Annotated in this window: 52 protein-coding genes and 12 pseudogenes (2 of these 64 cut by a window edge); 31 read left to right on the forward strand and 33 right to left on the reverse strand. The window is 69.7% G+C overall.

The window, feature by feature from the left end:
• The 3 genes in view from lpdA to ACWD01_RS08030 are tightly spaced (at most 53 nt apart) and all read left to right on the forward strand, a layout consistent with a single transcriptional unit that may run on beyond the window.
• Positions 1–633: the 3' portion of a dihydrolipoyl dehydrogenase gene (gene lpdA / locus ACWD01_RS08020; RefSeq protein WP_451159269.1), read on the forward strand. It extends 768 nt beyond the left edge of the window; 633 of the gene's 1,401 nt are visible here — the last part of the coding sequence; its start codon lies beyond the left edge, outside the window; it ends in the stop codon at positions 631–633.
• Positions 634–686: 53 nt separating this feature from the next.
• On the forward strand, positions 687–980 hold the full coding sequence (locus ACWD01_RS08025) for an ArsR/SmtB family transcription factor (RefSeq protein WP_451159271.1): 294 nt from the start codon (positions 687–689) through the stop codon (positions 978–980).
• The gene (locus ACWD01_RS08030) at positions 977–1,363 is read left to right on the forward strand and encodes a VOC family protein (protein WP_451159273.1); all 387 of its coding nucleotides are present in this window, start codon (positions 977–979) and stop codon (positions 1,361–1,363) included. Before ACWD01_RS08025 ends, ACWD01_RS08030 begins: the two co-directional genes overlap by 4 nt.
• 27 nt (positions 1,364–1,390) lie before the next feature.
• Here ACWD01_RS08030 and ACWD01_RS08035 read toward each other — a convergent pair whose 3' ends face one another.
• Positions 1,391–1,873, reverse strand: a complete 483-nt coding sequence (locus ACWD01_RS08035) for a hypothetical protein (protein ID WP_451159275.1) — start codon at positions 1,871–1,873, stop codon at positions 1,391–1,393.
• Between the two features lie 141 nt (positions 1,874–2,014).
• Between ACWD01_RS08035 and ACWD01_RS08040 the strand changes: the two genes are divergently transcribed.
• Together ACWD01_RS08040 and ACWD01_RS08045 are read left to right on the forward strand one after the other, a co-directional pair.
• Positions 2,015–2,815, forward strand: a complete 801-nt coding sequence (locus ACWD01_RS08040) for an aminoglycoside adenylyltransferase family protein (protein ID WP_451159277.1) — start codon at positions 2,015–2,017, stop codon at positions 2,813–2,815.
• Between the two features lie 283 nt (positions 2,816–3,098).
• A pseudogene (locus ACWD01_RS08045) lies at positions 3,099–3,300 on the forward strand (hypothetical protein); the annotation flags it as partial.
• A 198-nt stretch (positions 3,301–3,498) separates the two neighbouring features.
• On the opposite strand, the gene ACWD01_RS08050 reads toward ACWD01_RS08045, so the two are convergent.
• Positions 3,499–4,221 (reverse strand): hypothetical protein, encoded by a 723-nt coding sequence (locus ACWD01_RS08050; RefSeq protein ID WP_451159279.1) that lies wholly within the window; start codon positions 4,219–4,221, stop codon positions 3,499–3,501.
• Positions 4,222–4,297: 76 nt separating this feature from the next.
• Positions 4,298–4,831, reverse strand: coding sequence for a chloramphenicol phosphotransferase CPT (cpt, locus tag ACWD01_RS08055; RefSeq protein ID WP_451159281.1), 534 nt, complete (start codon positions 4,829–4,831; stop codon positions 4,298–4,300).
• 205 nt (positions 4,832–5,036) lie between these two features.
• Here cpt and ACWD01_RS08060 point away from each other — a divergent pair.
• Positions 5,037–5,201, forward strand: a pseudogene (locus ACWD01_RS08060) (histidinol-phosphatase); the annotation flags it as partial.
• Between the two features lie 47 nt (positions 5,202–5,248).
• Here the strand turns inward: ACWD01_RS08060 and ACWD01_RS08065 are convergent.
• Complete coding sequence (locus ACWD01_RS08065; protein WP_451159283.1) at positions 5,249–5,695, reverse strand: nuclear transport factor 2 family protein; 447 nt, start codon at positions 5,693–5,695, stop codon at positions 5,249–5,251.
• Positions 5,696–5,828: 133 nt separating this feature from the next.
• Positions 5,829–7,187: a serine/threonine-protein kinase gene (locus ACWD01_RS08070; protein ID WP_451159285.1), complete on the reverse strand. Its 1,359-nt coding sequence runs from the start codon at positions 7,185–7,187 to the stop codon at positions 5,829–5,831.
• Between the two features lie 237 nt (positions 7,188–7,424).
• On the opposite strand from ACWD01_RS08070, the pseudogene ACWD01_RS08075 reads away from it, so the two are divergent.
• The 4 genes and pseudogenes from ACWD01_RS08075 to ACWD01_RS08090 form a co-directional block, all read left to right on the forward strand.
• Positions 7,425–7,757, forward strand: a pseudogene (locus ACWD01_RS08075) (sensor histidine kinase); the annotation flags it as partial.
• A gap of 637 nt (positions 7,758–8,394) precedes the next feature.
• Positions 8,395–8,754, forward strand: coding sequence for a hypothetical protein (locus tag ACWD01_RS08080; RefSeq protein ID WP_451159287.1), 360 nt, complete (start codon positions 8,395–8,397; stop codon positions 8,752–8,754).
• Positions 8,751–9,104 (forward strand): ArsR/SmtB family transcription factor, encoded by a 354-nt coding sequence (locus ACWD01_RS08085; protein ID WP_451159289.1) that lies wholly within the window; start codon positions 8,751–8,753, stop codon positions 9,102–9,104. Before ACWD01_RS08080 ends, ACWD01_RS08085 begins: the two co-directional genes overlap by 4 nt.
• Before the next feature lie 44 nt (positions 9,105–9,148).
• On the forward strand, positions 9,149–9,301 hold the full coding sequence (locus ACWD01_RS08090) for a DUF6126 family protein (RefSeq protein WP_451159291.1): 153 nt from the start codon (positions 9,149–9,151) through the stop codon (positions 9,299–9,301).
• 28 nt (positions 9,302–9,329) lie between these two features.
• Here ACWD01_RS08090 and ACWD01_RS08095 read toward each other — a convergent pair whose 3' ends face one another.
• Together ACWD01_RS08095 and ACWD01_RS08100 are read right to left on the reverse strand one after the other, a co-directional pair.
• On the reverse strand, positions 9,330–9,743 hold the full coding sequence (locus tag ACWD01_RS08095; RefSeq protein ID WP_451159293.1) for an anti-sigma factor antagonist: 414 nt from the start codon (positions 9,741–9,743) through the stop codon (positions 9,330–9,332).
• Between the two features lie 251 nt (positions 9,744–9,994).
• Positions 9,995–10,699, reverse strand: a pseudogene (locus ACWD01_RS08100) (MFS transporter); the annotation flags it as partial.
• Positions 10,700–10,773: 74 nt separating this feature from the next.
• Between ACWD01_RS08100 and ACWD01_RS08105 the strand changes: the two are divergent.
• The gene (locus tag ACWD01_RS08105; protein WP_451159295.1) at positions 10,774–11,166 is read left to right on the forward strand and encodes a RidA family protein; all 393 of its coding nucleotides are present in this window, start codon (positions 10,774–10,776) and stop codon (positions 11,164–11,166) included.
• A gap of 82 nt (positions 11,167–11,248) precedes the next feature.
• On the opposite strand, the gene ACWD01_RS08110 is transcribed toward ACWD01_RS08105, so the two are convergent.
• Complete coding sequence (locus ACWD01_RS08110; protein WP_451159297.1) at positions 11,249–12,481, reverse strand: cytochrome P450 family protein; 1,233 nt, start codon at positions 12,479–12,481, stop codon at positions 11,249–11,251.
• 351 nt (positions 12,482–12,832) lie between these two features.
• On the opposite strand from ACWD01_RS08110, the gene ACWD01_RS08115 reads away from it, so the two are divergent.
• Positions 12,833–13,432 (forward strand): GNAT family N-acetyltransferase, encoded by a 600-nt coding sequence (locus ACWD01_RS08115; protein WP_451159299.1) that lies wholly within the window; start codon positions 12,833–12,835, stop codon positions 13,430–13,432.
• 13 nt (positions 13,433–13,445) lie between these two features.
• Here the strand turns inward: ACWD01_RS08115 and ACWD01_RS08120 are convergent, their stop codons facing one another.
• On the reverse strand, positions 13,446–14,165 hold the full coding sequence (locus ACWD01_RS08120; RefSeq protein ID WP_451159301.1) for an NAD(P)-dependent oxidoreductase: 720 nt from the start codon (positions 14,163–14,165) through the stop codon (positions 13,446–13,448).
• Between the two features lie 92 nt (positions 14,166–14,257).
• Between ACWD01_RS08120 and ACWD01_RS08125 the strand changes: the two genes are divergently transcribed.
• Complete coding sequence (locus tag ACWD01_RS08125) at positions 14,258–14,941, forward strand: TetR/AcrR family transcriptional regulator (protein WP_451159303.1); 684 nt, start codon at positions 14,258–14,260, stop codon at positions 14,939–14,941.
• Positions 14,942–14,968: 27 nt separating this feature from the next.
• On the opposite strand, the gene ACWD01_RS08130 is transcribed toward ACWD01_RS08125, so the two are convergent.
• From ACWD01_RS08130 to ACWD01_RS08140, 3 genes and pseudogenes are all read right to left on the reverse strand, one after another.
• Positions 14,969–15,553 carry a hypothetical protein gene (locus ACWD01_RS08130; RefSeq protein ID WP_451159305.1) on the reverse strand — a complete coding sequence of 195 codons (585 nt, stop codon included), beginning with the start codon at positions 15,551–15,553 and terminating at the stop codon, positions 14,969–14,971.
• 444 nt (positions 15,554–15,997) lie between these two features.
• A complete protein-coding gene (locus ACWD01_RS08135; protein ID WP_451159307.1) occupies positions 15,998–16,438 on the reverse strand; it encodes a hypothetical protein in 441 nt (146 codons plus the stop codon).
• Between the two features lie 81 nt (positions 16,439–16,519).
• Positions 16,520–16,720 (reverse strand): annotated as a pseudogene (locus ACWD01_RS08140) (winged helix-turn-helix transcriptional regulator); the annotation flags it as partial.
• On the opposite strand from ACWD01_RS08140, the pseudogene ACWD01_RS08145 reads away from it, so the two are divergent.
• The 5 genes and pseudogenes from ACWD01_RS08145 to ACWD01_RS08165 form a co-directional block, all read left to right on the forward strand.
• A pseudogene (locus ACWD01_RS08145) lies at positions 16,714–16,873 on the forward strand (NADP oxidoreductase); the annotation flags it as partial. The pseudogenes ACWD01_RS08140 and ACWD01_RS08145 overlap by 7 nt on opposite strands.
• Before the next feature lie 644 nt (positions 16,874–17,517).
• The gene (locus ACWD01_RS08150; RefSeq protein ID WP_451159309.1) at positions 17,518–18,558 is read left to right on the forward strand and encodes a terpene synthase family protein; all 1,041 of its coding nucleotides are present in this window, start codon (positions 17,518–17,520) and stop codon (positions 18,556–18,558) included.
• The gene (locus ACWD01_RS08155; protein WP_451159311.1) at positions 18,555–19,922 is read left to right on the forward strand and encodes a cytochrome P450; all 1,368 of its coding nucleotides are present in this window, start codon (positions 18,555–18,557) and stop codon (positions 19,920–19,922) included. Before ACWD01_RS08150 ends, ACWD01_RS08155 begins: the two co-directional genes overlap by 4 nt.
• A gap of 199 nt (positions 19,923–20,121) precedes the next feature.
• Complete coding sequence (locus ACWD01_RS08160; protein WP_451159401.1) at positions 20,122–23,007, forward strand: ATP-binding protein; 2,886 nt, start codon at positions 20,122–20,124, stop codon at positions 23,005–23,007.
• A 180-nt stretch (positions 23,008–23,187) separates the two neighbouring features.
• A complete protein-coding gene (locus ACWD01_RS08165; protein WP_451159313.1) occupies positions 23,188–23,331 on the forward strand; it encodes a hypothetical protein in 144 nt (47 codons plus the stop codon).
• Positions 23,332–23,345: 14 nt separating this feature from the next.
• On the opposite strand, the gene ACWD01_RS08170 is transcribed toward ACWD01_RS08165, so the two are convergent.
• The 3 genes from ACWD01_RS08170 to ACWD01_RS08180 all read right to left on the reverse strand — a co-directional run bounded on the left by ACWD01_RS08170 (position 23,346) and on the right by ACWD01_RS08180 (position 26,329).
• A complete protein-coding gene (locus ACWD01_RS08170) occupies positions 23,346–24,947 on the reverse strand; it encodes a solute symporter family protein (protein WP_451159315.1) in 1,602 nt (533 codons plus the stop codon).
• Positions 24,944–25,213: a DUF485 domain-containing protein gene (locus ACWD01_RS08175; RefSeq protein ID WP_451159317.1), complete on the reverse strand. Its 270-nt coding sequence runs from the start codon at positions 25,211–25,213 to the stop codon at positions 24,944–24,946. Before ACWD01_RS08175 ends, ACWD01_RS08170 begins: the two co-directional genes overlap by 4 nt.
• Before the next feature lie 465 nt (positions 25,214–25,678).
• Positions 25,679–26,329, reverse strand: a complete 651-nt coding sequence (locus tag ACWD01_RS08180; protein WP_451159319.1) for a TetR/AcrR family transcriptional regulator — start codon at positions 26,327–26,329, stop codon at positions 25,679–25,681.
• A 539-nt stretch (positions 26,330–26,868) separates the two neighbouring features.
• On the opposite strand from ACWD01_RS08180, the gene ACWD01_RS08185 reads away from it, so the two are divergent.
• Positions 26,869–27,951, forward strand: a complete 1,083-nt coding sequence (locus tag ACWD01_RS08185; protein ID WP_451159321.1) for a hypothetical protein — start codon at positions 26,869–26,871, stop codon at positions 27,949–27,951.
• Here ACWD01_RS08185 and ACWD01_RS08190 read toward each other — a convergent pair.
• Both ACWD01_RS08190 and ACWD01_RS08195 read right to left on the reverse strand, forming a co-directional pair.
• Positions 27,935–28,588 (reverse strand): TetR/AcrR family transcriptional regulator, encoded by a 654-nt coding sequence (locus tag ACWD01_RS08190; protein WP_451159323.1) that lies wholly within the window; start codon positions 28,586–28,588, stop codon positions 27,935–27,937. The genes ACWD01_RS08185 and ACWD01_RS08190 overlap by 17 nt on opposite strands.
• Before the next feature lie 111 nt (positions 28,589–28,699).
• The gene (locus ACWD01_RS08195) at positions 28,700–29,059 is read right to left on the reverse strand and encodes a peptidoglycan-binding domain-containing protein (RefSeq protein ID WP_451159325.1); all 360 of its coding nucleotides are present in this window, start codon (positions 29,057–29,059) and stop codon (positions 28,700–28,702) included.
• Positions 29,060–30,058: 999 nt separating this feature from the next.
• Here ACWD01_RS08195 and ACWD01_RS08200 point away from each other — a divergent pair.
• The 3 genes and pseudogenes from ACWD01_RS08200 to ACWD01_RS08210 all read left to right on the forward strand — a co-directional run.
• A pseudogene (locus tag ACWD01_RS08200) lies at positions 30,059–30,493 on the forward strand (pyridoxal-phosphate dependent enzyme); the annotation flags it as partial.
• A gap of 436 nt (positions 30,494–30,929) precedes the next feature.
• The gene (locus tag ACWD01_RS08205) at positions 30,930–31,910 is read left to right on the forward strand and encodes an alpha/beta fold hydrolase (RefSeq protein ID WP_451159327.1); all 981 of its coding nucleotides are present in this window, start codon (positions 30,930–30,932) and stop codon (positions 31,908–31,910) included.
• Positions 31,911–31,951: 41 nt separating this feature from the next.
• Positions 31,952–32,161, forward strand: a complete 210-nt coding sequence (locus ACWD01_RS08210; protein ID WP_451159329.1) for a hypothetical protein — start codon at positions 31,952–31,954, stop codon at positions 32,159–32,161.
• Positions 32,162–32,325: 164 nt separating this feature from the next.
• Here ACWD01_RS08210 and ACWD01_RS08215 read toward each other — a convergent pair.
• Positions 32,326–32,571: pseudogene (locus tag ACWD01_RS08215) on the reverse strand (M15 family metallopeptidase); the annotation flags it as partial.
• A gap of 225 nt (positions 32,572–32,796) precedes the next feature.
• On the opposite strand from ACWD01_RS08215, the pseudogene ACWD01_RS08220 reads away from it, so the two are divergent.
• From ACWD01_RS08220 to ACWD01_RS08245, 6 genes and pseudogenes are all read left to right on the forward strand, one after another.
• Positions 32,797–33,300, forward strand: a pseudogene (locus tag ACWD01_RS08220) (SDR family NAD(P)-dependent oxidoreductase); the annotation flags it as partial.
• A gap of 167 nt (positions 33,301–33,467) precedes the next feature.
• Positions 33,468–33,662 (forward strand): hypothetical protein, encoded by a 195-nt coding sequence (locus ACWD01_RS08225; RefSeq protein WP_451159411.1) that lies wholly within the window; start codon positions 33,468–33,470, stop codon positions 33,660–33,662.
• 127 nt (positions 33,663–33,789) lie between these two features.
• Positions 33,790–34,695: a 3-oxoacyl-ACP synthase III family protein gene (locus tag ACWD01_RS08230; RefSeq protein ID WP_451159331.1), complete on the forward strand. Its 906-nt coding sequence runs from the start codon at positions 33,790–33,792 to the stop codon at positions 34,693–34,695.
• A 205-nt stretch (positions 34,696–34,900) separates the two neighbouring features.
• Positions 34,901–35,527: a class I SAM-dependent methyltransferase gene (locus tag ACWD01_RS08235; protein WP_451159333.1), complete on the forward strand. Its 627-nt coding sequence runs from the start codon at positions 34,901–34,903 to the stop codon at positions 35,525–35,527.
• Positions 35,528–36,063: 536 nt separating this feature from the next.
• On the forward strand, positions 36,064–36,657 hold the full coding sequence (locus ACWD01_RS08240; RefSeq protein WP_451159335.1) for a hypothetical protein: 594 nt from the start codon (positions 36,064–36,066) through the stop codon (positions 36,655–36,657).
• 293 nt (positions 36,658–36,950) lie between these two features.
• The gene (locus ACWD01_RS08245) at positions 36,951–37,385 is read left to right on the forward strand and encodes an Imm49 family immunity protein (RefSeq protein ID WP_451159403.1); all 435 of its coding nucleotides are present in this window, start codon (positions 36,951–36,953) and stop codon (positions 37,383–37,385) included.
• On the opposite strand, the gene ACWD01_RS08250 is transcribed toward ACWD01_RS08245, so the two are convergent.
• The 3 genes from ACWD01_RS08250 to ACWD01_RS08260 form a co-directional block, all read right to left on the reverse strand.
• Positions 37,333–38,322: an alpha/beta fold hydrolase gene (locus ACWD01_RS08250; RefSeq protein ID WP_451159337.1), complete on the reverse strand. Its 990-nt coding sequence runs from the start codon at positions 38,320–38,322 to the stop codon at positions 37,333–37,335. The two genes, ACWD01_RS08245 and ACWD01_RS08250, sit on opposite strands and share 53 nt — an antisense overlap.
• Positions 38,323–38,543: 221 nt before the next feature.
• Complete coding sequence (locus ACWD01_RS08255; RefSeq protein WP_451159339.1) at positions 38,544–39,131, reverse strand: SMI1/KNR4 family protein; 588 nt, start codon at positions 39,129–39,131, stop codon at positions 38,544–38,546.
• Positions 39,132–39,330: 199 nt separating this feature from the next.
• Entirely contained in the window at positions 39,331–39,960 is a 630-nt protein-coding gene (locus ACWD01_RS08260; RefSeq protein WP_451159341.1) for a hypothetical protein, read from the reverse strand.
• A 315-nt stretch (positions 39,961–40,275) separates the two neighbouring features.
• Here ACWD01_RS08260 and ACWD01_RS08265 point away from each other — a divergent pair, with 315 nt between their 5' ends.
• Positions 40,276–40,845: a hypothetical protein gene (locus ACWD01_RS08265; RefSeq protein ID WP_451159343.1), complete on the forward strand. Its 570-nt coding sequence runs from the start codon at positions 40,276–40,278 to the stop codon at positions 40,843–40,845.
• 532 nt (positions 40,846–41,377) lie between these two features.
• Here ACWD01_RS08265 and ACWD01_RS08270 read toward each other — a convergent pair.
• The 6 genes from ACWD01_RS08270 to ACWD01_RS08295 form a co-directional block, all read right to left on the reverse strand.
• Complete coding sequence (locus ACWD01_RS08270; protein WP_451159345.1) at positions 41,378–42,418, reverse strand: vWA domain-containing protein; 1,041 nt, start codon at positions 42,416–42,418, stop codon at positions 41,378–41,380.
• A gap of 766 nt (positions 42,419–43,184) precedes the next feature.
• Positions 43,185–43,511, reverse strand: a complete 327-nt coding sequence (locus tag ACWD01_RS08275) for a hypothetical protein (protein ID WP_451159347.1) — start codon at positions 43,509–43,511, stop codon at positions 43,185–43,187.
• A gap of 650 nt (positions 43,512–44,161) precedes the next feature.
• The gene (locus tag ACWD01_RS08280; RefSeq protein ID WP_451159349.1) at positions 44,162–44,650 is read right to left on the reverse strand and encodes a hypothetical protein; all 489 of its coding nucleotides are present in this window, start codon (positions 44,648–44,650) and stop codon (positions 44,162–44,164) included.
• On the reverse strand, positions 44,638–49,431 hold the full coding sequence (locus tag ACWD01_RS08285) for a putative T7SS-secreted protein (RefSeq protein WP_451159351.1): 4,794 nt from the start codon (positions 49,429–49,431) through the stop codon (positions 44,638–44,640). The genes ACWD01_RS08280 and ACWD01_RS08285 overlap by 13 nt, the downstream gene beginning before the upstream one ends.
• A 2-nt stretch (positions 49,432–49,433) precedes the next feature.
• Positions 49,434–50,090 (reverse strand): hypothetical protein, encoded by a 657-nt coding sequence (locus tag ACWD01_RS08290; RefSeq protein WP_451159353.1) that lies wholly within the window; start codon positions 50,088–50,090, stop codon positions 49,434–49,436.
• Positions 50,080–50,502 carry a hypothetical protein gene (locus ACWD01_RS08295; protein ID WP_451159355.1) on the reverse strand — a complete coding sequence of 141 codons (423 nt, stop codon included), beginning with the start codon at positions 50,500–50,502 and terminating at the stop codon, positions 50,080–50,082. The genes ACWD01_RS08290 and ACWD01_RS08295 overlap by 11 nt, the downstream gene beginning before the upstream one ends.
• A gap of 1,031 nt (positions 50,503–51,533) precedes the next feature.
• Here ACWD01_RS08295 and ACWD01_RS08300 point away from each other — a divergent pair.
• Positions 51,534–51,944: a transposase gene (locus tag ACWD01_RS08300; protein WP_451159357.1), complete on the forward strand. Its 411-nt coding sequence runs from the start codon at positions 51,534–51,536 to the stop codon at positions 51,942–51,944.
• 20 nt (positions 51,945–51,964) lie between these two features.
• Positions 51,965–52,095 (forward strand): annotated as a pseudogene (locus ACWD01_RS08305) (IS256 family transposase); the annotation flags it as partial.
• A 239-nt stretch (positions 52,096–52,334) separates the two neighbouring features.
• Here the strand turns inward: ACWD01_RS08305 and ACWD01_RS08310 are convergent.
• The 6 genes and pseudogenes from ACWD01_RS08310 to ACWD01_RS08335 all read right to left on the reverse strand — a co-directional run.
• Positions 52,335–52,760 (reverse strand): hypothetical protein, encoded by a 426-nt coding sequence (locus tag ACWD01_RS08310; protein ID WP_451159359.1) that lies wholly within the window; start codon positions 52,758–52,760, stop codon positions 52,335–52,337.
• A 331-nt stretch (positions 52,761–53,091) separates the two neighbouring features.
• A pseudogene (locus ACWD01_RS08315) lies at positions 53,092–53,271 on the reverse strand (ISL3 family transposase); the annotation flags it as partial.
• A pseudogene (locus ACWD01_RS08320) lies at positions 53,269–53,424 on the reverse strand (IS5/IS1182 family transposase); the annotation flags it as partial. The pseudogenes ACWD01_RS08315 and ACWD01_RS08320, both read right to left, overlap by 3 nt.
• A 33-nt stretch (positions 53,425–53,457) precedes the next feature.
• Positions 53,458–54,399, reverse strand: coding sequence for a glycosyl hydrolase (locus ACWD01_RS08325; RefSeq protein WP_451159361.1), 942 nt, complete (start codon positions 54,397–54,399; stop codon positions 53,458–53,460).
• Between the two features lie 562 nt (positions 54,400–54,961).
• Complete coding sequence (locus ACWD01_RS08330) at positions 54,962–55,402, reverse strand: transposase (protein ID WP_451159363.1); 441 nt, start codon at positions 55,400–55,402, stop codon at positions 54,962–54,964.
• Between the two features lie 62 nt (positions 55,403–55,464).
• Positions 55,465–55,793 carry the 3' portion of a TMEM175 family protein gene (locus ACWD01_RS08335; RefSeq protein ID WP_451159365.1) on the reverse strand. The gene runs 328 nt beyond the window's last position, so only the last 329 of its 657 coding nucleotides appear in the window; the start codon falls outside the window, past its right edge; it ends in the stop codon at positions 55,465–55,467.

Raw genomic sequence — 55,793 nt, forward strand, 5'->3', positions numbered from 1 at the left:
CAGCGCCAGGTCCTCGAAGCCGACAAGGTGCTGCAGGCCATCGGCTTCCAGCCGCGGGTGACCGGCTACGGCCTGGAGGCCACCGGTGTACGGCTGACCGACCGCGGCGCGGTCGACATCGACGCGCGCTGCCGCACCAGCGTTCCGCACATCTTCGCGATCGGCGACGTCACCGCACGGCTCATGCTGGCACACGCCGCCGAGGCCATGGGCATCGTCGCCGCCGAGACCATCGCGGACGCGGAGACGATGGAACTCGACTACACGATGATCCCCCGCGCCACCTACTGCCAGCCGCAGATCGCCAGCTTCGGCTGGACCGAGGCGCAGGCGCGCGAGCGCGGCTTCGACGTACAGGTGCAGAAGTTCCCCTTCACCGCCAACGGAAAGGCCCACGGACTCGGCGACCCCGCCGGCTTCGTGAAGATCCTCAGCGACGGCCGGCACGGGGAACTGCTGGGGGCCCATCTGATCGGCCCGGAGGTCACCGAGCTGCTGCCGGAACTCACCCTGGCGCAGCAGTGGGACCTGACGGTGCACGAGGTCGCCCGCAACGTGCACGCGCACCCCACGCTCGGCGAGGCGGTGAAGGAAGCGGTGCACGGGCTGGCCGGTCACATGATCAACATGTAGCCGAGCGCGGCCCCGGGTTGATAGGCAAGTGGTTACTTGCCTATCGTTGGGTTGTGGCTGATGATGTCTTCAAGGCGCTGGCCGATCCCACCCGCAGGCGCATCCTCGACGAGCTCAGCGAGCGGGACGGACAGTCCCTCTTCGAGCTCTGCGGCAGGCTGCTGAGCAAACACGGCCTGGGGCTGTCGCGTCAGGCGATCAGCCAGCACCTCGCCGTACTGGAATCCGCCGGCCTGGTCCGCACGCGGCGCCAGGGCCGCTACAAGTTCCACCATCTCGACACCGAACCGCTCGAGCGCATCGTCACCCGGTGGCTCAAGCCCGATACGCCGGAGAGCACCCCATGAGGATCCATCTGACCAGCATCCACGTCGACGACCAGGACAAGGCCCTGAGCTTCTACACGGACGTGCTGGGTTTCGTGAAGAAGACCGAGGTCCCGCTCGGTGAGCACCGCTGGCTGACCGTGACCTCGCCCGAGGACCCCGACGGCACGGAACTGGTCCTCGAACCGGACGACCACCCGGCCGTGAAGCCGTACAAGGCCGGACTGGCCGAGGACGGCATCCCGATGACCTCGTTCGCCGTGGACGACGTGCACGCCGAGTTCGACCGCCTGCGCGGGCTCGGCGTCCGGTTCACCCAGGAGCCGGTGGACATGGGCCCCGTCACCACCGCGGTCCTGGACGACACGTGCGGCAACCTCATCCAGATCGCCCACACGAACTGACAACTCCCCGATCCGCGACCGCCCGTCTCACGCACCACCGTCGCCCTGTCCGCGACGCCGGGACCCGGCCGGGTCGACGGAAGGTGGCGGCGGAGGAGGCGGCGGTTGTGCCGGCGGGGGCGGCACCCGCGGCCGGGCCGGAGCGACGGCGGGAGGCGGCGGGGGCGGCGCCGCGGGACGCCTGGGCCGCGGTGGCCGTTGCTGCGAACCGACCGGCGGCGGCGGAGCCGGCGGCGGGGGTGGGGGCGGCTCGATCGCGCCCAACAGCGGTTCGCCCGCGCGCAGCCGGGCAATCGCCAGCTCGTTGCGGCGGCGTGCGAGGGGGCTGTCGTCGCGTTCGAAGACGCAACAGAGGCCGCTGGGGAACTGGCTCTGCATGGAGAGCAGCCGGTAGCCGAGAGCGTGGGCGATCTGCTCGATACGCTCCCGCTTCGAGGCCGACACATGGCCGAGCAGCAGCTCGACACGGCTGCGGCCGTCGAAGCGTGCACGTATCTCGTCGTCGGTCATCCGACGTCCCTCCCGGCGACTTGGCGGCTCGGCGACCGCACCCGGCCGCTCCCCACGGTTCACGTGCCGGGCGAGGAGAAGTCTCCGTGGCCGTACTCCAGAAAGTACCGCATCTGCTCCGGCCGACTACCATCCCTTCCCATGCCCCGTCAGCAGACCCACGACGTCGTGACGCTGGTCCGCGAGGTGCTCGGTGAGGACCTGATCGGCGCGTACCTCCACGGTTCCGCCGTGCTCGGTGGTCTCCGGCCCGGAAGCGATATCGACGTGCTCGCGGTGTCGCGCCGCAGCGCGAGCCCCGAGCAGCGGCGGCAACTCGTCGACAGGCTGCTGGACGTGTCGGGCCGTCGTGCGCGACGCGGACCGGGCCGTCCTGTCGAGCTGATCATCGCCGTCCATGACGACGTCCGTCCCTGGCGCTACCCGCCGACCTGCGACTTCCTGTACGGCGAGTGGTTGCGTGACGAGTACGAGCGCGGCGAGGTGCCGGAGCCCGAGCCGTGCCCCGACCTCGCGCCGCTGCTGACGATGGTGCTGGCCGGCGACACCCCGCTGTTCGGCCCCCCACCGGCGAACCTGCTCGACCCGGTGCCGCGCACCGACCTGCGTCGTGCGATCACCGCCGGGATTCCCGGCCTGCTCGCCGATCTCAGGGACGACACCCGCAACGTCGTCCTGACACTCGCCCGGATCTGGGTCACGCTGGCGACGGGGGAGATCCGCTCGAAGGACACGGCCGCCGACTGGGCGCTGGGGCACCTGCCGATCGAACACCGGCCGGCGATGGCGCACGCGCGGGCGATCTACCTCGGGGACGCGGACGAGAGCTGGCACGAGGAGCTGTTCGCACAGGTGCAGCCGCTGGTCGACCACGTTCTGGCCGAGATCCGCCGGTGTCACGTTCCAGCGGCCGCCGGTCCCGACGACGAGGTTTCCGGCTGAGAGCCCTTCCTTGCCCGGGCCCGGCCGCGGGACCACGCACTCGCACCGACCAGCACGGCGGCCCCGGTTCCGTACAGGGGCAGCCACAGGGTCGTGGTCGCCGCCAGGCAGTCGGCAACGGCCGTACGGCTCCGGCCCGCTGCGCCGACGCCGGCGCGGCGCCGTCGCGCCCGGCACCACGCGCCGGCGCGGCCCTCGACCGGATGGCCTCGTACCGCCCCAGCTCGACGCACTCGCTGCGCGTGCCCGGCGTCCCGCGGCCCAAGGGCCAGCGCGCTATCCAGGGTGGCGTCCGACCGGGTTCGACCGAGGAATCCACCGGCGCCGCAACGAAGTGGAGCGGACGATCAAACCGGCTCAAGAACTTCCGTGCGGTCGCCACCCGGTACGACAAGAGGCCCTACGTCTTTCACGGGACGGTCACCGTCGCCGCCATCCGACTCCGGCTCCGCACATGGAGATCGCTCGCTCCTACTCCAGCATGAGTTCCGCGTCCTCCGGGACCCACGGGAACGGGACGTCGGGCCAGCGGGTGGCGGCCCACGGATCCCGGGTGGGCCTGGGATGCGGACCTCCCCGTTCCCCTCCGGAGCTTCTTCCTCAGAGCACAGGTCGCACTCGTGCACCCCCAGGCACACGCGGTTCCACGACCCATCGGAAAGGATCTGGGTCCAGGCGGCCGCTCACATGACCGGGCGGTTGGCGGACGTGTACTCGTCCGCGATGTTGAAGACGCTGGCACAGCGCGGGCATTCCGCGCGGCCGAAGAGATGGGCGACGCCGTGGGCGAGGACGGCTTCCCCGTCACGGACGGCAGTCTCGTGCATCCATCGACCGACGCCGGAGAGGCCATCGGGGGACGCCGGCCTCAGGTTACAGCGGTCCACGTCACCCCGGTGCCAGTCCCGGATCGCCGAATAACGCCCGTAGGCACCGATGGCGATCGTCACGTCCGCAGCGCAGTGCGGGCAGGTGACCTGGTAGAAGTCGTCCGAGAAATCTCCCATGGCCGCACTCCAGTGGTACTGCTCCTCGACAGCGAGCAGGTCGAGGAAGGTCGCCAGGTAATCGGCCGGCCGCGTCCGCAAGTGCCGATCCAGGAGTTGGCCGAACTCCGCGATCGCGTCGGCGCAGCCCGCCAGCAGATCGTCGCAGCCGTGGCCCCCTGCCGCGCATCGCACGATCGTCCCCGCCAGCCCACGCGCCTGCGCGCTCCGCGACGCGAGACGCACCAAAGACGGCAGCGCGGCGAAGCCGGCCGGGAACACCAGATCGCACTCGAGGACCAGCCGGTGCCCCAGCTCCACCCATGCCTCTGCGGCGTCCTCGCGCTCGACGTGTTCCAGCAGTTCGGGGACACGATCGACGTCCCCGCGACAGTCGTACATCTGTGCCCAGTTCACCACCTGTGCATTCAACCGTTCTGCTCTGCACGGCCCCGCCGCGACTGCCGGCCCCGGCTCCGCGACCCGGGCCGGCGGTCTAGTTGACCTGGGCGGCGATGGTGCGTGCACATGCCAGGGACTCGGTGCGCGTCGTGTCCACCTCCAAGTCGTAGAGCACCCCCTCGTGGACCACGTCCGCCTGTGACGCGGCCATGCCCTGGACGCGGTCTCCTCGTGCGATCTCACGGCCCGCGGCGACCGCGCTCTCGCACCGGACGCCGACCCACAGCACGGTCAGTCCGCCCAGTGCCTTCTGCCACCGCTGCTGGGACGCCGCTCCGCCGAGGAAGACGTCGTCGATGAGGATCCTGGCGCCTGCCCGGGCCATCGCCACGATGCCCTCCATCCAGGCCGCCTCCAGCGCCCGGAAGTCCGCTCCGACGTTCACCCCGCCGTCCGCCGCGAACACGATCCCCTCGTCCGACGTCTGCATCCGCGCGGGCATCGCGTCGACGAACGAGTCGCACCCGAACGCCAGCCACGGGTCCGGCAGTACGTCCTGCAGACATCGTACGATCCCGGACTTGCCCGAGCTGGAACCGCCGTTGAGAATGATCATCCGAGTCGTCACCGCGCCACACTAGAGCGCTTGCCCCACGGTACGAAAGAAGTTTCAAGGGGGCTTCTCCACGTAACCCGATGCCGGCGCCCGGAACTCGGCCGGCTGCACCGGGAACGGGCGGCCGATCGTCGAAGTCCACCTGGTCGCCGGCATCGGTCCTCCTCCAGAAGAATGCGGCCTTGGCTGGCGCCGCCTCTGACGCTCCGGGCGGTGCGCCGGCGCACCGGGCCCCTACACCCTGACGATCCCCCTCGTCGCGGGCGAGGAGCCGTTCTACGTCCGTCTGCGCGGCAGCGACGGCAACCGCAACGGGGCCGGCTACCTCGGCGCGGCGGTCGACCCGCACGGCGGCCAGGGCCCGGCCACCCACGCCAACGGCGGCCTCCTCCTCCGCGGCAAGGCGTCCATCGGGCCCGCCTCACCGCCTCACGGGGTGCACGCCTCGGCGATCGACAGGCTGTTCTCGTACAGGTGGTGCCGGGTGATCCGGCCGTCCCCGACGGTGAGGTGCAGCGCGAACGGGCCCTCGAAGGACTTGCCCGTCGCGCGCACCGTCCCCGACAGGTGCCCCATCAGTACGGCGTCCGCGCCGTCGACGAGGAACGTGTCGACTCGGGCGCGCGCGTCCTCTGGCACGGTGTGCTCCATCAGCTCCGTGAACTGGGCGGCGCACTCGGCGGGTGTGGACCGCGGGCGGATCCACGGGACGGCGGGGTTCTCGGCGAGCAGCCAGTCGACCTCGTCGGCGAAGAGCGCGACGAGCCGCCCGGTGTCCCCGGCCAGCCGGGCGGCGACGAACTCCTGCACCACGGCCCGGGTGGCCTCGGCGGTGGTGGCTGAACTCGCGGCGTCAACAGTGGACTTGACGGACATGGCGCTCTCCTCATGACTGGCTGCGGCCGGTCCCCGGCACGGGTCCGGCGTCGACGTGATCGATCCTGCCGGGGGAGGGGGGAGCGGTCGATTACGCCGGAGGTAATGAAGCGGCCGCCGACGAGGCGGCGCCTCAGCGTGCGTCGAAGCCGGTGTGCGTCAGGCTGGCCGCCACTCCCGCCACCTTCACGTCCACCACGACCGGTCCTCTGGTCCACCTCGTCGTCGTCCCGTCGGGCGCGCCCAGCGTCTCCAGGACGGCGCCGACCAGTCGGTCGCGGTCCTCGGTCTCGGGGTAGAAGGCCACCAGGCTCAGCTCACCGTGGTCGTTGAAGGCGTACTGCGTGGCCATCACGATCCCGCAGAACGTCTCCGGGCCCCGGCCCGTGACCCACCAATCGCCGTTCTGCTGCCTGGCGCCGGGGAAGCGGGCTGTGAACTCGTCCACGCCCGCTCCCCAGCGCAGCCCGTTCCAGCCGTGCTCGACGGCCCGCGGGTCGCTGACCGGCGGTGGTGTGGCGGTGCGGTCCGCCCTTCCGCGCCGCAGGGTGGGGACCAGCCGCGACAGCCCGCCGCGGCGGCCTCGGGGCGGACCGGCCGGCACCGCTCGCGTCTCGACACCGTCGGCGCCGAACGCGTCGACCATGCCGGTGACCGCGGGCGGGAGCCAGCCGTCCGTCCCGTCGGCGACCGCTCCGGCGAGCGACCTGAGGATCTCGGCGGGTGCGGGCCGAGCGCTCGGCTCCTTGGCCAGACAGGCGGCCACCAGTCCGCGCAGCTCGTTGTCGACGAGCGACAGATCCGGCTCCTCCTGCACGATCCGGTAGAGCACGGCGGCCGGATGCCCGTCACCGAACGGAGCCGCGCCCGTCGAGGCGAAGGCCAGCACCGAGCCCAGGGCGAACACGTCGCCGGCGGGCCCGATGTCACGGTCGCCGCGCGCCTGTTCCGGCGACATGTACCCCGGAGTGCCGGTGACCGACCCCGTCACCGTGTACGAGGTGGCATCGAGGGCCCGGGCGATGCCGAAGTCGATGACGCGCGGTCCGTCGGCGGCCATGATGACGTTGCCCGGCTTCAGGTCGCGATGCACCAGGGCGCACTTGTGGATGGCGTCCAGCCCCTCGGCGAGGCCGGCCGCCAGCACCCGCAGCGCCCTGGCCGGTAGTCCGCCGTGCTCGCCGACCACCGCCTGCAACGACGGTCCGGGCACGAAGGCGGAGACGAGCCAGGGGCGCTCCGCCTCCGGGTCGGCGTCGACCACCTGCGCCGTGAAGAACCCGCCCACCCGCTGGGCCGCCTCCACCTCCCGGGCGAAACTCCGCCGGAAACCCGCGTCGGCCCCGTACTCGGGGCGGACGACCTTGACGGCCACGGGGCGGCCTCCCGCCGAGCGGCCGAGGAACACCTGCCCCATGCCGCCGGCCCCCAGCCGGGCCACCAGCCGGTAGTCACCTATGCGGTCCGGATCGCCCGGCTGCAGTGCCTCCACGGGAACTCCCCCTCGCCCCTCGTCGGCCAACACCTGGTGATCCTTCCAGACGGGAAACCGCCCGCGCAGGGAAACCACCGCAGCCCGCGACCGCCTCGCCCCCACCGAATCCACCGTGGGCCGTACGGCCCCGGCCGCGCCGCCCGGCCGGGGCCGCGTTTCCCGCCCGATACAGGTGTAACGTCCCAGCATGCCAGCACCGTGCCGGAGGCGTCCGTGACGGCCAGCGCGGGTACATCGAGCAGCGCCATGGCCTCCTTCGTCCGCACCGATCCGGCGCGGGCCAGAGAGCTGCTGGTGGAGTTCGCGGAGTTCACCCGGTACTCGTTCCGGCAGCACGGCGACTTCACATCGCTCGCCGAGGAACTGCGCTGCATCGACCGCTGTCTGCTGCTGGAGCGTGCTCGGTTCGGCGGCCGGCTCAACGTCTCGCTGCGCGTCGCACCCGAGGTGCTGTCCGTGGTGGTGCCCTTCCTGCGTCTGCAGCCCCTCGTCGAGAACGCGGTACGCCACGGCCTGGAGCGCCGCGAGGGCCCCGGCCATCTGGTGATCACGGCGGAGGACGGCGGCACGCGGATTCACCGACCGTCAGGGCGTCTTGAAGCAGCTCAACGGGAGGCGACCCGTCCCGCCACCGGGCGTCCCCGTGTCGCGCCGCTGTACGGACCGCCGAGGATCGGCACCACCGCCGTCGCCCTGCACCTGGGCGCCGCCTGCCATACGCGCTTCCCGGACGGGCAGTTCTAATCGACCTCCGCGACGCGTGGGCGGAGAGCGGCCCCGAGCCGTCCGCGGTTCTGCTGCGTCTCCTGCGGCAGATGGGCGTCGAGCGGGAGCAGCTGCCGCCCACCGAGTCCGGCCGGCTTCGCCAACGTGCCCTTCCGCAGCCTGTGCTGCTACGACACGGAGGCGCCGGCTCCCGGAACCATCGCCCTCGTGCGCCAGACCCACCCCAGGCTCCGCGAGGGCTCCCAGATGGCGGACAACCCCGGCCACCGCGAGCCCGAGGAGTTCGTTGCCGACCTCGACCGGCGTCCCCTGGCGGCCTCTGGGAAGTCGGCGGCGACCATGCAGATCCACACCACCGAACTGCACGCGGTCCGCGCCTTCGCGGCCGACCGGGCCAGGCGCTGCGGGGTCACGGCCGAGGCACTGCACAACCTGCTCGTCGCCGTCACAGAGGTGGCCACCCACGCCATCCGCCACGGTGACGCTGCGCACCTGGCCCGACAGCGGCCTGATCTGCGAGATCACCGACTCCGGCCACTGGCAGCCCGAGGAGTTCATCAGCTGGAGCCCGCCGGAGTCCGCCGCGGACTCCGGGTTCGGCCTGTGGGGTGCGGGGTTGCTCTGCGACACGGTGCAGGTGCGGACCGGGGCGAAGGGCACGACGGTGCGCCTGCGGACGTGCACCCGACGAATGCGGACGCGTGCCTGGCCACGGCCGGGCACCCCGCTGGAGGCCGTCCGGCGTTTACCATGTGAAGAGTTCTTCAATTCGGCACACAAGGGAGCGGGTCCGTCCGGTGCGGGCCCGGCCGGCGAGCACGAGGTGGGTGAGGGGTGAGCGCGGTTCCGGTTCCGCTGTATCAGGCGAAGGCCGAGTTCTTCCGGATGCTGGGGCACCCGGTGCGCATCCGGGTTCTCGAACTGCTGCAGGACGGACCGATGCCGGTCCGGGACCTGCTGACGGCGATCGAGATCGAACCCTCGAACCTGTCGCAGCAACTGGCGGTGCTGCGCCGCTCGGGCATCGTCCGGGCGACCCGGGAGAGTTCGACCGTGGTCTACGAGCTGGCCGGCGGCGACGTCGCCGAACTGCTCGCCGCCGCCCGCCGCATCCTGTCCGAGCTGCTGACCGGCCAGCAGGAACTGCTCGCCGAGCTGCGTGTGGCGGACAGGCAACCCTCCCGATGAGGGCCTACCGGCCCGAGCCGGCCGTGACGACCGAGAGGAATGACGTGGCGCGCGGAGCGAAGCCCGAAGAGCAGGACCTGGAGAAGTGGAAGGAGCGCGGTGTGATGCTGCGCGTCTTCGTGTACGTCTTCGGCACCCACTTGTTCGCCGGTTTCGTCTGGATCCTGTTCTATGTGGGCGAGCACGCCCAGAAGTGACGTGTCCGCCGGAGCGCGGATGTCGTGCTCACAGGCGGCTGCGTACGACGGTGTTCTTCCGGTCGGGCCAGTCGTCGCTGCACCACTCGCGGACCCGGCCGCTCACGTGCTGGTGGGCCGCGAGGGCGGTGGTCAGGTCGGCGTGCACCGGGAGGGGGAGACGGCCGGTGCCGGGGACGAGGGAGCCTTCGGCCGGGATCGCGGCGAGCTCCATGCTCCGGCCTTCGGCGATGAGCTCCCGGGCGGCGCGCGCGACGGCGAGCCGCCCGTCGGCGGACCAGCCGCGCAGTTCCGTGAGATCGAGGATGACCGGCCCGGTCCCTCGCGCCAGGACCCAGCCGACGGCGCCGGTGAACCGGTGCACGGCGTCGGACCCGAGGAACCCGGCGAGGGAGAGGACGCCCAGGGCCTGGTGCGTGGTGTAGCGCCACTCGATGGTCATCGTCGCTCTTTCGCTTGTCACAGGGCTCGGCCCTGGCCTGATACAGCGGAAACCGGCACGAATGGCATACCTCTCATGCCCCGTGGGAACGGGCCATCGGCTGGTGCTGTATCCCCGGCTACCTGCGAAGACAGCGGGCACAGCATGTATCGAATTGAAGAATTTTGCAATTCGTAGATCCATGGGCGATGCATTCCCGCCCGGCCGAACCGGACCGGTCGGGTGGCGCCGGTGGCGTCCGTCCGCATGCGTCATCGGAGAACCGCGCTGCTCCGGCCGGCCGCGATCACACCACGGAGCGGAAACGCGACGAGCAGGGCGATCGCGACGAGCAGTCCGCTCGCCCACAGCGGTCCGCGGTCCCCGAGCGCGGTGCCGAGCGTGATCGCGGCGACGAGTGGTCCGACGGCGGCGCCGACGTTGAGTGCCGCGGTCGCGTACGAGCCGGCCATGGTGGGCGCTCCTGCCGCCTCGTACAGGACCCGTGTGATCAGCGTGCTGCCCAGCGCGAACGACAGCGCGCCCTGCACGAACACGAGGACGAGCAGGGCGGCCGGCCTGTCGGCCAGCACGGCCGGCGCCGGCCAGCCGATGAGCAGCAGCGGACCGCCGACAGCGACGACCGGGCCGGGGCGCCGGTCGGACAACCGCCCGGCGCCGGTGACACCGACAAAGGAACCGGCGCCGAAGAGCACCAGAACGACAGAGATCCACAGCTCACCCAGCCCGGCGGTGCCGGTGACTACGGGAGCGAGAAAGGTGAAGCTTCCGAAGGTCGCCGCGTTCACCAGTGCACCGAGGACCATCACCAGAATCAACCGCGGCCTCCTGAGCTGCGCGAGCTCCGATCGCAACGACGGCCCGTCCCTCTCGGCCTTCTGCGCGGGGCGCGCCGGGATTCCTTTCAGGATGCCGATGGCCGCGGGCAGACAGAGGGCGGCGACGGCCCGCAACGTCCGGACTTGCACCGGGAGTTCGTGGAGGGCGCCTGATCGTTGGCCGGCGCACCACCACCTGGGAGCATGGCCCGATGGAACGAATGCGGCAGAACGTCAGCTCCGGGTCCCCGCTGGAGCCGCGGATCGGGTTCTCGCGGGCGGTGCGACGAGGCGACTGCGTAGCCGTCGCCGGCACAGCGCCCATCGGGGACGACGGCTCCACCGTGGGGCCGGGTGATGTGTACGCGCAGACGGTGCGGTGCCTGGACATCGCCGAGCGCGCGCCGGCGGCGGCCGGGGCATCGCTGGAAGACGTCGTTCGAACCCGCGTCATGCTCACCGACGTGACCCGGTGGAAGGAAGCGGCCCGAGCCCACGGCGAACGGTTCACGGCCGTCCGGCCCGCGACCACGTTCGTCGAGGTGCCCCGCTTCATCGACCCGGCCTGGCTGGGCGAGGTGGAAATCGACGCCGTTCTCGCCTGAGGCGAGCGGTCCCGCACGCCGCCGGGACGGGCGGCGGACCCCGGCTTTCCCGTCCGGGTCGTGCGAACGGGGGCAGAGGCGGTCAGCGTGCGGCCGGCCGCAGGCGTACGGGCAGGGCCCGGTGCCCGTTGCTGATCAGGGACGGCAGCGGCTTCAGCTCATCGGCGGGCACGACGAGTTCGATCTCGGGGAACCGCTCGAAGAGCTGCTGGAGGGCGGTGGCGACTTCGAGGCGGGCGAGCGGCGCGCCGAGGCAGAAGTGCACGCCGTACCCGAAGGCCAGGTGTTCCTTCGTCGGCCGGGTGACGTCGAAGCGGTCGGCTGATTCCCCGTGCCAGTCGGGATGGCGGTTGGCGGCGGCGTACGAGGCGAGGATCGCCTCGCCCCGGGCGATCATCCGGCCGTCGGGCAGGGGGATGTCCGTGAGGGCGTAGCGCAGCGGCAGGTGCTTGACCGCGGGTTCGTGCCGCAGAGTCTCCTCGACGACGCCGTTCCAGTCGGCGCGGCCGGACCGCAGATGGACGAGCTGCGCGGGGTCGGTCAGCAGGGCGGTGACGGCCTGGTCGATCACGTTGACGGTGGTCTCGTACCCGGCGGAGATCATCAGCAGGAGAGTGTCGCGCAGCTCGTCGTCGGTGAGGGTGCTGCCGTCGCCCTCCTCGTCGCGGGCGGTGATGAGGAGGGAGGTCATGTCGTCGCCGGGCTCGGCGCGTTTGGCCGCGATCAGCCGGTCCAGCGACTCGTACAGGGCGGCCGTGTTCGCGGTGGCCTGCTCGGTGGTGAGGGTGGTCCCGAAGACGCCGTCGACCATGGCGCGGAAGCCGTCGCGCTGTTCGTCGGGGACGCCCATGAGCCGGCCGATCACCGCGATCGGCAACGGGGAGGCGAGGTGCGTGCGCAGATCGACCGCCTCGCCGGCCGGCTGAGCGTCGAGGTCGTCGAGGAGCGCGGTGACGACCTTCTCGACCGTGGCCCGCATGGCCTGGATACGGCGGGAGCTGAACGCCGGTGCGACCATACGGCGCAGGCGTCGGTGGTCGCCGCCGTAGGCGGTGAACATGTTGTTCACCGCGACCCACAGGGCCAGCGGCCAGGTGGGCACCGTCTCGGCGAACGCCGGCCAGTGGGCGCGGGCGTCCTTGGAGACCTGCTGGCTGGTGAGGAGTTCCTTGAGGAGAGCGGGGTCGGTGACGGACCACGCGGTCACGCCGAGGATGTCCACACGGGTGGCCGGACCGCGGGCGCGCAGGGCCTGGTCCTCGGCGTGGTGGTCGGAGCCGGTGGGGTCCAGGACGAGTATCGGCTGCTGGGACACGGTGCTCTCCTTCAGCGGGCTGTCGGCGGGCGAGGGGGCTTCAGGACGCGGTGGCGGTGGACCGCGGACGCGGCTCAGCGGCGGGGACGGCGAGGTCTGTTCGGGGTCGGGTGTGGGTGTCGGTGTCATGGTCGAGCAGGTAGGTCCAGGGGGACGCTATCGAGAGCGTCACACACCGTGGTCTGTCTACCCGGAGGCTGGCGGAAAATCCTCGCCGGCGAGGCCGCCGACCGGTGGCGGCGACGAGGCTCCGCGCCTGTGGACGTCCAGCCGGCCGGGGAACGGAGGCGCGGGGCCGCCGAGCGGAGAAAACCGGTGGCCTCGGCCTGAAGGCGCCCATACCCTCCGCCCATGAGCGAAGACACCGGGACCGCGGGCGACGACAACGACGAAGCTGCCAGGGAAGTCTGCTGGCGCGCCAGGTCTGTCGGTCTGGCGGCGGTCGACACGGACGACGCCGAGCTTCTGCACGGCTGGCGGTCCGACCCCGTGGCCGCGTACGAGATCGGTATCTGGCCGCGCTCACTGACCGCGATGCGTGAACGCATCGAGCGCGACAGCGACGACGACGATCGCGACGACTTCCTCGTCCTGCTCCCTGACGGCACCCCTGTCGGCCATGTCGCACTGAGCGGCCAGAACATCGTCAACGGCACTGCACAGGTCGAGCTGATGCTGGCCGCTCCGCATCGCGGGCACGGTCACGGCACCGACGCCCTCGACGCCCTGGTGGACCTGGCGTTCGGCGAACTCCCGCTGTACCGCCTCACGGCGGAGACCCACACGGACAACGTACCCGCCCTGGCCGTTCTCGCCAGGTCCGGATTCGTGCAGGAGGGCATCAGCCGCGCCGCCTGCCTCCATCGTGGCCGCCGCCACGATCTCGCCGTGTTCTCGCTGCTCCGCCCCGAATGGGAAGAGCTGAAGCGTCCCCGCGCCTGGGACGCCTGACCCGCGGTCGCGCCTACCGCCCCCCGTCGTCGGCGAGCCGCGCGTGTGCCAGCGCGCCGGACGTCAGGCGGCCGACGATCGCCGGGGCCTCCTGGACGAGCGCGTCGTCGGTGAGCGCCTCCACCATGAACAGCGCGAAGTCCACGCGGCGCGTCAGGTTGCCCGCCAGGATCGGGTCCCCCACGTGCCGGCTCCACACGGGCAGGCCCTGGCTCTCGCCCTCCTCCAGGGAGCTGCCGCGCACCACGGTCCACCGGGTGTCGCTGGCGAACACCCGGCGGCACGCCTCCACCTGGTCGTCGATCTCGACGGCGCGGACGAGCTTGGCCAGCACGGTCGCGATCCGGACGCCCGCCCGGAACATCCACGAGTACGAGTCCTTGCCGTCGCGCGTGATGTGCCAGCCGCAGGAGAAGACCAGGCGCGCGTCGGGCCGCGCGTGGTCGAGCACCGCCTGCGCCGTGCCTGACGCGTACTGCCGGACGCCCCACGGCACCAGCACCGTCAGCACTCCGTCGCACCCGGCAACCGCCCGCCGGATCACCTCGGGGTCGTCCGTGGGCCCGGGGACGACGGTCATCCGGCCCTCGAACGCGGCCAGTTTCTGCACGCTGCGCTCCCGGCACACGCCGACCACCTCGTAGCCGCGGTCCAGTGCGTGCCGGACCATGTACTGCCCGAGCTTCCCCGAAGCTCCGATGATGCAGACCTTCTTCACGCGATCCGTGCCCATGGCGCAGCCCTTCGCCGGAATGTCGACCTTATGTTGTAAGGCAAGGTAGCCTTATGCCGTAAGGCGGTCAAGAGAGGGGAAGGACGAGGCGGATGCCCGAGGCAGGCAAGGGTCGGAGGAAGGCGCCGGCGCGCACCCCGCTCAGTCGCGAGCGGGTGATCCGCGCGGCGATGGCGGTGGCGGACGAGAAGGGCACGGCCGCGCTCACCATGCGGGCCATCGCCGGCCCGCTGGGCGTCGAGGCGATGTCGCTGTACCACCACGTCGCAGGCAGGGAGGACGTCCTCGACGGCATGGTGGACGCGGTGTTCGGCGAGATCGATCTGCCGTCGCGCGACACGGACTGGAAGAGCGCCATGCGCCACCGCGCGACCTCCGCCCGCGCCGTGCTCCGGAGCCATCCATGGGCGGTCGCCCTGATGGACTCCCGTACGCGACCCGGGCCCATGACGCTGCGTCACCACGATGCCGTCATCGGCGCGTTGCGCGCCGGAGGGTTCTCCGTCCCGATGGCCGCGCACGCCTTCTCGCTGATCGACAGCTATCTGTACGGCTTCGTGATCCAGGAGGTGAGCCTGCCGTTCAGCGGCTCGGCCGAGCTGGAAGAGGTGGCGGGCGCGCTCCTGAGCGAGATGCCCGCCGACGCCTACCCCCACCTCACCGAACTCGTCACCGAGCACGCCCTCAAGCCCGGCTACGACTACGCCGACGAGTTCACCTTCGGTCTCACTCTCATCCTCGACGCCCTGCACCCGGACGAGGGCGCGAGCGCGTAGCCGGGCCGGCAGCGGGGGCGCCGTCGCTCAGCGCTCGCCGCCGCCGGAGGGGGCGAGCCCGAACAGCGACGCGACGGCGTCCGTAAGTCCGGTGGCACACACGGCGGCCGTTTCCGCGGGCACGGCCGAGCGTCTCAGCGTCCCGGCGAGCAGATCCTCCAAGAGGGCCAGACGCTCGGTCAGCATCCGTGGTCCCGGACTGCCGTCGCGGCCCAGACGGGTGAGAGCGGTCAGAACCTCATGGGCGCCGTACTGCAGATCGGCCACGAGCTCCCAGTAGTTCGCCGACGGCGTCGCCTCGTGCAGGAGTTCCGGCAGGCTGCGGCCGAGACTCGCGTGCCATGACGCGAGCGAGCCTGCCATCTCGGCGCACAGCCCGTCGATGCACAGGCGCAGGACCGCCGCGCCGGTCGAGGCGTCGGCCACGGGAGCCTGCATGACGGGCTCCGGCGCGCGGACGTCCACGCCGAGGTAGTTGCGCAGGACGACGGGCATGGCGTCGGCCTGGAGCGACTCGGCGGGGCGGCCCCGGGGCGTCAGGGCGGCGCAGGCGGGCTGGAGGCAGTGGGCGGCCTGTTCGGCCGCCGTCTGGCAGGCGTGTTCGGTGGACACGGTGGGCATCGTTCCCTTTCGCCGGGTTGTCCGGCAGGAGTGTGCGGATGCACGGAAACACGCCGGAAACGGGCTTCGGGTTCACCGCACGGGACGGATCAGGTGCACGCGTCGCCCGCGGGCGGTCGGACGGTCGGGAGTATGCGGTTTCCGGAGCGCTCTCCCGGCGCAGGAACAGTGCCCGCGCCTCTTGCGGGCAGGCGAACGGCTTGGCGAGGAAGGGCCGTTGGCCCGGAGCCGTCGCCGGCTTCTGCCCCCCGCCACAGGCCGTGGGGCCGAGACTCGCCACAACGGCCACGCCACCGCCGGCCCCAATCGGGACACGCCGGAATCAGGACCGCGCCGCGCGCCCACCTCCGGCGCGATGGAAGTCTCCTCGGGGATCCGGCTGTCGGGGGAGCCGGGGGCGGCTGGTGCTGCGGTCCGGTCCGAGCGGCCGGCGGGTCAGTCGTCGGGGTCCATGCCGCTGGCCCGGGCGATGCCGTCCAGCTCGCTGCTGATCGCCTGCTGGTCACTGCTCCACTGGTGGACCTGCCGGCGCAGCTCCGCGAGTGCCGCCGGATCGTTGGCGACCTCCGGGGTGACGACCGCGTAACCGGGACTGCCGTCGGGGCCGGGCATGTCGATGACATGGTGGTCCATCCGCCCGGTGGTCACGATCGCCATCACGGCCAGGAACTCGCGCTGGACATCGCCCGCGAAGTTCTCCCGGTCGCCGGCCTCCAGCACGCCTTCGTCTCCCTCGGCGATCAGACGGCTCATCTCCTGCACGGCCTGGTGCAGCGTCTCGAAGTCCTCCGGGTCCATCCGGGCCTTGACCGACTCCAGGTAGAGCTCGGCCTTGGCCATTCGCTCCTGCGGCGTCTCGTCTGCGTCGTCGTTCATCCCCCACCGGTTCCCCGGACCCGGCCCGTCCAACCGGCCGCCGCACCGAGTCCTCGGGCAAGCCGCCTGAATGCGTTGCGATCAGCGAATTCCAGTGGCCGTGAGCGTGGGCGGTCCGTGCCTCGGGCGCTGTGTGGCCCGCCCGGGAATCTGCGTGGCATGCCGGTCCTGGGCAGCCGTGACCTCATCACCGTGTTCGAAGGCCCACGCGCCGAACGCACCGAACGGGCCGAGCAGCGTACGCCCGAGATCAGTGAGTCCGTACTCGACACGAGGCGGCGCCTGGTGCACATGCCGTCAAGGCGTTCAACCTCTGCCATGAGGACGTGTGGCGCATGAGGCGCCGGTCTTCGACGGGCGGCCGCTCACCGTGCCGGTCTGCGGGGACACCAGCGGGTACTTGCGCTCGTACGGGAGCCGGTGCGAGACGCGGGTTCGTGCCGGCAGCGGGGGGCGCCGTCTGTGACAACTCGCGTGGCCGTCTACGCTGCGGCGGCTGGTTACATGCCTCCCACCGGTCGGGGGCCGTCGGAGGCGGACAATTGAGCCCGGGCGGCGCGCAGTGCGAAACGTCGGCGCGCGAGTACAGGCACGGGCCCCTGACGGGCTCCCGCGCCCCTGGCGGCCTCGTCCCGGCGGACCCTGCCCTTCGTCCCCTCGCGCCTTCTCGTCCCCTCGCGCCGACACGTCCATCCACGCCCGGTGCTGAAGCGATGGCGATTTACGCCTTCTGACCTGTGGTCCTCCGGTGGTGGCGTGCGCCCCGTGCGTGTCGGGCTCCCCGACACCACAGTTATGGCATTCGCATATGACTCTCCGAATAACCGCTGGCGATTGCCCTGAGCGTTCCGGGCTCTCATGGCCGGATTATGTTGACAGCCTGCTCGGTTCCGCGCGTTAATTGACCACATGGGGTGTCAATTCTCCTCGCGCCGATGCGTAAATCGGCCAATTTGTGGCCAGAGTGATCGTAGAAACCTGTTGGGACATACCGTAGTTGAGGGCGTGATCGCCTGCTTGTCGACGCGAGAAGCGCTTCGGCGGGAAGTGTCGAATCCGGATTCCCTATGGAGGGATTTATGGCCCTTCTCGACTCCTTCGTCATTCCAGATTTCCATCTCCCCTTCGAATCCTCCAAACATCCGCAGTCAGGTCAGGCCAACGACGAGGCGACCTCGTGGGCATTTCGCCGTGGACTGATCACCGACTCGGCGGAGCAGTTCGCCGGCATCGGCTTCGGGCACCTGTCCGGGCGGGTGTGTCACGAGGCGCCCTACCGGCACGTCGTGCTGCTTGCCGAGTGGATGGCCTGGTCGTTCGTACTCGATGACCAGCACGACCACCTCATCAGGGCGGATCGACTGGAGGCGTGGCCTCCCCTCACCGAAGCGATCACCGGGTACCTCGCCACGGGGAAGATCGACAGCGCCCCGCAGCTGCGCCGGAATCCGCTGGTGGTCGGATTCATCGACCTGTGCGACCGCATCCTGGCCGAGATGCCGCCGAGCATACGGGAGCGTTACCTGGGGCACATCCACCTCATGCTGCGCTCCCTCGACCAGGAAGCGGTGAACCGGAATGCCGTACAGCAGCCGACGATCGACGACTACGTCCGCATGCGACGGCACAGCTCCCAACTGCTTCCGATGACGGACATGGTGGAGGCCGGCCTGGGCGTCGAAGTGCCCCCGGAGGTGTACGGCAGCTCAGCCTTCCAGGACCTCGTGAGCAGTGCCCTGGACGTCATCTCATGGGGCAATGACGTCTTCTCTCTGCGCAAAGAGTTCTCCTGTGGGGACAACAACAACCTCGTCTCCCTCCTTGCCTGGTGGAACGAGTGGTCACTGCCGGAGGCGGTGCTCGCCGTCCAGGAGCGCATCCGATCCCGCGTCGAGGACTTCCTGACCGCCGTAAGGGGGCTGCCCCACGTGCTGGACACGTTGGGGGTGACAGACCCGTCAGCGCGCGCCGGAGTCGCGCGCTGCGTGAAGAGCTATCAGGACTGGATGATCGGCGCGGACCTATGGCAGCGGTACGAGTGCACCCGCTACAGCGATGAACGGTGGGTCGCGGGCCTGCAGTCCACGTACACCCGCCCGGATCTGGTCCCAGTGACATGAGCGGTACGACGGAGGGGTGGCCCGCGCATGTCATCCCGTCACGAGACGCGGCGGTGGCTCCGGGGAGTCTTCCCCTCCTCGGCCACGCGCTGCAGTTGTGGCGCAGGCCGATAGCGTTCCTGGAATCGCTGAGGACGCACGGCGACATCGTAAGGGTCGACGTGGCCACCTGGCCCGTTCACGTGCTCACCAGCCCGGACCTCATACATTCCGTACTGGTCGGTGACTCGAAGAACTTCGGGCGCGGCAGGGTCTTCCACCGGCTGCGCCCGTTGTTCGGTAACGGTCTTCCGTTGACTGACGGTGAGTTCCACCGCAAGCAGCGCCGTCTGCTGCAACCGGCGTTCCAGCGGAATCACATCACTGCCTATGCGGAGATGATGTGTCGACAGGCGGACGAGATGTCCACGTCGTGGAACGCCGGTCAAGAGATCCAGGTGGCAACGGAAATGCGTCGGTTCGCGCTGTCCTCGGTTGCGGCAATGATCTTCTCTGGTGACCTCGGGGGGGCGGCGGTCGAGGAAGTGCACCGCTCGTTCCCGATTCTCGTGGAGGGTATCCTCAGGCGAGCGATCGTGCCAAAGGCGCTGGACCGGTTGCCGATCACGATGAACCGGCGGTTCGACGCGGCCGCCGCACGGATGCGCCGGATCGTCGACGATGTGATCGTGCGGTACGGCACCGAAGCGTCGGGCCGTGACGACTTTCTGTCTCTGTTGTTGTCCACCGTGGACGCAGAGACGGGCGAGACGATGAGCGACGAGCAAGTGAGGGACGAAGTGATCTCCATCTTCTTCGCCGCGACGGAAACCTCGGCCACCGTACTGTCCTGGATCTTCCATGAACTGGCTTGTCATCCCGAGGTGGAGAAGCGCCTGCATGCCGAAGTCGACGAAGTGATCGGCACGCGGCCCGTGCGTCCCTCTGACGTCGCCGGTCTCACCTATGCGAACAGTGTTTTCCACGAGGCACTTCGCCTGCATTCGCCACTTCTGTTCACCAGGCGCGCTCTGGTTCCGGTGAAGCTCGGCGGCGTCCTGATCCCGGCCGGAGCCGAATTGGGCTACAGTCCCTACGCGCTCCATCGGGACCCCGCCTTGTTCCACGAGCCCAGGAAATTCGATCCGGATCGCTGGAACACCGACTCGGCGGATCGGCCACGCCCTCACAGGTTCATTCCGTTCGGAGCCGGTCAGCACAAATGCATCGGGGACTCCTTCGCGGCGTCAGAGATCGTGATCGCCGTGGCGACCGTGGCGTCCCGGTGGCGGTTGATCCATGCTCCGGGCGCCACCGTGCGGGAAGTTCCTGGAGGTATCCCGCAGCCGGATGCGCTGGCCATGATTCCCCTCGCACGACACTGAGGAAAATGATCCTGGGCACCTTCGAGACGATCTTCGGCCGGTCTCGCCACTCCGGTCCTGCGTTGCGTCAGCACAGGGTACAGGTCACCCCACGAATGAGTGGCTGATTTCCTGAAAATGCTCGCAAGGAGCATCATCCCACCCCTCTCACCGTACACTCGGCCGCATGCGCCGGAGGGGGTGAGAGGTGACGCAGGTTGTGGAGCAGCAAGGGTGGGCTCATCAGCCCCTCTTCGAGCGGGAATCCGAAATCAACGCAATCCAGCATGCGTTGGACGAACTGTACGGAACCTCGGTCAACGGCTCGGGTGCACGGCGGGGCGGCGTGCTCGCCTTCGCAGCACCAGCCGGACTGGGGAAGACCACCCTGCTCGCCGAAGCCCGCAGACACGCCACCGAACGCGGCTGCACGGTGCTGTCCGCGCGCGGCGGCGAGCAGGAGAAGCGGGTGCCGTTCCATGTGGTGCGCCAGCTCATCCAGCCCGCGATCGCCGTCATGAGTGAGGGCGAGCACCGCGAGATCCTGGGGCACTGGTACGGCATCGTCGCACCGGCGATCGGTCTGACCGCTCCGCATGACGGCGCCGCACCCGACCCCCAGGGCGTGCGCGACGGTCTCGACTGGGTCGTCACCCGACTGTCGGTGCGCTCCACGCCCGTCGTCCTGATCCTTGACGACGCGCACTGGGCAGACGCGGAATCCCTTGCGTGGCTCACCGCCTTCGCCACACGCGCCCAAGAGCTGGGAATACTGATCGTCGTGGCCTGCAGGCCGGATGAGCTCCCTGCAGACGCCACGGTGTTGCACACCTTGGCCTCGCGCCACGGAGCACGCCCGCATCGGCTGGAGCCCCTCACATCGAGTGCGGTGGCGCGCATAGTGCGCAGCGCCCTCGGCGACGGCGCAGACGACCTGTTCTGCCGTGAGTGCTGGGCGGTCACCGGCGGAAATCCGTTCGAGGTCGTCGAGCTCACCGCGAAGGCCCGCGACCGTGGCCTGAAGCCACAGCGGGACAACATTCCCCACCTCCGTGATCTCGCCTCGGCAGTCAAGGGCAGCGGGCTCATCGAGCGGCTCGAACAGTTAGGTCCCTCCACCGTCCGGCTCGCATGGGCAGCCGCGGTGCTGGGCACCGGTATTTCCACAAGGATCGCAGCGAGCGTCGCCGCGCTCGGCGACGCTCAGATCAGCGAGGCCATCGACCAACTGCACGCCGCGCGTATCCTGACGGTCCTGACCACGGTGAAACGCGACGAGGTCGTGGAGTTCTTCCACCCGCTGATTGCCACCGCCGTGTACCGGTCCATTCCTCCGGGCGTACGCGTCGCCATGCACGGTATGGCAGCGAAGGCCGTGATCGACGCCGGCCTCGGCGCCGGGGCCGCCGCCCGCCACATGCTGGAGATGCACCCGGAAGGCGACCCGTGGGTCGTGCAGCATCTGCGCCAGGCCGCCCGCGAAAATTTTTCCGCCGGAGCCCCCGACGCCGCCCGCCGTTATCTGGCCCGTGCTCTGCGGGAACCGCCGGTTCCCGAGGACCGGGCCAGAGTGCTGTTCGAGCTCGGTTCAGCCAGTCTCCTCCACGAACCCACCACCACCGTCAATCAACTGCGGGCTGCACTGGAAGAGCCCGAGAGCGAACAGGGTCTACGGGAAGCCGTCATCTACCGGCTCGCCCAAGCCCTCGCCCACACCGGCCAGTTGGTGCAGGCAACCGAACTCCTGGCGGACGAGGCCCGCCGCACCTCCAGCGCCCGCACAAAACTGCGTATGCAGGCCGAGCAGTTCAAATGGAATGCGGTCCACGTCGACGAGCAGGACTCACCGGCCCGCTCCCGGCTGCTGGCCCAGTTCGCCAAGCGTCTCACCGGCCGCAGCCTGGCCGAGCGCCACATCCTGGGTCTGCGGGGCTGGGACGGCGTGATGCGCGGCGAACCCTCCGCCAGGGCGCTGCAGTACGCGGAACGGGCTCTGGACGGCGGCCTGAGGTGGACCGACCAGGATTTCGGCTTCGAGGTGCCGGCCGTCGTCGCCCTCACCCTCATGTACTGCGATCAGCCGGGCAGGGCCGAAGAACTGTTCAGCGATGCCATCACCGAGTTCGAAGCACGAGGATGGCGTGGCGCGCACCTGTCCTTCGCCTACACCCTGCTCGGCTACGTCCGCTACCGGCGCGGACGGCTTCCCGAAGCCGAGGACTTCGTACGCCAGGGACTTGCGATCGCCGACCGGGTGGGGCACGGAATCCCCGCGCAGCGGCAGGCGGTCGGCACCCTCATCGAGACCCAGCTGGCCCGCGGACACACCGCCGAGGCCCAGGGCGTGGCCGAGTCCTACGACTTCGGAAGGTGGTTCCCCAACTCGGTTGTCTACCCCGACCCCCAAGCCGTCTGGGGGAAGCTCCTCCTGGCCCGCGGCATGAGTGATGAGGCCGAGCGGCAGCTCGATGAAGCCGGCCAACGCCTCGACAGTCGAGGCACACGCAACCCCTCGTGGAGCCCCTGGCAACTCGACCTCGCCCTGGCACAGGCCAAGCATCAACCCGAGAAGGCCCGTGCCACCGCGCAAGAGGCCGTTGCGCGCGCCCGCGCATTCGGCACCGCCAGCGTTGTCGGTCACGCACTGCGCGTCCAGGCGGCGACCACCGACCCGGCCGAGGCGGTCGTCCTCCTCCAGGAAGCCGTCGAGCACCTCGAGAAGTCCCCGGCCGCGTACGAACTCGCCCACGCGCTCGTCGACCACGGCACCGCCCTGCACGCCCTCGGCGACCTGGAGCGCGCCGCCCACCAGCTCTACTCCGGTATGGAAGCCGCGACCGGCTGCGGCGCCGAAGCCCTCGCAACCCGCGCCCGAACCGAGCTCGCCGCCGCCGGACTGTGCCCGCGTCGCCGCCAGGTCACAGAAGAGGGCACCCTCTCCGAAGCGGAGAGCGTGGCAGCCCGCCACGCCGCGCTCGGACTCGACAATGCGGCGATCGCCGCTGAGCTCCGCACCGGCGAGCATGCCGTATCGAAACTGCTGTCGGCCGTCTTCACCAAACTGGGAACCGACCGAGTGGGCCTGCGCCGCGCGCTCGGCATGTGATCGGGCCGCGCCGGGGACGGACGCGCTCACCCACGCCGAAGCCGTCGGCCACCGCCCGCAACATCTCCTCCAGCGCGCCCTGCGCCCTTGGGGGCCGAACGCAGGATCGTCACGGTCCGCCCCACGCGACGGTGGGGCCCGGCCCGTATCTCCCACCCGCTCGGTCTGGTCCTCTCGGCAGTGCACCGACCCGCTACCGGCTGGCCCGACTCGCGCACCTGGACCGGACCACCGGGCCGGGTCATCCGCCGCTGCGAACGTGAACGGCCCGGTGAACTGGTGCGCGTGGACATGAAGAGGCTCGGCAACATCCCCGACGGCTGACTTCAGAAGACTGGCTAGGGAACGGAGGTGTCGTCCGCGCTCGCGAGCGTGCGCAACTCGAGCGCGGAGTACGTGGCTGAATCCGGCCTCTCCCTCCCCAACACCGAACCGAGCCATCCCAGGAGGAATCCCAGGGGAGCGGAGATGATCGTCGGGTATTGCAACGGGAACAGGTTGAAGTCCATGTCCGGGAACAGCGCGGTCGGGCCTCCCGAAACCGCCGGGGACAGCACGGCCAGGACCACGGAGGAAACCAGTCCGCCGTAGATGCTCCACAGCGCGCCGGTGGTGGTGAAGCTCCGCCAGTACAGACCGTACAGCAGGGCGGGAAGAACGGCCGAAGCCGCGACGCAGAACGCCAGCCCAGCGGCGAAGGAGACGTTGAGGCGTTCGGCGAGCAAGGACAGACCCACCGCGGCGCAACCGATCAGCACGACTGCCCACCGGGCAACCATCAGTTCCTTCTCCTCGGTCGCGCGTCCCCGTTTCAGCACCGCGCCGTAGATGTCGTGCGCCACGGATGTCGCCGCGGCGAGGGCGATGCCCGCAACAACGGCCAGGATCGTGGCGAACGCCACGCAGGCCATGACGGTGAGCATCCACGACCCGCCGAGGGCGTGGGCGAGCAGCAGGGTTGCCGTGTTCCCCGAGGGGCTCCCGGAGAGGATGGTCTCCGGGCCGAGCACCGCCGCGGCGCCGAATCCCAAAATCCCCGCAGTCACACAGAACACGCAGGTCAGAACCGCCGTCCACTGCACTGAACGCCGCGCCGCGCGCGCGGAGGGCACCACACACATGCGCATCAGGAGATGGGGGAGCCCGGCGGCACCGATCAGAGCTCCGAGCTGGAGACTCACTCTGTCCAGCGTTTCGGTACCGGTTCCCTGGGCGCGGGCGCCGGGGGCGAGGAAGTTCTCGCCGACGCCGCTGCGGCGGGCCGCGGTTCCCAGCAGGTCACTGGGGTTCCAACTGAACTTCGCCAGCACGAGCGCCGCCAGGAAGATGCTCGCGACCAGCAGGACGGCGGCCTTGAGCAACTGAACGAGCGTAGCGCCGTGCATACCGCTCAGGGCCACGTAGATGATCATCAGAACGCCGAGGAAGACCATCAGAGAGTTCTGGGCCGCCTCGCCGGATATGCCCAGCAGAGGTGCCGCGAGCGCACCGGCACCCACGAGTTGGGCGGTGAGGTAGAACAGCGAGATCACCAACGTGGCGAGGCCCATGGCCAGATGGACGGGCCGCGGCCGCAGCCGGCGCGCCAGCGCGTCGCCAACCGTGTAGCTGCCGGTGTTGTGGAACGGCTCGGCGATCACCAGCAGAATGAAGGCCCAGACCACGACGGGCCCCACCAGATACGGGATGCCGTCAAAGCCGGCCAGTGCGATCAGTCCCGGAGTGCCGAGAAGCGTTGCTGCGGAGATGAAGTCGCCGAACAGGGCGATCCCATTGCGCGCGGAGGGCAGTTCGCGGCCGCTGACGAAGAAGCGGCGGGGGGTGTCGCTGTCCGACGCGCCCCACAAGGCAATGAGAATGACGCAGACGACGAAGACCGCGAAGACGATCAGGGTTGTTCCGTTGTGCGCGATCTGGGCGGAAAGTTGAGAGGTGCTCACCGCAGTCTCCCTCTTGGTTCGAGCCCGGCCCGCACGCTCTCCGCCAGCGGATCCAGGGTGGTACGGGCGTAACGCCCGTACCAACGGCACGCGAGGAGCGTGGTGACGCACTGCAGGAGCGCCAGAGTGAGCCCGAGGTTCAGGTGGCCGATCAGCCTCACGGCCATCAGCCCGCCGGCCACATTGGTCAGAAGGGCGATGAGCAGATAGAAGCCGACCACGGCGGCGGCAACGGGAAGGACTCTGGAGCGGCGCTCCGTGCGCAAACGTTCCACCTCCGTCGGGACGTCCGGCTTCGCGCAAGACGGGTGTGCACAGGGGCTGCCGCCGTACGATCGCGGTCGTTCGAACGGCTCGAAGGGACTGGTCAAGACCACTCAACTCCTCTTGGCTGCATGCCGCGTGGAGGGCGAGGCGTCACCGCAGGGGCGGTCGACCGGGTCGGTCTTCGCCAGGGCACGCCTCGGTGTCCGAGCCGTGTCGCAGTGACGTGCTCAGCCCCTGGGGTCCTGATCTCCTCGATCAGCGAGGGAAGTCGACCACGATCCTTCGGTTCACGGGCGGCCGCCGTCGAACCAGGGCAAGTAAAAGATGCGCCGCGCGACACCGGAACCGTGCCGAACAGCGTTCGGTTCGGGAGCCTAGGGGTGCCCACCGTGCAGGGCAAGACGTCGTCGGCGAGTCGCCCTCCGCGCCGGCCCCGGGGTATGCTGCCGCGATCGCGCGGGCGCTCAGGGCCCGGCGGGCTCCGGAGGCGCCGCGACACGGGCGTGCAGTGCGGTGAGACCGTCGAGGAACATCTCCAGGGCGAGTTCGAAGCTGTCCCGGTCGATCACGTCTGCGCGGCCGCGCAGGCGGTGGGCCCCCGCCAGGTGTTGATAACGCTCGACGTAGACCTGGACGTCGTCGTCGAACCCCCCGGCGAACGAACTCATCGCGGATCCGACCACCAGGTACTTGGTCGAGGCGCCGATCAATGTGGCATAGCGCGGCGGCCAGCCGGCGCCCACGAGCCCGCCGTGAACGGCGTCAGCGCGTCGTAGGGAGGCCTCACGGCGGGCGGGGCCATAGGCCAGGAACGGGACGATCTGAGGATGCGCAGCCAGCGCGGCGCGGTAGGACCGGGCCCAGGAGGTCACGCCGTGTCGCCAGTCGCCGGTCTCGAAGCCGGAGACGTCCACGTCCTCCATGATGGTGTTGGCCACTTCGTGGAGGACGTCGTCCTTGGTCTTGACGTGCTCGTAGAGCGAGGAGACCTGAACCCCGAGTTCCCGTGCGAGCCTGCGCATCGAGAGTTCGGCAAGCCCGTCCTGGTCCACGATCGCCAGCGCCGTGGCGCAGATGCGCCTGCGGCTGAGAATCGGCTTGGTCGGTCGGCCCACCGATGCACCCTCCACATCGTGAGGCGCCGCAGTCAGCAGCGCCCTGCTTCTGGCTTCATCCTACGTCTACCCCGGGTAACCGAACATCGCTCGGAAACCCGTGTGCCGGCCGAGCGGACCCCGTTGCGGCGCGCCGGTCATCCGGCTTCGACAGGTGCGCCCCGGGTCACCGTTGCTCCACTGACCGGTTGCAAGGAGCCGCTCGACCAGTTCGCGCATCTGCCCTGCGGTGACCGGAAGCAACTCGGCCAGCCCCGCATCGCGTCCTGACGGCAGGCACGGACGGCACCGCCTGCGGGCAGTCCGAGCCTCCGACGGCCTCTGCCGTCCGCCATTTGTGGCCGGCATGCGTGTAGACAACAGTCCTCCTGAATGGAACGCTCCCTACAGATCGTGTCCGGCCTTCCGTTCACCGTCCGCCTCGCCCCTCCAGCGCAATCCGGCCGGCTCTGCTGCCGGTCCACGTGCCTCGCACGAGCCGCAATCCCCGGCACCAGCAACAGTTCCTGCACGAGCACATGACACTGCGACGAGTCGCCGTGACCGGGAACTCCGCCGGTTACGGCGGCGGCATCTTCAACATCCCCGACTCCCACCTGGACCTGATCGACAGCACCGTCAGCGGGAATGTCGCGGGAGAGGCCGGTGGCATCAGATTCGACGACAGCGGCACTGTGACCAACTCGACGATCGCCGACAACCGCGTGACGGACCCCGGTGACCGTCCCGGCAGCCTCGGCGGCTACGGCGGAGGCATCGACATCCGCGGCCTGGGACCGGTGGAGATCCTCAACTCGACCATCACCGGCAACCGTTCCAGCGACGGCGGTGGCGGAATCAACATCGCTCCCGTGGACCAGCTCAACCGGTACCGCCCGGTGCTCCTGAGCGGCTACGCGACCGTCATCGCGCTGCTCGCCGGCGAGCAACTGGCCGGGCGTCTGCGTATCGCCCCGGCCGTCGTGTCACTGGTCGCCGAGGGCCTCGGCGACCGTGAGCACCGGCGTATCCGCTCCGCCTTCGGGGCGCATGTCGTCAACTCCTACGCCTGCAACGAGAGCCTCGCCCTGGGATACGGCTGCCCGTTCGGGTGGCTGCACACGCACAGCGACTGGCTGATCCTGGAGCCCGTCGACGCCGACCACCGGCCCGTCCCGCCGGGTCAGGAGTCCTTCACCGTGCTGCTGACCAGCCTGGGTCGATGGGTGCAGCCGATCCTGCGCTATGACCTTGGTGACAGTGTCCTGCTGCGTCCGGACCCGTGTCCGTGCGGGGATCCGCTGCCCGCCGTCAAGGTCCGTGGTCGCGCAGCCGACCTGCTGTCCTTCCCGCGCCGGGGCGGCGGGACCGTCCGCATCGTGCCGATGGCCTTCGAGACCCTGCTGGAGAGCCTTCCGGACATCGACCTGTTCCAGATTGTGCAGACGACTGCCACGACCCTGCGGGTGCGTATCCGGCCGGCAGCCGGAGCCGATCAGGAGCGACTGTGGAATGCGGTGCGGACGGGGCTGTGCGCGCTGCTCACCGACCACCGGACGGACCGGGTGAGGATCGAGCGCGCCCATGAACCACCCGAGCAGTCTCCGGGGGGAAAGTACCGAGTGGTCATTCCGTGCCCCTGACGCCCGAAGGGCCCTCGGACCGCGCGCCGTACGGGGGAACGCCGTGGTGAGCCGCCAGCGCCAGCAACGCGACGCGCAGGGAGCCGGTTTCGAGGGCGGCGGCCGGTTCGAACCAGCGTGCCACGGCGGTTCCGCTCGCCACCCTGAGCGTGAAGCGCGCCAGCTCGTCCGACACCTCCGGGCGGTCACGCAGGCCGAAGACTGCGCTCACCGAGTCCCTGGCCCAGGCCAGCAGCGCGTCGCGGTAGTGGTGCACCTCGGCCACGGCCGCCGCACTGGCATCCTGCTGCACCAGGCCCAGCCCGAGCAACAGCTTCAGCCCGTGCGGATGGCGCTGGAAGGCGTCCTTGATCTCGTCGAGGAAGGTGTCCAGCCGCTGCGCGGCATCGGCGCCCGGCACCTCGACGGGAGGCAGGGCCGCCAGCAGGGCGGTCCTGGCGCGCTGCAGCACGGCGACGTAGATCCCGTCCTTGCTGCCGAAGTGCCAGTAGAGGAAACTGACCGGCAGGCCGCACGCGGTGGAGATCATCGAGATGGACGTGGCTGCGTAACCGTGCTGGGACATCAGGTCGCGGGCGGTGTCGAGTATCGCGTCGCGTGACCGCGTGCCGCGGTGCTGGGCCGGTGCCTGCGTCATACTGCCGACTCTAGAGGAGCCCCGAGCCCGGACACCCTGGGAAAGGAAGTCCGCGCAGGCGGGGCCGGCTGTCCCGAGACGTCTTCATCCCGTGGTGGCCGACCATTTGGTCTATTTGGTCCGCAGCATGAGGGCGTGGCGTGTGTCGTCGCCGTAGACGCCGGTCTCGTCGCCACGGATGCCGTACCACTCCTGGAATCTGGCCACGGCCGCCCGGACCTCCTTGCCGTACCGGCCGTCGATCGCGCCGCCTGCGTACACGTTTGGAACCTGGAGCAGGCGTACCTGCAACTCGTACACCCCGTGGCCCTTGTCGCCCTGGCGCAGCACGCCCGTGCCCGGGATCTCGGGCAGCGCGGCAGCGGGGGAGTCGGGCGGCGGCGGGTCCGGCTGCCCGGAGGGCGGAGCGGGAACCGGCGGCGGCGAGTCGTCGTTGACCATCAGCCAAGAGGCGAGGATCAGCCCGCTCACGGCTCCCGCCCCGAACGCTCCCACGACACGCCCGGCGCGCCGGGCGGTGAAACGCCGCCGCCCCCCGCGGCCTCGCCCGCCGGCGACCGGCGCCGATGCCACAGGGCGCGGTTCGGGAGGCTGGTCCGGGGGCGGGGCCGGGCGCTGGACGGCCACCGGCAGGACGGTCCCGGGCGGCGGGCCGGTCCTGCGGTACGTGGCCTGCGGCGGGGCTGCCCGGTGCGGAAAGGCCGACGTCGGCGCGGCACCCGCCGTCCGCGGCCTCGGCGGCGACGGGGGAGGAACCGGAGCCAGACGCGCGCCGCGCGACCACAGCGGCTCCACCGCGACCCGCTGCGGGACACCGGCCCCGCGCACACCACCGGCCCGCCGCGGCTCCACGGCAGCGGCCGCCACCGCACGCGGCCCCTCACCCGGCCCGACCGGTGCTCTCCGCCGAGGCAACGCCGGCGGCGCCGGGGCCGGGTGCGCGAAGGCGGATTCCGGGTCCGGACGGCTGCGCCGCGACCAGGACGGTGGCGCGCCCTCGGCCCGCCCCTCATGTTCGTCGGAGGCGTACAGGTCGGCGCGTGCGGCATCGAGCGCGTCCAGCACGGCTTGAAAGGAGTCGCGTATCTCCTGCCCGAGATCCGTCGTCGAACCAGGCGCTCGCTGCGGCTCGGTGTCATTGAGTCCCACCGGCTGTCCTCCTCAACCGACGACCGGACGACCTGTTGGAGCCGGCCGGCGCGTCCTCGTGAGCGGTTGGGCACCGGCCGACCCACATGCGGGGGGCGGCGGCCTTCACTGTCTCGTCGTGAGGCGATACGCATCCCGTACGGCCTTGTCTCATTCCCGCGTCCGCGCTGTCGCCCATGTCTCACCGACTTCTTCGACGCGTCGGCCTTCCGCGGACCCGCCCGGAGGGCGTTCAAGGAGTGCTGCCGTACTGCTGCACGGGCCGACCTGCGCGGACCGGGCGGCGCCTACGATCAAGGAGTGCCTGCTGCCTCGCATGAGATGTCGGACTCCCTGGCCCGGTCCCAGCGGTCGCTGGGCGATCCGCGGGTGTGCTATCCGCTGTGGCCGCCGCTGTCGCGTGGCTGCCCGCGGACCCGCACGCCCGAGGTGGACTTCCCGCTGGAGATCGACTACGCGTACGAGGACACCCCCGCGGATCTCTTCACTACTCCGGTGCGCGGCGGACTGGACCGCTGGGCCCCGCTGTTGCCCCCGCTCGACGCGCCAGGGCTGGGCGAAGGCGCCACCGCCCTCGTCCCGCTCGGCGGCGGCGTCTGGATCAAGGACGAGTCGCGGAACCCGACCTGGAGCCACAAGGACCGGCTGAACCGCGTGACGGTCAGCGCCGCCGTCCACCAGGCGGCCCCGGGAATCGCGGTGGCATCGTCCGGGAACCAGCCTCACGGGGGATCTGGGCCGAGCTGTCCGCCGCGGCGGGTCTGGCCGGACTGCACCAACGTGCTGCGGCCGGGGAGGAGTTCGACGGGCCGGTGGTGTGGGTGTCCACCTCCAGCGGCTTCAAGGACCTCGGGGTGGGTGCCGCGCCGCTCGAGACGGTCGAGCCGACCTGGGAGTCGGTTTCGCGGATCCTGAAGACCTCCGGGGTCGCCTGAGCCCTTGAGCGGGCAAACCAGTCACGCTCCTCCGCGTACGCGGCCAACAGCCTTGCATCACCGAGGCGTTGTCGGTCCCGCCGGGGTGGGCCGGATCACGGTCCTCGTCCCGTTCCGCGCCTGCCGGTGGCGATATGGTCGGGGGACCGCTGCCCCGCCTCGAGGGATGAACTGCTCGCAGGAAACCCCTGGTTGAAGCACGACCGCAGGCATGCATCGCACAGTGCGGGATGTGATCGGTATCGACAGGAGGAACCATGAGGGGCTTACTCGCGGGAAGCGCCACGCTGGCCGCCGCAGTCGCGGGATGCGGTCTCGCGGCGCGCGCCGTGGCCGCGAAGATCGAACGTCTGCCGGACCCCGTGCCGTACGAGCGGCTCTCGCGGGAGCCGGAGGGTGAGGAAGTGTCCGTTCCCCGCCCCGACGGGACGGTGCTGCGCGCGATCGTCGCCGGGCAGGGCCCGCCGGTGGTGCTCGCGCACGGCTACGGTGTGTCGCTACTGGAGTGGAACCTCGCCGCCGAGGCCCTGCTCGCGCAGGGACGTCGCGTCATCGTCTTCGACCAGCGCGGTCACGAGGGGTCCACCCTCGGGCGCGACGGCGCCGGCTCGCGGGCCATGGCTGGGGACTACGCGGCCGTTCTGGAGCACTTCGACGTACAGGACGCGGTGCTGGTCGGACACTCGATGGGCGGATTCGTCGCGATTCGCGCGCTGCTCGACCATCCTCGGCTCGCGGCCCGGCTTCGCGGTCTGGTGCTGTTCGCGACCTGGGCGGGCCGGATATACGACGGGGCGCCGCAGAACCGGCTGCAGATACCGCTGCTGGAGAGCGGACTCGTCGAGCGCTGGGCGCGTACCCGCATCGGCGGCGTGCTGTTCGGAGCCATGCAGTCGGGCACGCGGCCCTCACCGGCGATGATCGCCGTCTATCGGGAGGTGTTCCTTCGCCAGGACCATCGCCCGCTGCTCCCGATCGTGCGGGCCTTCGCCCGCGAGGACCGCTACCCGCGCCTGGCCGAGGTGAAGGTGCCGACGGTCGTGATGGTCGGCTCGGCGGACCGCTCCACCCCGCCGGTCCACTCCCGGCGCCTCGCCGCCGGCATCCCCGGCGCACGGCTGGTCACCGTGCCCGGCGCCGGCCACATGCTCAACTGGGAAGGATGCGACGCCCTGGTCGACGCCGTCACATCCTTCCCACCCGTCTCGGCCCACGACGCCCCGCCAGGGGACGCGTGAGGCGGAGCGCGGTACGCCGCCCTGCTCGCCCGTCGTTACGCGTGAACGACGAGCCGGCCGTCCGCGTACGGAAGGACCTTGGCGCGCGGCAGATGCACCAGGAACTCCTCGGCCGCCGGGACGCCATCCTGCGCGGCCTGCTGGACCGCAACTCCAGCGTCCAGCGCACCGCCCAGGACCTCGGCATCTCCCGCGCCACGATGTACCGCGAGATGCGCCGCTACGGGATCGTCCCCTCGAACCTCACGTAACCCGCGCCGCGTAGGCTCCAGCGGGTCATCGCGGATCACGACCCGGCCCGGAACCGGGGCGCCCCAGCACGCGGACCTCTCCCCGGCCTTCCAGCGCCGCGCACTTGAGCTGATGAAGACCGCCGTCGCGGCCGGGGAGGCACTTGCACGGTGCCTCGCCTGCCTCACCGATCGCGTTCTGGTCGCGGCCGGCGAGCAGTCATCTCCTTCGGGCCGTAGAGGGCCGCGTCCTCCCCGGTGATCAGCGCCCAGTAGCGGTCGCCGAAGGACCAGTGCCACCATTCCGTCGGGTAGTTCACCAGGCCCGCAGAGGTGAGCACCGAGCCAAGCAGCTTCCGGTTGGCTCGTGCCTCCTTACTGATGTTGAGGGCGTGGGTGTAGCAGGCGCCCTCACTCTCCTCCGGGTCCGCCGCGGCATGGGGCCTTGCCGCCGGAACGGCCCGCAACTGGCCTGCCGGGTCACCGTGTCGGCTGTCGTGCCCCGCTTCGACAGCACCCCGTACCTGCCGCCTCCGCGGCCCGCCCGGCTCGTTGATCACTGGATGCGGTGACGTGCAGGTCGCACGGCCGTCAGGATCTGAAGGCAGGCGTGATGGTTTTGACGGACACCTCGGCCGACCGCTGCGCGGGGCGCAGTGTGGTGGTCACAGGGGCGACGGGCGGCATTTTGGCGCTGCGACGGCGTTGCGGTTGGCCGGCTCGGGCTGAGATGTGATCGGCAGCGCACCCAGGAGAAGGCGGACGTCCTGGTCGCCGCCGCGGCGGTACGGGGGCTGGGGTTGCGGACGGTCGTGCTGGACGTGGCGGACCCGGTCTCCTGCCGGGAGGCGATGGCCCGGGTGGAGGACATGACGGGAGGCGGTGTGTGGGCGGTGGTGAACAACGCCGGAGTTCCCCAGGCGGGCTCCGTGGAGGATGTGAGCGATGAACAGGCGCGTCATCTGCTGGAAGTGAACCTGCTGGGTGCCATGCGGATCTGCCGGCTGGCCATGCCGGGGATGCGCCGGCGTGGCGCGGGCCGGATCGTGAACGTGTCCTCCGGTCTGGGGCGGGTGCCGTGGCCGATGGGCGGCTGGTACAGCGCGAGCAAGCACGGCCTGAGCGCGATCACTCACTGCCTGCGGGTGGAGGTGGCGCACGCCGGCGTACGGGTATCGCTGGTGGAGCCCGGTGCCTTCGCGACGGCGATGCCGGACCGGGCGGTCGCGGACCTCGTCGGCTCTGCGCCCAGCGGCGGCGGCGCGGGTACGCCCGCTCGCGCGATCTGTTCACCGCCGTCAGCCGCCGCGTTCCCGGGCCCGAGCCGGTGGCCGCCGCCATCGCCACTGCACTGTCCGCGCGGCGTCCCAGGGCCCGTTACACCGTCGGCCTCGACGCCCGCTTCCTCGTCCCGCTCCACACGGTGTCACCGCTGTGGCTCTCCGACCGGGTCAAGCACGCCGTCACCGGTCTGCCCCGCACCGCACCGGCGACCACCGTGGCCGTGGAGGTGGCGGCATGAGCCCCTACAGCCGGATCACACACGTAGCGGTCCACCTGCCCGACGGGCGGCAGACCTCTGAGGCCATCGAGGACCGGCTGCGGGAACACAGCCCCGCCCTGCGCGTTCCCCCGGTCTGCTGCGCCGGATGTACGGGCTCGAGGATCCCGTCGTCGCCGACGACGGGATCCTGCCCTCCGACCTCGCCTCCCGCGCCGCACTCAAGGCGCTGACCGCGGCCGGGGTCGAGCCCGGCGAAGCCGACCCGCTGCTGTTCGCCTCCGTCAGCGCCGACGTCCAGGAACCGGCGAACGCGCACATCGTGGCCGCCAAGACCGGCCTGAGCTGTCCGGTCCTCGACATCTCCAACGCCTGCAACAGCGTCCTCAACGCACTCGAAGTCGCCGACGCCCTCATCCGCTGCAGCCGCTACCGGCGAGTCCTGGTGGCCTGCGGCGAAACCCTGAGCTGGCTCAGCCGCTGGACGATCACCAGCCGCCAGGAGATGCGGACCGCACTGGCCTCCATGACCGGCGGCGACATGGGCGCAGCCCTGATCGTCGAGGCCAGCGCCGAGCCCGGGATCATCGCCAGTACCTTCATGGCGAACTCCGCAAGCTGGCCCGCGGCCACCCTGTTCAATCCGTACCAGGCCACCGGCCTGCCCCAAGGACTGGACATCGATTCCGGGCAACTCCTCGCTTCCTTCCTCGGACTGGACACCCGCGCCGTCCAGTGGCTGAAGGAGCACGACACCGATCCCGCCGAACTGGGCCTTGTCTGCGTCCACCAGCCGTCCGTCCCCTTCGTGCGCTCCGTTTCCGAACGCCTCGGCATCCGGCCGGACACGGTCGTGCCCACCTTCCCCCCCCCGGGGCAACGTGGCCGCCGCCACCCTCCCTCTGGAACTCTCCCTCGCCGGCGAACAGGACCGCCTGCATCCCGGCATGAAGATCGCACTGTTCGGTATGGCCAGCGGCGCCAGCGCCGCCGTCATGCTGATCAAGCCGTCATGCTGATCAACTGGACAGCCTCAGGACCACGGGACCTCTGAGCCGGCGACCTCGCCGGCGTCCCGCTGCGGCGTGGGACGTCGTACGGGGCCACCGTCCGGCCCCGTCATCGACAGCGGCGCCCACGCCGCACCCTTCCGTGCGTTCGCAGCGTCCCTGTGAGGTGCACACTCGACGCCGCACGTAGTGTGTGGTGGCACCGTCTTCGCTCCTGCCGGGCGAGGCTGACAGGAAGGCATTCTCAACATGACTGGGCAACGCGACCGTTGGGCGGAACTGACCGGCGGACAAGCCGGAGAGGAGTACGCCCAGCGTTTCGCGCGGCTCGCCGAATCAGGTCACGACATCCACGGCGAGGCCACCTTCTGCGCCGCATGGCTGGAGCCCGCCGCCCGGGTACTCGATGCCGGCTGCGGCACCGGCCGGATCGCGATCCGACTCGCGGAACTGGGCCACCACTGCACCGGCGTGGACGTCGACTCCTCGATGCTCGCCGTAGCCCGCCGAGACGCCCCCACACAGGAATGGCTCCTCGGCGACCTTGCCCGCCTGGACACCCTCGGCCTGGATCAGAACTTCGACCTGGCGCTCGCCGCCGGAAACGTCATCCCCCTGCTGGCCCCCGGTACCGGATCAGTCGTCGTCCGGCAGCTGGCCGCCGCACTGCGCCCCGGCGGTCTGCTGGTCACGGGCATGGGCCTGGACGCGGCACACCTGCCGCTGCCGGAACCGCCGGTGACCCTCACCGAGTTCGACGACTGGTGCACCCGGGCCGGCCTGACCTTGCGGCAGCGCTACGCCACCTGGAGCGGCGACCCGTACTCCCCGGGCTGCGGCTACGCGGTCAGCGTGCACACCCGCCCCGCCCCGTGAGTCCGCGCCCTTCTCCCCGACGGTCGGGGGGCCCTGCGTGCCATGGCGCCTTCGACAGTCGGCGCTGCTTGATAGCGTCGGTCCACTGACTGATCGCATAGGGGGGACTGTGACACGACGGGGGAAAGCGCTGCTGGCCGGGGTGATGGCGCTCGCGCTGGCGGCCGGTGGGCTGGCCTGGGTGACGTGGTTCGGCGGGGATGACGGGGAGCAGCTCGGTTACCGGTGTGATGGTGACCTTGCCGTGGAGGAGGCCAGAGCGTTTCTGGGGGGTGGCGAGATTGCGGCAACAGGTCAAGTGGGTGAGTGGGGCGGCCACAGGACTGCGGGCTGTTCGGTGTGGGCCGTCGGCGAAGAAGGCTCCGGGCCGTACCTGCGTCTGAAGATCCGGCCCCGGGCTGCATACCGGGTCAGCGGAGCGGCGGAGATGTGCACGCGACGCCCTTGGGCCACGGCTTGAAGGGATCGATAGCCAATCCGTACAAGGCCATCGAGGCGCCGTACTCCTCGACTGCAAGCCGGTCGCGGGGCAGGGCTTGACGGTCCTTGCGGAGTTCGCCACCCCCGACCGCAAAGCTCCCGAGGAACAGGTCCTGAAGCTGGCCCGGGTGGCGACCGCGACGGCCCGGAATGCCGCCAAGCACTACAAGTGCGAAGACAGCCTCGGCGACCGGCCCACATCCCTGCTCCTCTCCGAGGGAGTGGACCGCCCCGTGGCCGAGGCATCCGGTACCTGCGCCGGCACCCTGACCGACACCGAGGCCGCGCGCCACAAGGTCACGACCGTCAGCGAGCGCCCGGCCGGGGCACTGACCGAGTCCTGCACACTGCGCCGTGGCGAGCTGGACCTCTACAGCCTGACCGCCTACTTCGGTCCCGGCGCCGAGCAGGAGCGTTATCTGGACGAGCGATATGCGGTCGAGCCGAAGGGTGCCCTGGTCGCTCAAGCTGCCTGCGAAGGCGGTCTTGGCGAGGGGTACTTCAAACTCGTACGGGCCCGCGACCGGGGGGCCGACGGCACGTTCGCAGCCCACGGCACCAACGACGCCAAGACCCTCAACAGGATCCTCACGTCCTTCGCCAACGCCGCGGCCAATCGGCACGGCTGCGCCACGCCCTCGGTGTCCTAGCCCGCACGCCGGCCCACCGCTGGGTCCGGCAGTCAGGGATCGCCGGGCGCCCGGGGGAGTGGGGTGACATGCAAGCCGATGTCCCGATCGATGTTCTCGGTGTGCCTGCCCCAACAGCACCCGGCCGCCGTGTCAGAGGCTGTGCCTAGGCTGTCCGCACGGACCCGGCCTCAAGGAGCAGCGCAGTGCGGATAGAGCGTCATCAGGTGGATGGGGCAGTCGTTTCGGCGGCGATCGAGGACTTCGCGAACCGGATCGGGGGACAGGTCCGGTCCATGTCGAAGGCCGGCCGGATGGCCACCTACGAATGGCAGTCGACAGCCGACGAGTTCCTCGGACACCTGGGCGCCCTGTCCGTCGAGACGCCCGGCCTCGACGCCACGATCGACCTCAACGTCCTTGCCCTGGCCTGCCACGCCCGCCGCCGGGGCTGGGACATCCGGGTCGAGTTCCCCTACCTTCCCCAACGGCTCCTCGACGCTGCCGCACCCGTTTGGACGTCGGCCGGTCCCGCCGGACGGCGCCCCCGCGCCGAGCCGGCCCCGGCCTCGCAGGCACTCTTGGTGCGGCGCACCTGTGGAGTGCGAAGGGCCCGTGGTCGCGGTGGCGCGGAGGATCCGGGTGTGGCCGGCGTCCAGCCGGTCCGGGACGCGTGCCCTGGTTTCCGCGGGGGCGTCAGTCGGGCCGGGCGGGCAGAGAGGCGAGCCAGTCGGTCAGGAGCCGGTTGATTTCGGCGGGGCGTTCCTGCTGGATCCAGTGGCCGCAGCCGTCGAGGATGTGGGAGGCGGTCAGGCCGGGGAGGGTGACGGGGTACGCGTTGATCGTGTCGGCCATCCATGTGGTGGAGGCGTCCAGGCTGCCGCCGATGAACAGGGACGGCTGGGTGATGGGGGCGCCGTCGAAGTCGGCGAGGTCTTCCCAGTCCCGGTCCATGTTCCGGTAGCGGGCCAGCGCCCCGCTCATGCCGGTCCGCTCGAACTCCCCGGCGTAGACGTCGAGGTCGCTCTCGCTGAGCCAGTGGGGCAGCCGGCCGGTGGGGAGGCGGTCGCGCAGTCTCCCGCCCGGGCTGACGAAGTGCGGGCCGGGTGCGTCGGGCGCGGGCATGGTGTCGGCGGACAGTGCGGCGTAGAAGCCCGCGAGCCAGCCGCGTACGTCGGGCTCGATCTCCGCTTCGGCCCGGCCGGGCTGCTGGAAGTAGGAGACGTAGAACTCCTCGTCCCCGCCCATCCGCGTGAAGATCTCGCTGGGCCGCGGCCCGCCGCGCGGGGCGTAGGGCACGCTGAGCATTCCGACCGCGCGGAAGACGTCCGGCTTGAGCAGGGCGGAGTTGGCGGCGATGGCCGACCCCCAGTCGTGGCCGACGATCACGGCGGACTGTTCGCCCAGGGCGCGCACCACGGCGGCGTTGTCCTCCACCAGCTCCAGCATCCGGTAGGCCTCGGTGGCGCCGGGCCTGGAGGAACGGCCGTAGCCGCGGACGTCGACGGCGACCGTGCGGTACCCGGCCGCGGCCAGGGCCGGCAGCTGGTGGCGCCAGGAGTACCAGGATTCCGGGAAGCCGTGTACGAGCAGCACCAGCGGTCCGGTGCCCTGCTCCACCAGGTGGATCCGGCCCGCGGGCGAGGGGACCAGCTGGTGCGTGACTGCTGTGGCCTGTTTCGACATGACTCCTCCAGGACTCTCGGTCAGCCATACGCGTACGCCAGGATCGGTACCCGATCATGCGTGTGACGGCGCGGGCCTGGCGAGTCTTGTTGCCGGTTCGGCAAAGCGGTCGGTCTGCCTCACGGATTCCGGCGTTCCTCACGGTCCGACACCGGCGACGGCCGGACGGGCGCCTCCCGTTCTCGCGTTCTGGCCCACTTGCCGTGTAGTCGTACGGAGGGTCAGATCTTCGGGGCCAGGCGATGGCTGTTGGGATGGGCGTGAAGCTGAGGTGAGGTGAGTTCCAGGGCCCGGTTGTCGCGTCCGGCGCTCATGTGGTTGAGCCAGCGTTCGTACCAGTCGAGGAAGTCGGTGGCAGAGGACACGTTGGGACCCCAATACCCGTCGCTGTTACCAATGAGGACGCGCCCGGTGAGGGGGCCGGTCACCGCGATGACACATACGTCGGTGCAGCCCATCTCGATGATGTGGAGGAAGAGGTCGCGTTCGTGCGCCCCAGGATCTGCGATGCTGAAGCCTCGGGGCGTCCCGGGTTCTCCACGCGGATTCATGACCAGCAGGGAACGCTGCTTCAACGGAATGAGGCCGTAGAACGGCGCCGCGCCCGAGCCGCCGATGTGTATGAGGAACTGCCGATAGGCGTCGGGCAGGACGATGTCTCTCTCGGCCTCATACGCGGCGACGCGTGCTTCCGCCAGCTTCGGGCCGAGGATGAACTTGTGTTGCTCTTCCCCGAAGGAGTGGCTGCGCAGCGGTTGGAACGGGATTGCGGCCAGCTTGCGACGCAGGCGGGGTATGCGGGGATCCATGATGCTTCTTCTCTCGTTCCCGTCACCTTATGGGCGGCAGGGGGCCTTCTGGCCAGAAGGCCCCCTCTTCCGCAGGAGAGCGAAGCCGCCCCGGCCGAACGTCTGACGTTCGCGCATCCTGATTCGGTTGACGTGTCCTTCGGCGACGCCGGCCTTCAGATGCAGGGGTCGGTGGATCGATCACGCTGAGCAGGTGTGCTCACTGATTCCGCTTTCCTGACGTGAACGGGCCGGACACGGGGGCTACACACTTGTCGACGACGGTCTGCTCGCCGGCTGCCGAGCCCTCCAAGCAGAGCCGTCCGCCCTTGTCACGCAGGTCGAGGAAGAACCGCGTGGTCGTACCGGACTGCTTCAGATCGTGGATGCGCTCGTCGACATAGCCGAGGTCGTTCAGGATCTGCCTGACCTCGGCGGGGGTGGGATCCGCCAGATCCCAGAGCGCCTGGGCGATGCGCTCCTCATGGAGATTGCTCGCGCACCAGTCACGAGCATTCAACTCCACTTCCGGCCCAGCCGTGGGAGCGATGGGCTCGACGTCCGGCGGTGTTTCCACCGCACCGGGCGGCAGCGGCAGCGCCGGACCGCTCGGCGGCGGCTCCGGCGGGGCGCTCGGGGGACACGACTGCTCGATCCTGTCCAGTATCTCCGTGAGGCTGGGCCGGGCCTCGGCGGTGTCAGCGGGCTCGCTTTGGAGTCCGCCGGCGCTTGTCTTCTCGGTGCCGCAGGCGCTGAGCGCCAGAGCGGCAAAAGCTGTCATCACGAGCGTGTGCCGTGGGCGGCGCGGGAAGTGGGTAACCGCGCCGGTCAGGGCAGGGGTTCGAGTCATGCGCCGAGTCTGTAGTAAAGCCGCCCCCTGCACGTGAGTACTGGTACTCACGTGCGCAGGAGTGCTCGCTCAAACTTCGATGAGACGCGCCATCAGGGAGACGAGACACCGGTACATAGGGGCGAGGCTTCGGCGTCGCCATGCTCTCCATGATGGCCATCGCCCCTGGGGCGAACCCTGATCTCGAATGCCCGTCAAAGCGGATCGAGCCCAGTCAAAGGCTCACACCTGCTGGTGGACTCCAGCACTCCAATTGTGAGATCTACCCGTCCGTAGCGTTGACTGACCCGCAAGTGATTGTGCAGGGGTTGGGGGATGAGGGTGAAGTACGGCATACGCGCTGCGGCGCTCGTGACACTCATGGCATGCGGGCTGACGGCGTGCGGCAGCGAAGCCGAGCCGATGTCGGAGGAGGGGATCAGGAAGGCGCTGCCCACCGAGGAGACGCTTCCCAAGGAATGGGACCTCCGCCACCACGAAGCCAACACGGAGGGCAAGCTCTGGGGGACGCGTAAGTGCGAGAACCTCACCGATACGAAGTGTCCCGGCTTCGTAGCTGTGGGCGGTGTGGGTCTGGCCGGCCCTGACTTCATGAAGACCGGCCGCGGGCCCTATGGGGGCGTCACCATCCTCTCCTTCGAAACGGCCGAGAACGCGGAAGCAGCCTTGAAGGGGAGGACCAAGGTCACCCTTTCCGATACCCCGCTGGAGATCCGGACCGGGGCGGACCAGACCGTCGCGCGCAGGAACACGTACTGGTCCACCGTCGCCATGCGCATCGGTTCGACGTTCGTGCTCGTCACGGCCCAGGTGCAAAACCCCCAAAAAGTTGAAAACCTCGCCCAGTCCGTGGCCGACCGCGTCAGGGAGCAGAGCGAAAGTTGATACTCCAGAGGCAGATCGCGATCTTGCTGGTGAGGACGGCCGGCACGGACATGGGTGCGGCCACCGCGTAGGTGCAGCATGCCGGGTGGGTCCGGGTCACCTCCGTGGGGGTAGCCGATCCGGGCCATCGAGGTGTGGGCGGTTGCCGCTCCCGCACCGCGGCCGCCTATAGGCCGATGCCGGTGACGGCGATGATTCGGCTGCTCCGCCGGTGCGGTGCTGTTCATGCCGGCCATCGTGCAACCCGACGCCGACGGCAAGGTCAACGCGGGCGGCGAGAAGGGACAGCACCGTGGCCAGGGCGGTAGCCGGGACGGTCGGGCAGCGGCGGCTTCGGTCACACGCGGGCGTGCGTCTGTCCGCTGTTGGGCTGTGTGGCACCGGCGGCCACCTTGCTGTCTGCCCTCGCCGTGCGAGGGCCCGGGCCGAGTTGGACGCCTCCTGCGCCCTGTTCGGGCCAGGTCCCTTCGGCGTGTGTGCCCGCCGACCCTGCTGCTGAAGGGGCACTGGGACGACGAAGCCCCCCGGTTCCTCAGTTCATCAGCAGCAGCCGCGTGTTGGCTACAAGTTTGCGGTTCACACTGGTGCTCTGTACGAAGATCGTGAAGTCGTCGTTGTGGTCGGGCTTGACACGGACCTCGCTGTCCGGCAGGCCGAGCAGGGCCCGGGCCTCCGGCCCCGCGTACACCCGATCGGTCTTCTTCTCCAGCACGGCGATCTGCTTCCGCGCCTGGATCTTCTCCGACTTGCCCAGCTGGTAGAACGCACCACCGGTCCGGTACGTGTGCCCGCATTCGACGACCCAGTCCCGGATCCCCGCGTCACGCGTCACCGGGATCAGCTGGTACGCCGACGGTTTCACCGGGGTGAGACCGGCCGCTTTGATGGTGTCCTTGTTGACCGCTGCCGCACCTGTGGAGAACACCGTCCGCGATCCCCGGATGCCCTGGGCGCGGCCCACCATGAACTTCTCGGTGGCCTGCCGGATGACCTGCCCGGCCTCCTCCAGACCCTGGGTGCTCGTGGCGTCCCAGATGGCTATGTTCTCCTTCGGGAAACCGCACTGCATGGCCTCGCGCTTGCCCATCTGGTCCGGCACCAGGACGGCCAGCGTCCAGTTGTCCTCCTGCGTCTCGATCATCCCGGCCACGGCTGTCACCAGTTCACGCGGATCCCTGGAGGGGGCATCCGGGCATCGATGACTCGCGTTCTCCTGCCCGTCGGTCAGTACGAACGTCAGGAAGCTGTGGTCGCCGTACAGTTGAGCCGTCTGTGCCAGCTCCCGCTGCGACTTGAGCGCGGCCGCCAGCAGAGCCGTCATGCCGCCGGCCCGGTACAGCTGCTTCAGCGACGGCATCCGCAGTACGTCCTTGTCGTAGACGACGCACTCCACCTTGTCCGCGAAGACGTACACCGTGACACGGGTTTCCTGGTCCAGCTCCCTCGACCGGCGGGCAAGGTAGGCGATCTGCTGGTCGGCGACTTCGACGACCTTGCGGCTCAGGTGCGACATGGACGAACTGGCATCCAACACGAGAGCAACGTGATTGATGTAGTTCTGGTTTCCGGACATGACAGTCCCCCCTGTTTGTTTCCGACTCGATGCTCCTACCGTCTCACCCACCACTGACAATCGCCCCCGGCTCCCAGGGCGGACGAAGAGCCCACCCGGCCCGGAGTGTCCTGGTGTTCCGGGATGCTCAACCGGTTCGACGACCTGCTCGTACCGGCCCCGCCCCGTCCGGACCACGTACCCGTGGTGCGCCCATGTCCCGGGGGCGGATCACCTGGTCGGTGGGCCATGAGGCGGGCCGACCTGGGCTGATCAGTCTCTGCTGAGGCCGTGAGGGGCGGCGTCCGGTTCTTCCGGGAGCGCCAGGATCTCCTCGCGAGCGGCGGTGGCCTCGGTGCCGGCGGGGAGCTCCGCACCGTAGGAGTTGTTGAGGCGTGCTCCGCGACCATACGGCGGCGCGCAGCCGGGCCTCGTTGGCGCGGCACCGGACGTCACTGGCGCGTTCGCGGGCCCGTTCGGTGCGTTGCCGCTCTGGGCAGTTGTCGCCGCGGTTGTCCAGTGCGTCTGGGAGGCGACAGGCAAGTCTGGCAAGTAGCCCCAGGGGCCTGTGCCTTACACGTATCCGAGGGTTGTTCAGGCATGTTCGAGACGTACCAGCCGCCGGACTCTCCAGACCTTGTACGGGACCGAATGAAGTGCGCCGGTCTTCGGGCGAAACAAGGTCACCCATGAGTACAGGCGATCCTCACGCAGACAGCTGCGCGGCCGGCATCGCCCACTCGGTGCCCTGTTGCTGGTGGCCCCGGCTCGGCCCACGTCGCGACTGTCAGGTGTGCGCCGCGACGTAGGCCACGAATGCGCCGGGGATCGCGAGCATGGCGGCCAAGTGCACCATCGCCGTACGTGGCATCCGTAGCGCGGCGGCGATCAGGAGTCCGGCGGCGAGCCATACGCCCCAGATCGTCTGTGCGGTGTCCTGGGCCTGCTCCATGGCCGCTTGCTCCGTTTCGTCCGGCGCCCCGAACGTGATCCCGGACGCGATCGTCGACCACAGCAAGACACCGGACAGGACCAGGTCCCCAACGGCGACCAGGAACGCCACCGGCCCGTCGTACTCCTTTGTCCAGCCCCACAGGCCTGTGCTCGTGCTCATATGCCCAAAGCCTGCCGGGTGGTCCGGCCCAGCGCATGAGTACCCGAACTCAGTAGTAGGGGTGGCGGGGCGGCGTTCCTCGGCTCAGAACAGGCGGATTCCTGAATGTGTCCGGCGCCCCTGCCGGCGCGGCAGGGCTACGCCGATCCACGCGGTCCACCGGAGCCGGTAGCTCTGCCTCCGTGACGAGGCGGCCGCTCACGTACACCGTTGAGCCGGATGTCAGTGCCGGGGCCCAGAATGACGGGCATGATCCAGACACTTCCCGTGGCCCTGCCCGGCACGCTGGTGGACCTCCACCGCATAGACCTGACCGCCCTCTACTCGGGTTCGACAGCATGTCGTCCGTGTGTCGGCATGCGAGCTGCGGTGGGTCGGCCTTCAGCGGGTGAACAACATTTCCACCGCGTCCAAGTGGCCCGGCTTCCCCAAGCTGGACCGGACGCGGGCACCGATCGACCTCTTACGCGCCGGTCATCCGCGACGGCGCGAGTACGGCGCCCGGCCCACTCTGGGGGTGAGGGCAGGGCGAGCCGGGATCCCAGGGCGGGGGCGTGGTCCGGCACGGTGCGCCCTCACGAGGGGGCGGCGCTCGGACATCGGCTGCGGCACTGGAACTGTCGTCTCGACGGCCGTCGGAGGGGCACGGGTCACCCGGAGACGGGCGCAGGCTCTTCCAGGGCGATCACGACCATGACCGGGAGGTCGGTGTCGTGCTGTACCACGCCGGCGGTCAGTACCCGGCCGTCCAGGACCCACTTCCGCACCGCGATGAATTCGTCCTTGTCCGCCGCCGTCTGCTCGGCCTCGGCGAGGTGGTCGGCGAGTGGGGATTGTTCGATCTCGGGGAGGAGGCCGGCCAGTACCCGCTCGCCCTCCTCGTAGACGGCGTCCAGGTCGTCGAAGTAGCCCGACTCGTCGACATCGCGGATCCAGACGGCGAACGAGACGCGGACCGCGCCGCTGCTGAACGCCTGGGTCCATCCCCGGATGCCGTCTTTGTGCCAGGACGTCTCCACCCCGTTGCGGGGCTTGCCCCTGGGCGTCCACTCCTGGGCCGCGAACCTTGCCGCCGCGCCCTCGGGGGTCAGCGGGACGAGGCCCCGGAGCTCTTCCAGCATCGCGTTTACTGCAGCCATGAACTCATTCCACTCATGCCGTTGCCGGGCACGTGGTACGCCTTCAGCTGCCCGCTTGCGTAGGCCTCGGGGAAGGCCTTGGACAGCACCTCGTTCACATGCGCGGCACCCCATTCATTGGACACCATATAGCGAACTCCCTTGCCTCCGAGATCCTCGTTGAGGGCGAGCAGCTTGTCGGTCTGCTTGGTGAGCCGGGCTTCGTCGTAGAAGTCGGAGTCGGGGTTGTACGGAGACTTCTCCCACTCGCCGAGGTTGTCGCCGCCGGTCCACTTGGCCTCGGTGACCCAGCCGTCCCGCGGGCCGCCGTCGATGTGGACTTCCCGACCGTCGGGCAGGATCCACTGCTGCTCGTAGCTCTGGTCGGTGACGAGCCGTTGGTACCGGAACGAGGGGCGTTCGAGTTGCTTCTCGGTCAGCCAGCCCAGCCCCTTGAACCGTGAATACGGTGACAGGCCGAGGGGGTCGCAGACCGTGAACGGGTTGTGCACGTAGGCGACCGGGTTCGGCGACGGTGACAGGCCGAGGGGGTCCGGGGAGGTGTAGCGGCCGGTTTCGGGATCGTAGTGGCGGAACAGGTTGTAGTGGAGACCGGTTTCGGGGTCGTAGTACTGGCCGGGGAAACGCAGCGGGGTGTAGGCGGCGGTGGAGCGGGTCCAGGCGGTGGTTCCCCACAGGGTGGAACGGGACCGCCATGCGATGTCGCCGGACTCGTCGACCAGTTCTGTGGGGGTGCCCACGAGGTCGGTGGCGATGGCGAAGAACCGTCGGTCGACTTCCTCCTGGCGGGCGTCCGGGGTGAGGAGGCGTTCGGTCTGGGACAGGGGGACCAGGCCGCGGTGGTCCCAGGTGAGGGCGACCACGTGCGGCAGATCCGGAGTGTGGACCGTCTGTTCGCACAGCGTTCCGCCGTCCCAGGTGAACCGGGTCTCCTCGGTCACGCTCTCGCCGTCGTCTGCCAGGCGTTGCTTGGCGGTGCGGCGGCCCAGGGGGTCGTAGCGGTAGCGCCATCGGGTGCCGTCGGGGGTGGTCACGGAGGTGAGGCGGTTCTCGGCGTCCCACTCGTAGCGCCAGGTGTCGGGCTTGCGTGAGAGCCGGGTCTTCTGGCGCAGGGTGATCCGGCCGAGGGCGTCGTGTTCGAAGCGCACTCCGCCGGCGCGGGTGATCGTGGTGCCGGTGTAGGCGCGTTCTCCGGTGGCCTCGTTGCCCGGGTGCCGGGACGGCCACGTTGCGGAGGTCTGGTTGCCGGCGTCGTCGTAGGCGTACCGCTCGGTCCAGTCCTGGGCGTGGACGGCGGTGACCCGTCCGGTCTGGTCGAGGTCGAAGGTGTGGGTGCCCGACAATCCGTCGGTCCAGGAGGCGAGATGGCCGTCGGCGCGGTAGGAGTAGCCGCGGTGGTTGAGGGAGCGGTCGTCGACTGTCAGGTGCTGGGCGGAGAGCCGTCCGGCCTCGTCCCACGCGGAGGCCAGGGTGAGTGTGCCGCCGAAGACGCGCTCGATTTCCCGTCCGGCCTCGTCATGGGTGAAGGTGACCTCGCGGCCGCCGGCGGTTATTCGAGCGGGACGGCCGACGGCGTCATAGCCGTATGTGGTGATCGCGCCGGTGGGTGTGGTGCGGCGAACCCGGCGCCCCAGGGCGTCGTAGGCGTAGTTCATGGCGCGGCCATCGACGAGTTCGGTCTTGATCCTTCCGCGTCGGTCGTACACGTAGGCGACCTCGCTGTCCGGGCCGGACGCCTGGAGCAGGCGACCGGCCCGGTCGTACACATAGGCGGTCACCTTTCCGGAGGCGTCCTTGCGGACCGTCCGGCCGAGCTGGTCGTAGTCGTAGGAGATGGTGTGGCCGAGTGCGTCGGTCCGGGCGGTGAGCTGCCCGGCGGCGTCGTAGCGGTAGGCGCGTGGTCGGCCGTCGAAGTCCGTCTCGGAGCAGAGGCGTCCGGCGGCGTCGTACTGGTAGTGCCAGGTGAGGCCGTGCGGATCGGTGACCTTGGTGAGCCGCAGGGCGGCGTCGTGCTCGAACGTATGACGGGCGCCGTCGGGTTGGGTTCGGGCGGTGAGCAGGTCGAAGTGGGTGTACTCGAAGCGGGAGACGCCACCGATCGGGTCGGTGTGGGTGAGACGGTTGCCCTCTCCGTCGTAGGTCCATGACTCGGTCGTACCGCCGGGGCCGGTACGGCGGGCGAGATTGCCGTCCACGTCCCACTCGAAGTGCGTGACTCCGCCCACCGGGTCAGTGATGCGCACCGTCCGGCCCAGGGCATCGCGTTCCAGGCAGGTGACGCCGCCGGCCGGGTCGGTCACCTTTACCGGCAAGCCCGCGGCATCGCAGCGCACACTGGTGGTGGCGCCGAGGGCATCGGTGACGGTGGTCAGCCTGCCCCGGTCGTCGTAGGAGTACCGGGTGGCGGAGCCGGCCGGGTCGGTGACGGCGGTGCGGTTTCCGCGAGCGTCGAACTCCTGGCGCCAGCGGGCGCCGTCCGGCCCGCGGAACTCCGTGGGCAGCCCGAATGGCCCACGGACAGTGCGCAGTTCGCTGCCGTCGGGCCGGGTGACGGCAAGCAGGTGGCCGTCCTCGTCGTAGGTGAAGGCGGTGGTGCGGCCGAGTGGGTCCGTGCTGCTGAGCAGGTTGTCGTGCGTGTCGTAGGCGAACCGGGTGGTGTGGCCGAGCGGGTCGGTGGTGGCCAGGACGCGGCAGCGGCTGTCGATCAGGTGGCGGGTGGTGTGCCCGTCGGCGGTGGTGAGGGTGGTGGTGCGGCTGCCGGTGGCGGGGTCCGGTTCGGTGTAGGTCAGAGTGATCTGGACGTGGCCGGCCTCGCCACCCTCGGCGACGACGCGGTCCCGGTCGTCGTAGACGTAGTCGTAGCGGCTGTTGTTGGAGTCGATCCAGGCGGTGACGCGGCGCCGGTTGTCGTAGACGAAGGCGGTGGTGGCCCCCGAGGGCCTGGTGAGGGCGGTGAGGTTCCCGTCCTCGTAGCCGTAGGACATCAGCAGCAGGTCTGCGCCGCCCTCACCCGCGCCGGTCAGGGTGAGGGCGGTGATCAGACTGTCGCTCACGGCGATGGACACCCGCCGGCCCGCCGAACAGGTCAGGGCGAGCGGGATGCCTTCCTCGGTGCGCTCCACGGCCCACGCGTTGCCGTGGCGGTCCTCGGTCCGCTCCAGCCAGGCGATGCCGTCGTCGCCCGGTTCGGTGTCGGCTGGTGCGGCGAAGTGTCGGGTGAGGCCTGTGCCGGGGTCGGTGACCGTGTAGTGGCCGTCGGCGTCACGGCTCAGCAAGGTACGCGCCGCCCCGGACTCGGGGCGGGTGGGAGCGCCGGGGACGGGGTGCGGGTACGGGATCAGGAGGCCTTCAGCGGTGACGTGGACGACGCCGACCGCGTCGATCTCCAGCCGCTCGTCGACGGTGGAGACCCAGGACGAGCCGAGGAACCGGCCCGCCGTGCAGCCCGACTCCGTACGGCGGGTGAAGACCAGCGGTAGGGTACCGGGAAGGACGAGATCCGTCTGCGGCAGGAACATCCGGCCCGAGGCGAGGTCCACCGGGTCGGTGCCGACGACGGGGCGCGTCGCGTCGGGGCGGTTGTGGGTGCCGTTGGGGACGTTGTCGAGCAGTTTGCGGGAAGTACGTGCGGCGTCTGCGGCGAGCCGGATGCCCTTGAAGGCCGCCCCTCCGCCTCCGGTGGCCGCCGTGAGTGCGGCGTCGGGCAGCAGACGACCGAACCCCTCGTACGGGTCCTTCATGAAGTCGCTGACCATCTGCTTGCCCGTGCCCACCGGGTCATTGGCGGCCAGGACGAGTCCGGCGGCCAGGTTGTTGAGCGACGTGGCGTACTCGGCAGGGTGCGTGATGTTATACGGGTCAAGGGGGTTGACCTGGCGCACGAAATTGAGGATCCCCGCGGTGCCCTTGACGATGCCGCCGCCGACGTGGTCGCCCATGATCTGCAGCTCCTGGAGACCGTCGCCCAACTGCTCGGCGTAGGACGGCTTCTCCGGGGCCTTGTCGCGGGCGGCGCGGACCGCGGTACGCGCCGTCTCGGCGGCCGTGTTCCGCTGCTCCCGTGCCTGGGACAGGATGTCCTGCGCGTCCTGCATCAGCTGCTTGCCCGGGTCGGAGAAGGTCGGAGCGGGGCACGGCGGGAGCGTGGACGGGTCGCGCTGGTCGGCGGGCTTGGCGTTGTACCGTTCGACCGCGCCGTTGTAGTCGTCGATCTTCTTGCGGTGGGCGTTGGCCGCGTCCTCGGACGCTTTGACGCCTTCCTTCCACATCTCGATCGCCGTCTGCGCCTGGTTCTGCGCCCACACCACGGTGCCGGCGAATGCCTCCAGGGCGGCGGCCGCGTCCTCGCAGGCGTCGGCGCCGGTGAACCACTTGGGGGGCTGGGTGCGAACGGCGTTCCGCAGCGCTTCTGCCGCCTCCCCCTTGAGCCGGGAGGACTCGAGTCCCTTGAGTCCTTCACCGGCGCTGTCGAAGGACGTCTGGAAGGCGCGGAGTTGCTTGGCGGTGGACCGGATCTTCTCCGGGCTGCCGTAGATCAGCTTGGTCTTGTCCTCGGTCTGCCCGAGGTCCATCTCGTCGACCTCGGCGCCCATCCGGTTCGCGACCGAACGGGACTGCTCGCGGACCCAGTCCGCGCCGGATTCCCAGCCGACGTCGTCCAGCCGGTCGGCGGTCCAGTTCCCGGCGTCCTCGACCCGGTTGCCGGCCCACTCGACACCGACTTCGACCGCCTTCTCGACCGAGTCGGGCGTGACGTCGCTGATGAAGTCGCCGATACCCATGGTCAGTTCCCCCCGGACTCACCCTGTTGCTGCGCCTGCTGGGCGCGTTCCTCCGGCGACGGGCCGAAGGTGTCGTCCAGCGCCCGGTTCCACTGGTCGTCGGAGATGCCGAGCGCGTCGTTGAGTATTTCCGACCTCTGGCCGCCCTGCCCCTCGGTGAGGACGGCGCGGCCGGTGTCCTTCCAGGTCTGCTCGATGTCCTGCCCCGCCTGCTCGAACGACTCGGCACTCCAGTCCGGGTCCAGGTAGTCCGGCGTGAACACCTCGCCCCAGCCCTGCTGGGCGATCTCCTCCTCGGTGGCATGCGGGTTGCCGCCCATCACGGAGTTGACGCCCACCTTGATCGCGCCCTCGACGTACTGGTCGTGCTCCCACTGCGTACCCGCCGCCAGCCCCAAACGGTTCGCGAGCGCACTCGCGTCGTGCACCAGGGCCCGCACACCCCACTCCCAGCGCTCGCAGAAGTCCTCGAAGTCGACGGAGAGGCCGTGGTGCCCGGCCTCCATACCGGTCATCGCCAGCGCGGAGAAGCCCTTGCCCATCACCGAACCGGTGGCGCCACCGAGGTCGCCGAGCTGATCCATGGTCGCGCCGACGCCCTTGGTGAACCTCGCGACCGACGCCTTGTCGAAGTTCAGATCCGCACCGTCACCGCCCATGGCCGTGCCCCTCCCCAGTCGTGTCGACGTCGACAGCCACACCGTCCGGAACGATGCCCGCGACCGGCGGGAAGAACATCGACCCGTCCTCCGACGCGATGTCCACGGCCAGACCCGCCGGCTCCCCCAGTGTCGCCACGATCTCGTCGACGATGCGCGCCCCCATCAGCGCCGCGTAGTCCAACGGCCGGTCGCCCGGACCGTGATGCAGCGCGAACCGCGCCAGCGCCGTCTCGTCGGTGAACGCACAGATCCACCGCACACCACCCGACCGCGCCGACCACAGACCGCCGTCGGCCGACGGAACCAGAAGAACCGAGCGCCGCATCTCACCGACCAGCGCGCGAGGGTCACCGACGCCTCTTCTCCGCTCGGCGATCCGTTCCGCGAGCGCTGTCCTCGGCTCCTCCACGGCCCCTCCCCGTCATTAGTCGCTGATGGCAGCGTAAGACATGACGCGTAGCCGGGAGTGATGGCTGGTCAGTTATGTGTCGCCGGAGCGGCAGAAGCGGCGTGTGTTCACATCGTCCCGTATGGGTGAGAGTTGTTTCGTGAGGGCGAGACTGTGAAATCGGGCGATGCCGAGCCTGGCCTGGTGGACGCCGTCGTCATTCGGCCCGGCAGTCCCTTCCAGCAGGCTCATCACCCGCTTGCTGGGGCGCATTTCGGTCAGCAGCTTGCACGCAGTTGTCGTGGGATCTCGTGGCTACGGGGCGACAGACGGGAGACCCCGGACCGCAAGGTCCGGGGGCACGCGGCCTCCATCGCCCGGTCGGATACAGCAACTGCCCATGATTCACCAAACTCGCGCGTCGACTTGTGTCGATGGCGGATTCTGCCAGGCGACGAGGCGTATCGCGGGGAAGGGGCGAAAGGCGTCGGGCGCCCTCGAAAGCAGAGTGGGATTCCCCAGCCGGACCCGTGCGCTTCATAGCCCCTGATGGGGGCTCAAGGGGCTTCGGGGGCGATGACCAGACGTCGTGTGACGCCGCCGGCCAGCCGATCCAGTGCCTCGTCGACCGGCCCAAGGGATACTCCGCCTCTACGCAACCTCGGACGAGGCCTGACGCAGCCATCGCCATGACCGTATGGGCGTCGGCGAGGGTTGCGCCGACGGAGCCGCGGATCGCGGTGTCCCGTACGACTACGTCCAAGGTGGCGGGTTTTCTGTGTAGCCGACCAGGTGACTCGGCCACGGGTCCGTGCCATCCGTGCGGCCTGTCCTTGGGTGTACACGTTGCCCACCGTGGCGACCACCACGTGGCAGCGCTCTCCAAGCGGTCGCCGCGTGGACGGCCGCGCCCGGGTCGCGTTCGCCCGGGTCGTCGATCACAGCACCGTAGAGCAGCGCCTGATTCCGGCCGGCCCGTGGGACCTGACGAGTAGGCAGTGGGCCCGGCTGGAGACTTGCTGCCGCGGGGTATCAGGCAGGGTCGGCCGCCGGTGTGGACGCGGCGGCAGTTGATAGACGGCATACGGTGGCGGACCCGGACCGGTGACCCGTGGCGGGATGTGCCGGAGCGTTACGGGCCGTGGGAGCGGGTCCATGACCAGTTCCGGCGCTGGCAGCGGGACGGCACATGGTCGAGGGTTCTCACCCAGCTTCGGTGTGCCGCCCCGGCAGCACGCCGCTGGGGCGGCGAAAAGGGGGATCTTCAGAAGGAGCTGCCCGGAGCCGGGAACGGCAGCTTCGGCGAAGGAGACCGCATCGGTGACCGGTACCGGGGAGCGGGCGCCGGCCAGGCAGTACTCGCACAGCGCTTCGTCGGAATCGAACCCGGCCTTCGCCGCCGGCCGGGGGCAGAGGTTCTCCGAGCCTGCGCACACCAGGCGCACTGTCCGCAGCCTTCGTAGGGCGGGACTGTAAACGTTGGTGCGTTTACATGGCGATCATGTCGCTCGACCCCACGGGGAAGGGCCAGCCCGCTGGACCATGCGCTGGAAGACCGCACTGAACGCCTTCGACATCACTCTCGACGGCCGACTCCCCGCAGCCCGTCAGTAACCCCGAAATACCCGCGCTGCACCGGTTCGCTTTTGCAGACCGCCGCATGCCGCCGGGATGGCCTCAGGGTCGCGTCGGCCCGTGGTGTGCTGGCGGTCGAGGAGGGCCTGGTGAACGTGCAGCTCTTGTAACCTATTTGCTGAGTCCGCCCGACTGCCGGGCAAGGACTCGGTTCCGACCACGTCGGTGTGTGGTGGAGCTGAGCCTGCCCGGCAGTCGGCGGACCGAGTGGGACCCGTCTAGTCCATGAGGCCGTTCTCGAACGGCGTGGTCTGCTCGACCCAGGGGGCCCCGCACGCGAGGGCGTCCGGGACGCCCTGAGTGATCGTGCACTCGGTCTGCCAGATTTCTCCGGTCTTCGTCAGCACCTCGACCGAGACGTTGCCGTCCTGGGAGGCGATGGCGACGGAGCAGGCGCCTTCGGGGTAGTTAGTGTTGTCGCTGAGGTCCGACCAGACGAACGGCGTCGCCTCGGGCGTGAGGTTCCGGATACCGGCGAACGTCTGGCCGTTGTAGGTGACGGCTCTGACCTCTTCGTCGACGTTGGGCCTGTAGGCGTCGATGTCATTGCACAGCAGGCCGTTGCCGTTGGGCTGGTCGGGGCACCTGCCGTCGTTGTCTCCCGGGCGGCACTTGTCGTCGTCCGTCGGTTCTGGCGTGTTCACGACAGTGGGCGCCTTGGCGGGCTGCGCCGTGGCGAGTGCGGGGCTCGAGGCCCCTGCAAGGACGAGAGTGAGGGACACGAGGGTGGCGCCGGCAAGCCATGTGCTGCGTCGGGGGAGCGGCCCGTGCGAGGACCGTGCCCTGGAATCGGGACTCATGAAACTCTCCTGGTTTCGAGAAGTCAGAGAGCAGGCTGACCTATGTGCAGCTGCTGCACCCGGCGGATACCGGGGATTGTGCTCATGGTCACATAGGGCTATCCGCTTTGCACATTGAGTGACCAGGCTGTGGGCGCAGGCTCGCCCCGCGAGAGCGTGTGGCTGCCGGCCCGGCTGTCTCGGTATCGATCAGCACGGTGGCGTAGTGGTGACGTCGGCGCAGAGTGAAGTCCTCGACATCGATCGCGCGGGGCGCCCTCGGTCTGGGCTCCGGGACGCGCAGCAGGGCACGGAGAGCGGTGTGACGCGACACGCGCACCGCCAGTGCCGCCACCAGACGCGCCCCGCCCGACCCGGTGCTCCGGTAGCCGCCGCCCGTGATCACCGTCGTCCTGCCGCTTGCGGCCTTCGCTCCGGACCGCTCCCCCTGCCTTGCAGTCGTTGCGGTTGCCCGCGACCGGGTAGCCGACTGCGACGCCCCGTCGACGAGGACCTGGTGGTTGGTGGAGCAGACCCGTGATAAGCGGTTGTGGGACAGCCCTCAGCCTCCGAAGCGGAGCTTGTACTGCGCCTTGCCGTTCGGGAAGTCGTCCAGCGTCCCGCCGCCCCAGTCGTGGTTGAAATACGCCTGATACCTCGAGTCCTGGACCAGCTCGGCCATCCGGTCAATGAAGTAGGGCGAGTCGCCGCCCCCCGCATAGACGTCACCCTTCAGGTACAGGCCCCATTCCGGATAGGACTTGGGCTTGTTGTGGGCGGCGGCAAATGCCTTGAAGTCGTTCACTCCCATGGCGGTGGTGAGGGTGTGGTTCCACCGCTGAGCCGGCGTAGCGTCCGGGTGCTGCCACCACACGTCATAGATGTTCAGTCCCACTATGTCGACGTAGGAGTCGCCCGGGTACAGCGTCTCGAATGACGTGACCTTGCCCGAGGGGCCGACGGCCATGTTGTAGTCGAACTGGAAAGCCGCTCCGGTACGAGCACGCATAAGAGAGACCACACGTCGGAACATCGCCCGATAAGCTGCCGGATCGTCAGTACCCTGCCATGGTCCGATGATCTTGTTATTGCCCTCGTACCCGAGACGTACGACCGAGTCGCCCAAGCCGTTCTTGACCATCAGGTCAGCGAGGTCTTGGAACTGGCTGTCGTACTTACCGGCAAGCCCGTCCGCGAAGTTGCCGCCCTTGGGCAGCATATGCAGCCCAAGCACGAACTGCCGATCGGCATCGGCCTTCTTCCAGTCACCCCAGTACTTGAACGCGTACTGATTCCACTTGGTGTTCTCCGACGGGTCCGCATAGTCGGTCGCGTGGACCTGTGACCGACTGAGCCAGGTCCGGAAGTTGTCCAGAGCATCGGTTTTTCCGGGTCCGACGTAGACACCCACGTGGGAGGCGGTGACGACACCCTCGGAAGGCACTGTCATGAGTGAAAGGGTAGCCGCCGCCATGGCCGCTACCGTCGCCAGTTTTCGCCTCATCCTCGCTCTTCCTTACCCGCTTGTCGGCTTGTCGACCAGGTTTCCTCCACTGAGCTACGCCTGAGTCACCCGGGTCTACCCGGGTCGCCCCGCGGCCCTGTCATTCTCGGGAGGGCTGTACGCGCAGGGCAACCAGAGATCCCTACTAAGGGCCTTCGTAGGTGAAAGGGGCCTTGCCTGCGGACTCGCAGGCGTGCTGTTCGGCCCCAGGGATTCCCCGAAGGGATCCGTGCCGCCGCCAGGGCGCCCTTATCGTATGGGGGAGCGGCGGGAATACCCAGCAGGTCGAATGCGGGGTTCACTGCACGCGAGTCATGTCCGTTATGAGTCGCTTGTGCGGATGTGCCCTAGGGGTCTGCTGCTAACAGGTATCGTTGGAGCGGAACGCGGCATGACACATGTCACATCAACGAGCCCGGAGCCCCGCGTAACCGGCAGTACCGCGAAGACTCCAGAGAACCGGCCGCCGACTGACCTTCGAAGGTGGCTTGCTCCGAGGCCGGTCAGAGAAGCGTCGAGGTCCCCGGTTCAAGGGTGTCCTGTTCACGAACGCCCAGCTTCCCTACGCACCCGAGCTCGGTTGAATGACCACGTATCCAGACCGACCAGTGACCTCGGCGAGGTGGGCCTGGACCTCGCCGGTCGTCAGGCCTCCGCGGCGACGGAGGTGCCTGTCTCGTCGACGCGCGAGAGTTCGTTTCTGCCGCTTCTTGACGATCTCCGGTTCGAAAGTGCCGTCGCGGTCGCGGGGCACGGCGGTCTCCACCGGCCCGGCGTCGGTCAATACGGTCCTGCCGCGGGCCCCGTTGCGGGAGTTGCCGTCATTCCTGCCCGCGGGGTCGTGCGTGTCATGACGGAGGTGGTCGGTGATCTCGCCCTCGAGAGCGGACTCCAACAGCCGCTTGGTCAGCTGCTGCAGCAGCCGCCCTCGCCGGTCAGCTGCGGGCCCTCGGCCTGGGCCCGAGGCCTCCGCCTGCACGGCGCTGCTGCCGGTCTCGACCACGAGGCCGCCGCCACGGGCGCTGCGCCGCCAGGTCGCGCCGGCAGGCCTCGGCCGTGATCGTGTTACGAACCCTCAGGAGTCGAGTTGCCGGCGGCCGCACGCAGGCGAGCGCCCCTCTCACCCGTCACCCACTTGACCGGGATCAGCACTGCCCACCACAGCTTCGCGCCCGTCGGGGACACGTAGGCGAGAGGCACGGCAGTGGCGAAGACCAGCACCGTTACTGCCAGATCGGCCATGTCGTTGCGCGCGACGCGATCCGTCAGCACCGCGCTGCCCAGCCATGGGCGCCTCCACAGTGCGATCGTCAGCGCAAGTTGGGCGACGCCCATGACTGCGACGGCGCCGGAGTAGACGGCCACCGACTCGGGCAAATCCCCGTACTCGGCCA

This window comes from Streptomyces sp. NPDC002835, assembly GCF_053591995.1.

Coding starts and splice junctions, on each gene's coding strand:
- ACWD01_RS08030 (WP_451159273.1), top strand. CDS start 977: ATGAGGATCCATCTGACCAGCATCCACGTCGACGACCAGGACAAGGCC.
- ACWD01_RS08035 (WP_451159275.1), bottom strand. CDS start 1,873: ATGACCGACGACGAGATACGTGCACGCTTCGACGGCCGCAGCCGTGTC.
- ACWD01_RS08040 (WP_451159277.1), top strand. CDS start 2,015: ATGCCCCGTCAGCAGACCCACGACGTCGTGACGCTGGTCCGCGAGGTG.
- ACWD01_RS08065 (WP_451159283.1), bottom strand. CDS start 5,695: ATGTCCGTCAAGTCCACTGTTGACGCCGCGAGTTCAGCCACCACCGCC.
- ACWD01_RS08095 (WP_451159293.1), bottom strand. CDS start 9,743: ATGACCATCGAGTGGCGCTACACCACGCACCAGGCCCTGGGCGTCCTC.
- ACWD01_RS08105 (WP_451159295.1), top strand. CDS start 10,774: ATGGAACGAATGCGGCAGAACGTCAGCTCCGGGTCCCCGCTGGAGCCG.
- ACWD01_RS08115 (WP_451159299.1), top strand. CDS start 12,833: ATGAGCGAAGACACCGGGACCGCGGGCGACGACAACGACGAAGCTGCC.
- ACWD01_RS08120 (WP_451159301.1), bottom strand. CDS start 14,165: ATGGGCACGGATCGCGTGAAGAAGGTCTGCATCATCGGAGCTTCGGGG.
- ACWD01_RS08125 (WP_451159303.1), top strand. CDS start 14,258: ATGCCCGAGGCAGGCAAGGGTCGGAGGAAGGCGCCGGCGCGCACCCCG.
- ACWD01_RS08135 (WP_451159307.1), bottom strand. CDS start 16,438: ATGAACGACGACGCAGACGAGACGCCGCAGGAGCGAATGGCCAAGGCC.
- ACWD01_RS08150 (WP_451159309.1), top strand. CDS start 17,518: ATGGCCCTTCTCGACTCCTTCGTCATTCCAGATTTCCATCTCCCCTTC.
- ACWD01_RS08155 (WP_451159311.1), top strand. CDS start 18,555: ATGAGCGGTACGACGGAGGGGTGGCCCGCGCATGTCATCCCGTCACGA.
- ACWD01_RS08190 (WP_451159323.1), bottom strand. CDS start 28,588: ATGACGCAGGCACCGGCCCAGCACCGCGGCACGCGGTCACGCGACGCG.
- ACWD01_RS08205 (WP_451159327.1), top strand. CDS start 30,930: ATGAGGGGCTTACTCGCGGGAAGCGCCACGCTGGCCGCCGCAGTCGCG.
- ACWD01_RS08230 (WP_451159331.1), top strand. CDS start 33,790: ATGTACGGGCTCGAGGATCCCGTCGTCGCCGACGACGGGATCCTGCCC.
- ACWD01_RS08235 (WP_451159333.1), top strand. CDS start 34,901: ATGACTGGGCAACGCGACCGTTGGGCGGAACTGACCGGCGGACAAGCC.
- ACWD01_RS08245 (WP_451159403.1), top strand. CDS start 36,951: ATGGCCACCTACGAATGGCAGTCGACAGCCGACGAGTTCCTCGGACAC.
- ACWD01_RS08250 (WP_451159337.1), bottom strand. CDS start 38,322: ATGTCGAAACAGGCCACAGCAGTCACGCACCAGCTGGTCCCCTCGCCC.
- ACWD01_RS08255 (WP_451159339.1), bottom strand. CDS start 39,131: ATGGATCCCCGCATACCCCGCCTGCGTCGCAAGCTGGCCGCAATCCCG.
- ACWD01_RS08260 (WP_451159341.1), bottom strand. CDS start 39,960: ATGACTCGAACCCCTGCCCTGACCGGCGCGGTTACCCACTTCCCGCGC.
- ACWD01_RS08265 (WP_451159343.1), top strand. CDS start 40,276: ATGAGGGTGAAGTACGGCATACGCGCTGCGGCGCTCGTGACACTCATG.
- ACWD01_RS08270 (WP_451159345.1), bottom strand. CDS start 42,418: ATGTCCGGAAACCAGAACTACATCAATCACGTTGCTCTCGTGTTGGAT.
- ACWD01_RS08275 (WP_451159347.1), bottom strand. CDS start 43,511: ATGAGCACGAGCACAGGCCTGTGGGGCTGGACAAAGGAGTACGACGGG.
- ACWD01_RS08280 (WP_451159349.1), bottom strand. CDS start 44,650: ATGGCTGCAGTAAACGCGATGCTGGAAGAGCTCCGGGGCCTCGTCCCG.
- ACWD01_RS08285 (WP_451159351.1), bottom strand. CDS start 49,431: ATGGGTATCGGCGACTTCATCAGCGACGTCACGCCCGACTCGGTCGAG.
- ACWD01_RS08290 (WP_451159353.1), bottom strand. CDS start 50,090: ATGGGCGGTGACGGTGCGGATCTGAACTTCGACAAGGCGTCGGTCGCG.
- ACWD01_RS08325 (WP_451159361.1), bottom strand. CDS start 54,399: ATGAGGCGAAAACTGGCGACGGTAGCGGCCATGGCGGCGGCTACCCTT.